Source organism: Mycobacterium sp. NGS15 (assembly GCF_059813245.1).
Genome location: NZ_JCALEF010000003.1, coordinates 623882 through 677990, shown reverse-complemented (window position 1 = coordinate 677990; position 54109 = coordinate 623882). Strand labels below are relative to the sequence as shown.

At 62.3% G+C, this 54109-nt stretch carries 60 protein-coding genes and 2 pseudogenes (2 of these 62 cut by a window edge); 28 read left to right on the top strand and 34 right to left on the bottom strand.

Annotated elements, in window-relative coordinates; all coding sequences use genetic code 11:
• The 6 genes from AC5Y5C_RS11065 to AC5Y5C_RS11040 all read right to left on the bottom strand — a co-directional run.
• On the bottom strand, positions 1-543 hold the 5' portion of the coding sequence (locus AC5Y5C_RS11065; RefSeq protein ID WP_499971756.1) for an HAD family hydrolase. It extends 282 nt beyond the left edge of the window; only the first 543 of its 825 coding nucleotides appear in the window; the start codon lies at positions 541-543; its stop codon lies off the left edge, out of view.
• On the bottom strand, positions 527-1852 hold the full coding sequence (locus tag AC5Y5C_RS11060) for a DegT/DnrJ/EryC1/StrS family aminotransferase (RefSeq protein ID WP_499971755.1): 1326 nt from the start codon (positions 1850-1852) through the stop codon (positions 527-529). Before AC5Y5C_RS11060 ends, AC5Y5C_RS11065 begins: the two co-directional genes overlap by 17 nt.
• A 494-nt stretch (positions 1853-2346) precedes the next feature.
• Positions 2347-3693: an HNH endonuclease signature motif containing protein gene (locus AC5Y5C_RS11055; RefSeq protein ID WP_499971751.1), complete on the bottom strand. Its 1347-nt coding sequence runs from the start codon at positions 3691-3693 to the stop codon at positions 2347-2349.
• 76 nt (positions 3694-3769) lie between these two features.
• Positions 3770-5350, bottom strand: a complete 1581-nt coding sequence (fadD1, locus tag AC5Y5C_RS11050) for a fatty-acid--CoA ligase FadD1 (protein WP_499971749.1) — start codon at positions 5348-5350, stop codon at positions 3770-3772.
• Positions 5343-6257 carry an alpha/beta hydrolase gene (locus tag AC5Y5C_RS11045; protein WP_499971747.1) on the bottom strand — a complete coding sequence of 305 codons (915 nt, stop codon included), beginning with the start codon at positions 6255-6257 and terminating at the stop codon, positions 5343-5345. The genes fadD1 and AC5Y5C_RS11045 overlap by 8 nt, the downstream gene beginning before the upstream one ends.
• Positions 6254-7576, bottom strand: a complete 1323-nt coding sequence (locus AC5Y5C_RS11040; protein ID WP_499971745.1) for a flavin-containing monooxygenase — start codon at positions 7574-7576, stop codon at positions 6254-6256. Before AC5Y5C_RS11040 ends, AC5Y5C_RS11045 begins: the two co-directional genes overlap by 4 nt.
• Before the next feature lie 118 nt (positions 7577-7694).
• On the opposite strand from AC5Y5C_RS11040, the gene AC5Y5C_RS11035 reads away from it, so the two are divergent.
• The 6 genes from AC5Y5C_RS11035 to AC5Y5C_RS11010 all read left to right on the top strand — a co-directional run bounded on the left by AC5Y5C_RS11035 (position 7695) and on the right by AC5Y5C_RS11010 (position 12630).
• Positions 7695-8324 (top strand): TetR/AcrR family transcriptional regulator, encoded by a 630-nt coding sequence (locus AC5Y5C_RS11035; protein WP_499971743.1) that lies wholly within the window; start codon positions 7695-7697, stop codon positions 8322-8324.
• Between the two features lie 23 nt (positions 8325-8347).
• A complete protein-coding gene (locus tag AC5Y5C_RS11030; RefSeq protein WP_499971741.1) occupies positions 8348-10150 on the top strand; it encodes an N-acyl-D-amino-acid deacylase family protein in 1803 nt (600 codons plus the stop codon).
• A gap of 43 nt (positions 10151-10193) precedes the next feature.
• Positions 10194-10517 carry an ArsR/SmtB family transcription factor gene (locus AC5Y5C_RS11025; protein WP_499971739.1) on the top strand — a complete coding sequence of 108 codons (324 nt, stop codon included), beginning with the start codon at positions 10194-10196 and terminating at the stop codon, positions 10515-10517.
• The gene (locus tag AC5Y5C_RS11020; RefSeq protein ID WP_499971737.1) at positions 10517-11182 is read left to right on the top strand and encodes a cation efflux transmembrane domain-containing protein; all 666 of its coding nucleotides are present in this window, start codon (positions 10517-10519) and stop codon (positions 11180-11182) included. The genes AC5Y5C_RS11025 and AC5Y5C_RS11020 overlap by 1 nt, the downstream gene beginning before the upstream one ends.
• A 60-nt stretch (positions 11183-11242) precedes the next feature.
• Positions 11243-11629 (top strand): ArsR/SmtB family transcription factor, encoded by a 387-nt coding sequence (locus tag AC5Y5C_RS11015; RefSeq protein ID WP_499971735.1) that lies wholly within the window; start codon positions 11243-11245, stop codon positions 11627-11629.
• 80 nt (positions 11630-11709) lie between these two features.
• Positions 11710-12630, top strand: coding sequence for a cation diffusion facilitator family transporter (locus tag AC5Y5C_RS11010; RefSeq protein ID WP_499971906.1), 921 nt, complete (start codon positions 11710-11712; stop codon positions 12628-12630).
• Here AC5Y5C_RS11010 and AC5Y5C_RS11005 read toward each other — a convergent pair.
• Together AC5Y5C_RS11005 and AC5Y5C_RS11000 are read right to left on the bottom strand one after the other, a co-directional pair.
• Positions 12605-13864 (bottom strand): APC family permease, encoded by a 1260-nt coding sequence (locus tag AC5Y5C_RS11005; protein ID WP_499971732.1) that lies wholly within the window; start codon positions 13862-13864, stop codon positions 12605-12607. The genes AC5Y5C_RS11010 and AC5Y5C_RS11005 overlap by 26 nt on opposite strands.
• Complete coding sequence (locus tag AC5Y5C_RS11000; RefSeq protein WP_499971730.1) at positions 13861-14124, bottom strand: YnfA family protein; 264 nt, start codon at positions 14122-14124, stop codon at positions 13861-13863. Before AC5Y5C_RS11000 ends, AC5Y5C_RS11005 begins: the two co-directional genes overlap by 4 nt.
• Before the next feature lie 480 nt (positions 14125-14604).
• Here AC5Y5C_RS11000 and AC5Y5C_RS10995 point away from each other — a divergent pair.
• Positions 14605-15182, top strand: a pseudogene (locus AC5Y5C_RS10995) (recombinase family protein).
• 50 nt (positions 15183-15232) lie between these two features.
• Here AC5Y5C_RS10995 and AC5Y5C_RS10990 read toward each other — a convergent pair.
• Positions 15233-15928 (bottom strand): Lrp/AsnC family transcriptional regulator, encoded by a 696-nt coding sequence (locus AC5Y5C_RS10990; protein WP_499971729.1) that lies wholly within the window; start codon positions 15926-15928, stop codon positions 15233-15235.
• 402 nt (positions 15929-16330) lie between these two features.
• Between AC5Y5C_RS10990 and AC5Y5C_RS10985 the strand changes: the two genes are divergently transcribed.
• Positions 16331-17689 (top strand): carboxylesterase/lipase family protein, encoded by a 1359-nt coding sequence (locus tag AC5Y5C_RS10985; RefSeq protein WP_499971727.1) that lies wholly within the window; start codon positions 16331-16333, stop codon positions 17687-17689.
• Here AC5Y5C_RS10985 and AC5Y5C_RS10980 read toward each other — a convergent pair.
• The 4 genes from AC5Y5C_RS10980 to AC5Y5C_RS10965 all read right to left on the bottom strand — a co-directional run bounded on the left by AC5Y5C_RS10980 (position 17664) and on the right by AC5Y5C_RS10965 (position 19510).
• A complete protein-coding gene (locus AC5Y5C_RS10980) occupies positions 17664-17870 on the bottom strand; it encodes a hypothetical protein (RefSeq protein WP_499971726.1) in 207 nt (68 codons plus the stop codon). The two genes, AC5Y5C_RS10985 and AC5Y5C_RS10980, sit on opposite strands and share 26 nt — an antisense overlap.
• 76 nt (positions 17871-17946) lie before the next feature.
• Positions 17947-18381 (bottom strand): PPOX class F420-dependent oxidoreductase, encoded by a 435-nt coding sequence (locus AC5Y5C_RS10975; RefSeq protein ID WP_499971724.1) that lies wholly within the window; start codon positions 18379-18381, stop codon positions 17947-17949.
• A 59-nt stretch (positions 18382-18440) separates the two neighbouring features.
• Positions 18441-18875: a hypothetical protein gene (locus tag AC5Y5C_RS10970; RefSeq protein WP_499971723.1), complete on the bottom strand. Its 435-nt coding sequence runs from the start codon at positions 18873-18875 to the stop codon at positions 18441-18443.
• Positions 18876-18931: 56 nt separating this feature from the next.
• Complete coding sequence (locus AC5Y5C_RS10965; RefSeq protein ID WP_499971721.1) at positions 18932-19510, bottom strand: TetR/AcrR family transcriptional regulator; 579 nt, start codon at positions 19508-19510, stop codon at positions 18932-18934.
• 45 nt (positions 19511-19555) lie between these two features.
• Here AC5Y5C_RS10965 and AC5Y5C_RS10960 point away from each other — a divergent pair, with 45 nt between their 5' ends.
• Both AC5Y5C_RS10960 and AC5Y5C_RS10955 read left to right on the top strand, forming a co-directional pair.
• Entirely contained in the window at positions 19556-20410 is an 855-nt protein-coding gene (locus AC5Y5C_RS10960) for a phytanoyl-CoA dioxygenase family protein (RefSeq protein WP_499971720.1), read from the top strand.
• Between the two features lie 47 nt (positions 20411-20457).
• The gene (locus AC5Y5C_RS10955; protein ID WP_499971718.1) at positions 20458-21231 is read left to right on the top strand and encodes a DUF2127 domain-containing protein; all 774 of its coding nucleotides are present in this window, start codon (positions 20458-20460) and stop codon (positions 21229-21231) included.
• Positions 21232-21249: 18 nt separating this feature from the next.
• Here the strand turns inward: AC5Y5C_RS10955 and AC5Y5C_RS10950 are convergent, their stop codons facing one another.
• From AC5Y5C_RS10950 to AC5Y5C_RS10920, 7 genes are all read right to left on the bottom strand, one after another.
• Positions 21250-21744 carry a hypothetical protein gene (locus AC5Y5C_RS10950; protein WP_499971716.1) on the bottom strand — a complete coding sequence of 165 codons (495 nt, stop codon included), beginning with the start codon at positions 21742-21744 and terminating at the stop codon, positions 21250-21252.
• Between the two features lie 117 nt (positions 21745-21861).
• Complete coding sequence (locus AC5Y5C_RS10945) at positions 21862-22821, bottom strand: cytochrome c oxidase assembly protein (RefSeq protein WP_499971714.1); 960 nt, start codon at positions 22819-22821, stop codon at positions 21862-21864.
• A gap of 1 nt (position 22822) precedes the next feature.
• Positions 22823-23506 carry a phosphatase PAP2 family protein gene (locus AC5Y5C_RS10940; RefSeq protein WP_499971712.1) on the bottom strand — a complete coding sequence of 228 codons (684 nt, stop codon included), beginning with the start codon at positions 23504-23506 and terminating at the stop codon, positions 22823-22825.
• A 72-nt stretch (positions 23507-23578) separates the two neighbouring features.
• Positions 23579-24748, bottom strand: a complete 1170-nt coding sequence (locus tag AC5Y5C_RS10935; protein WP_499971710.1) for an RNA polymerase sigma factor — start codon at positions 24746-24748, stop codon at positions 23579-23581.
• Positions 24748-25155 carry a YciI family protein gene (locus AC5Y5C_RS10930; protein WP_499971708.1) on the bottom strand — a complete coding sequence of 136 codons (408 nt, stop codon included), beginning with the start codon at positions 25153-25155 and terminating at the stop codon, positions 24748-24750. Before AC5Y5C_RS10930 ends, AC5Y5C_RS10935 begins: the two co-directional genes overlap by 1 nt.
• Positions 25156-25326: 171 nt before the next feature.
• Entirely contained in the window at positions 25327-25815 is a 489-nt protein-coding gene (locus AC5Y5C_RS10925; protein ID WP_499971706.1) for a hypothetical protein, read from the bottom strand.
• Positions 25816-26052: 237 nt separating this feature from the next.
• Positions 26053-26934, bottom strand: a complete 882-nt coding sequence (locus AC5Y5C_RS10920) for an SDR family NAD(P)-dependent oxidoreductase (protein ID WP_499971704.1) — start codon at positions 26932-26934, stop codon at positions 26053-26055.
• Between the two features lie 164 nt (positions 26935-27098).
• Here AC5Y5C_RS10920 and AC5Y5C_RS10915 point away from each other — a divergent pair, with 164 nt between their 5' ends.
• The 4 genes from AC5Y5C_RS10915 (at position 27099) to AC5Y5C_RS10900 (ending at position 31033) form a co-directional block, all read left to right on the top strand.
• Positions 27099-27722, top strand: a complete 624-nt coding sequence (locus AC5Y5C_RS10915; protein ID WP_499971702.1) for a TetR/AcrR family transcriptional regulator — start codon at positions 27099-27101, stop codon at positions 27720-27722.
• 49 nt (positions 27723-27771) lie between these two features.
• Positions 27772-28122 (top strand): nitroreductase/quinone reductase family protein, encoded by a 351-nt coding sequence (locus tag AC5Y5C_RS10910; RefSeq protein ID WP_499971700.1) that lies wholly within the window; start codon positions 27772-27774, stop codon positions 28120-28122.
• A gap of 267 nt (positions 28123-28389) precedes the next feature.
• Entirely contained in the window at positions 28390-28917 is a 528-nt protein-coding gene (locus AC5Y5C_RS10905; protein ID WP_499971698.1) for a GNAT family N-acetyltransferase, read from the top strand.
• Positions 28918-30280: 1363 nt separating this feature from the next.
• On the top strand, positions 30281-31033 hold the full coding sequence (locus tag AC5Y5C_RS10900; RefSeq protein ID WP_499971696.1) for a hypothetical protein: 753 nt from the start codon (positions 30281-30283) through the stop codon (positions 31031-31033).
• A 379-nt stretch (positions 31034-31412) separates the two neighbouring features.
• Here AC5Y5C_RS10900 and AC5Y5C_RS10895 read toward each other — a convergent pair whose 3' ends face one another.
• Complete coding sequence (locus AC5Y5C_RS10895; RefSeq protein WP_499971694.1) at positions 31413-31661, bottom strand: DUF3297 family protein; 249 nt, start codon at positions 31659-31661, stop codon at positions 31413-31415.
• A gap of 419 nt (positions 31662-32080) precedes the next feature.
• Here AC5Y5C_RS10895 and AC5Y5C_RS10890 point away from each other — a divergent pair, with 419 nt between their 5' ends.
• Positions 32081-32860 (top strand): DUF3658 domain-containing protein, encoded by a 780-nt coding sequence (locus tag AC5Y5C_RS10890; protein ID WP_499971692.1) that lies wholly within the window; start codon positions 32081-32083, stop codon positions 32858-32860.
• Between the two features lie 30 nt (positions 32861-32890).
• Here AC5Y5C_RS10890 and AC5Y5C_RS10885 read toward each other — a convergent pair whose 3' ends face one another.
• Positions 32891-33226: a DUF4873 domain-containing protein gene (locus tag AC5Y5C_RS10885; RefSeq protein WP_499971690.1), complete on the bottom strand. Its 336-nt coding sequence runs from the start codon at positions 33224-33226 to the stop codon at positions 32891-32893.
• 154 nt (positions 33227-33380) lie between these two features.
• Between AC5Y5C_RS10885 and AC5Y5C_RS10880 the strand changes: the two genes are divergently transcribed.
• Positions 33381-34427, top strand: a complete 1047-nt coding sequence (locus AC5Y5C_RS10880) for an AurF N-oxygenase family protein (RefSeq protein ID WP_499971688.1) — start codon at positions 33381-33383, stop codon at positions 34425-34427.
• A 299-nt stretch (positions 34428-34726) separates the two neighbouring features.
• Here the strand turns inward: AC5Y5C_RS10880 and AC5Y5C_RS10875 are convergent, their stop codons facing one another.
• A complete protein-coding gene (locus AC5Y5C_RS10875) occupies positions 34727-35167 on the bottom strand; it encodes a MarR family winged helix-turn-helix transcriptional regulator (protein ID WP_499971686.1) in 441 nt (146 codons plus the stop codon).
• 165 nt (positions 35168-35332) lie between these two features.
• On the opposite strand from AC5Y5C_RS10875, the gene AC5Y5C_RS10870 reads away from it, so the two are divergent.
• The 3 genes from AC5Y5C_RS10870 to AC5Y5C_RS10860 all read left to right on the top strand — a co-directional run bounded on the left by AC5Y5C_RS10870 (position 35333) and on the right by AC5Y5C_RS10860 (position 37497).
• The gene (locus tag AC5Y5C_RS10870; RefSeq protein ID WP_499971684.1) at positions 35333-36193 is read left to right on the top strand and encodes a haloalkane dehalogenase; all 861 of its coding nucleotides are present in this window, start codon (positions 35333-35335) and stop codon (positions 36191-36193) included.
• 74 nt (positions 36194-36267) lie between these two features.
• Positions 36268-36825, top strand: a complete 558-nt coding sequence (locus AC5Y5C_RS10865) for an NAD(P)H-dependent oxidoreductase (protein WP_499971682.1) — start codon at positions 36268-36270, stop codon at positions 36823-36825.
• 105 nt (positions 36826-36930) lie between these two features.
• Positions 36931-37497, top strand: coding sequence for a dihydrofolate reductase family protein (locus AC5Y5C_RS10860; RefSeq protein ID WP_499971904.1), 567 nt, complete (start codon positions 36931-36933; stop codon positions 37495-37497).
• Between the two features lie 20 nt (positions 37498-37517).
• Here the strand turns inward: AC5Y5C_RS10860 and AC5Y5C_RS10855 are convergent, their stop codons facing one another.
• Complete coding sequence (locus AC5Y5C_RS10855) at positions 37518-38618, bottom strand: glutamate--cysteine ligase 2 (RefSeq protein WP_499971680.1); 1101 nt, start codon at positions 38616-38618, stop codon at positions 37518-37520.
• Positions 38619-38758: 140 nt separating this feature from the next.
• On the opposite strand from AC5Y5C_RS10855, the gene AC5Y5C_RS10850 reads away from it, so the two are divergent.
• The gene (locus tag AC5Y5C_RS10850) at positions 38759-39334 is read left to right on the top strand and encodes a cysteine hydrolase family protein (RefSeq protein WP_499971679.1); all 576 of its coding nucleotides are present in this window, start codon (positions 38759-38761) and stop codon (positions 39332-39334) included.
• 83 nt (positions 39335-39417) lie between these two features.
• Complete coding sequence (locus tag AC5Y5C_RS10845) at positions 39418-39873, top strand: DUF1942 domain-containing protein (RefSeq protein WP_499971678.1); 456 nt, start codon at positions 39418-39420, stop codon at positions 39871-39873.
• Between the two features lie 23 nt (positions 39874-39896).
• Here the strand turns inward: AC5Y5C_RS10845 and AC5Y5C_RS10840 are convergent, their stop codons facing one another.
• A complete protein-coding gene (locus AC5Y5C_RS10840) occupies positions 39897-41540 on the bottom strand; it encodes an acetolactate synthase large subunit (RefSeq protein ID WP_499971676.1) in 1644 nt (547 codons plus the stop codon).
• A 29-nt stretch (positions 41541-41569) separates the two neighbouring features.
• Here AC5Y5C_RS10840 and AC5Y5C_RS10835 point away from each other — a divergent pair, with 29 nt between their 5' ends.
• Complete coding sequence (locus AC5Y5C_RS10835; RefSeq protein WP_499971674.1) at positions 41570-42943, top strand: NADP-dependent succinic semialdehyde dehydrogenase; 1374 nt, start codon at positions 41570-41572, stop codon at positions 42941-42943.
• Positions 42944-43049: 106 nt separating this feature from the next.
• On the opposite strand, the gene AC5Y5C_RS10830 is transcribed toward AC5Y5C_RS10835, so the two are convergent.
• From AC5Y5C_RS10830 to AC5Y5C_RS10805, 6 genes and pseudogenes are all read right to left on the bottom strand, one after another.
• Positions 43050-43658 (bottom strand): LGFP repeat-containing protein, encoded by a 609-nt coding sequence (locus AC5Y5C_RS10830; protein WP_499971672.1) that lies wholly within the window; start codon positions 43656-43658, stop codon positions 43050-43052.
• Positions 43659-43803: 145 nt separating this feature from the next.
• Positions 43804-43986: pseudogene (locus AC5Y5C_RS10825) on the bottom strand (hypothetical protein); the annotation flags it as partial.
• Between the two features lie 140 nt (positions 43987-44126).
• Positions 44127-44495, bottom strand: coding sequence for a heme-binding protein (locus tag AC5Y5C_RS10820; RefSeq protein WP_499971670.1), 369 nt, complete (start codon positions 44493-44495; stop codon positions 44127-44129).
• A 168-nt stretch (positions 44496-44663) separates the two neighbouring features.
• Positions 44664-45092 (bottom strand): cellulose-binding domain-containing protein, encoded by a 429-nt coding sequence (locus AC5Y5C_RS10815; RefSeq protein WP_499971668.1) that lies wholly within the window; start codon positions 45090-45092, stop codon positions 44664-44666.
• A 130-nt stretch (positions 45093-45222) separates the two neighbouring features.
• Complete coding sequence (locus AC5Y5C_RS10810; protein WP_499971667.1) at positions 45223-46224, bottom strand: NADP-dependent oxidoreductase; 1002 nt, start codon at positions 46222-46224, stop codon at positions 45223-45225.
• Positions 46225-46252: 28 nt separating this feature from the next.
• Positions 46253-46843, bottom strand: coding sequence for a TetR/AcrR family transcriptional regulator (locus AC5Y5C_RS10805; RefSeq protein ID WP_499971665.1), 591 nt, complete (start codon positions 46841-46843; stop codon positions 46253-46255).
• 116 nt (positions 46844-46959) lie between these two features.
• On the opposite strand from AC5Y5C_RS10805, the gene AC5Y5C_RS10800 reads away from it, so the two are divergent.
• Both AC5Y5C_RS10800 and AC5Y5C_RS10795 read left to right on the top strand, forming a co-directional pair.
• Positions 46960-47796, top strand: a complete 837-nt coding sequence (locus AC5Y5C_RS10800; RefSeq protein WP_499971663.1) for an alpha/beta fold hydrolase — start codon at positions 46960-46962, stop codon at positions 47794-47796.
• A gap of 25 nt (positions 47797-47821) precedes the next feature.
• Positions 47822-48688 (top strand): alpha/beta fold hydrolase, encoded by an 867-nt coding sequence (locus AC5Y5C_RS10795; protein ID WP_499971661.1) that lies wholly within the window; start codon positions 47822-47824, stop codon positions 48686-48688.
• An 18-nt stretch (positions 48689-48706) separates the two neighbouring features.
• On the opposite strand, the gene AC5Y5C_RS10790 is transcribed toward AC5Y5C_RS10795, so the two are convergent.
• Positions 48707-49339, bottom strand: coding sequence for a winged helix-turn-helix transcriptional regulator (locus AC5Y5C_RS10790; RefSeq protein ID WP_499971659.1), 633 nt, complete (start codon positions 49337-49339; stop codon positions 48707-48709).
• An 82-nt stretch (positions 49340-49421) separates the two neighbouring features.
• Between AC5Y5C_RS10790 and AC5Y5C_RS10785 the strand changes: the two genes are divergently transcribed.
• Positions 49422-50360 (top strand): alpha/beta fold hydrolase, encoded by a 939-nt coding sequence (locus tag AC5Y5C_RS10785; protein ID WP_499971657.1) that lies wholly within the window; start codon positions 49422-49424, stop codon positions 50358-50360.
• 195 nt (positions 50361-50555) lie between these two features.
• Here AC5Y5C_RS10785 and AC5Y5C_RS10780 read toward each other — a convergent pair whose 3' ends face one another.
• A complete protein-coding gene (locus tag AC5Y5C_RS10780) occupies positions 50556-51266 on the bottom strand; it encodes a PAS and ANTAR domain-containing protein (protein WP_499971655.1) in 711 nt (236 codons plus the stop codon).
• A 200-nt stretch (positions 51267-51466) separates the two neighbouring features.
• Between AC5Y5C_RS10780 and AC5Y5C_RS10775 the strand changes: the two genes are divergently transcribed.
• The 3 genes from AC5Y5C_RS10775 to AC5Y5C_RS10765 all read left to right on the top strand — a co-directional run bounded on the left by AC5Y5C_RS10775 (position 51467) and on the right by AC5Y5C_RS10765 (position 53415).
• Entirely contained in the window at positions 51467-52471 is a 1005-nt protein-coding gene (locus AC5Y5C_RS10775; protein ID WP_499971653.1) for an alpha/beta hydrolase, read from the top strand.
• A complete protein-coding gene (locus tag AC5Y5C_RS10770; protein ID WP_499971650.1) occupies positions 52401-52751 on the top strand; it encodes an ectoine synthase in 351 nt (116 codons plus the stop codon). Before AC5Y5C_RS10775 ends, AC5Y5C_RS10770 begins: the two co-directional genes overlap by 71 nt.
• Before the next feature lie 133 nt (positions 52752-52884).
• Complete coding sequence (locus AC5Y5C_RS10765) at positions 52885-53415, top strand: FKBP-type peptidyl-prolyl cis-trans isomerase (RefSeq protein ID WP_499971901.1); 531 nt, start codon at positions 52885-52887, stop codon at positions 53413-53415.
• A 2-nt stretch (positions 53416-53417) separates the two neighbouring features.
• Here the strand turns inward: AC5Y5C_RS10765 and AC5Y5C_RS10760 are convergent, their stop codons facing one another.
• Positions 53418-54109, bottom strand: the 3' portion of a protein-coding gene (locus AC5Y5C_RS10760; protein ID WP_499971648.1) for a hypothetical protein. 193 nt of this gene lie beyond the right edge of the window; only the last 692 of its 885 coding nucleotides appear in the window; its start codon lies beyond the right edge, outside the window; it ends in the stop codon at positions 53418-53420.

Below are 54109 nucleotides of genomic sequence, written 5' to 3'. Positions count from 1 at the left end.
GGCGGCGGGGTTGCAGTGGTTCACATTCACCGCGAGTGACGCGACGGCGGCAATGTGTTGCAGCGCGCTGACCCTACAGTCGTCGTCGAGATCGTCGACGGCTGCACGCAGGTAGAAGTTGCGTTTGTAGGCACCGCACCCATGGGTCGACTGAGGTCTGAGATCCAGATCAGGCGCAGCCGCGAGGACTTGGTCTACGCGAGTTGAAAAATCCTCGGGTGTAGGAAATCTCGCGTGCCATCGCGGGTCTGCGGCGAGGCATCCCCCCTCGCCCGCGACGAGCAGGTCGGTGCCCAGGTTTCCGCCGATGAATGCCGGCCGTATCGGGGCTGCCAGATCGTCAAGGACACCCAGCACCGTCGCCGGGGCACTTCCCGTGATGAACCCGAACCTCAGCCCTGCGGACGGCTCGCTGACGAGTTTGGCCAGTTCGACCAGGTCTTGCGCCGATCTCGCTGCGGGGTCGTGTGCGAAAAATGTCTCATCGAAGTCGCAGAGCACCAACCAACCTGGTGCCGTGTGCGTGTCAACCGAGGACGTCATGGAGCACGCCGATCACACGGTCTTGCTCGGCGAGCGTGAGACCGGGGTAGAGGGGAAGCTGGAACATGCGCGCATGTGCTGCCTCCGTGTGTGGCAGTCGCACATCGTCGAATAGAGCTGCCGCAGAGGGCGCCTGGTGCTTGTGAGTGAGTACGGGGTAGTAGAGGTCGGTTGCGATTCCCGCGCTCCGTAGTGCTGTGGTGACGGTGTCGCGGTTCTGGTGTGTCACCTCGACGGTAAACAGGTGCCAGACGTGGTCGACCTCCCACTGAGGCAGCCGAAGGCGGCCGTCGTCGGCGAGGTCGGCCAGGCCCTCGATGTACCGCCGCGCCAGGATGCTGCGTGCGAGATTGTTCTGGCCAAGCCAGTCGAGCCGTGCGCGCAGGACGGCGGCCTGCAGGTTGTCGAGGCGCGAGTTCAGACCGTATCCACGTGCCTTGACGTTCTTTTGGCCGACCGCGAAGCCGTGATACAGCAGCTCGGCGACGCGCCCGGCCAGGTCGCCATCGCGGGTGGCAACAGCACCTGCCTTGCCCACTGCACCGAGATTCTTGTAGGGGTTGAAGCTGAGTATTGCCGCGTCGCTGTGGTGCCCGAGCCCGTCAAGGCCGATGCCCTGGCATGCGTCTTCTACGACGGGGATTCCATGACGCGCCGCGACTTCGGTCAATGTGCGCATGTCGGCGCAGGCGCCATAGAGATGTACCGGAAGTACCACGACTGTACGGCTGGTGATGGCCGGCTCGACGTGGTCGGGGTCCAGCAGGTAGTTGTCGGGGCGCGTGTCAACCAGCACGGGCCGTGCGCCCGTAAGGAACACCGCATTCTCGGTGGCCGCAAAGCTGTTGGCGGGCATGATGACTTCGGTGCCCGGGCCAGCGCCGAGCGCGAGCAGCACGGCTGTCATCGCATCGGTGCCGCTGGAGGCTCCGATGACATGGTCGAGCCCGAGGTAGGTCGCGATCTCGGCCTCGAACGCGTCGACGTGCGGTCCGGAGGTGAACTTGCCGGTTGGCAGCACACTCTCAATTGCCGCGCGAATCGCAGGTAGCTCGCCTGCGCTGACCAGCCTGTCCAGCGGCAGGAAATCCACGGTCTCGGTGGTGGTTCCCGCTGTGAGTACATCGTTGATCCCGCGCAGGCCCGGATGCGTGGCCAGGTTTCGCAGGCTGGCGTAGGCGCGGCCGGCGGGGACCTGGTCAGGGGCTACTCCGCCGCCAGAGAACAATGCGTGCGCAATCTCGCGGGTTCTCGAGGACGGTGCTGGTCCCGTGTGTACCGAGAAATTTGTGGATTCGGCAATAGACATAGACACTCCCGGAAAGAAAGCAGGTTAATCAACCATGATGTCAACATTTGGGTACCCCGCCGAGATGCTGGGATGGCGGATCTAATAGGCAACGTGTCATTTAATTGCGCAATAGTCAATAGATATCGGGTCCGCTTTCACGTGCGCATCATGACTATGTAACGTGGCATTAATCTGCTCATCGTGTGCTTAATCTATTTACACAGTGACTTCCCAGTCATCCACTATTCCGATGACTGCTATCCGTGATGGTGATAAATCGCCACAGTAATTCGATCGCCGTCTCCTGATTCCACTTCGCCTCGTAAAAGCCCTATGTACATGGGCGTATGAGAGGAATCCCCCCCGTATGAAGCCTCAAGATTTAGTCAAGATCAGCGCGACTCTGTGGGATATAGAATGGTGGGTGCAATTGATGCTGCTCCCGGAAGGACAGCAGCAAGGATAGGTAATTGGCCGTAGCATTTCCGCGACAATGAGCGCTATCTCACCGGTTAGAAAGGTGGTGGGTTGGCCTCGGCGTGTGCGGCTAGTGCTTGCTTGCGTTGTAGTCGCTGTTGTCGGTTGAGGTTTCGTTCGGCGGTGTGGCGTCGTTGGCGGTCTTGGGTGCGGGTGCGGGCTCGAGTGAGGTTGTTGAACAGCAATCCGCCGGCGGGGGTGGTGGGGTAGGTGTGGCCGGTGGGTGCTTTCCAGATGACGGTGCCATCGAGCTCCTGGATCTCGCGCCATCCGCAGAAGGTCTTGAGTAGGTGGTGCTTGCGGCACAACGCTTTCAGGTTGTCTGCCTCGGTGCGGCCGCCGTCGGCGTACGCGATGCTGTGGTCGAGGTCCGCAGTCTCTGCCGGATGTGAGCAGCCGGGGAAGCGGCACAGCTGGTCGCGGCAGCGCACGTAGGTATCCAGGGCGTGGGTGGGGCGGTAGCGGTCGGTGCCCCTGGCGTGCAGGGTGCGGATCCGGGTGCCGGGCCGGGTGGCGATCTGGCGTACTTGTGTCGCGGTGATGACTCCGAACCCGGATACCTGGCCGGGCTCAAGGCATTCGGGGTTCTTGAGGGTGTTCTGATTCGCGACGAGGTGCACGATGACCTGGCTGTCGGCGATGGTGCGTCCGGTGCAGTCGGGATCGTCGCAGGTGCAACGCATCCGATCCAAGCCCTGTGTCAGGGCCCCGATGGCATCGGCACGCAACTGAGTTGTGGTGCGCGGATCGGCGGGGCAGACGGTGCGGACCAGCTGCTTGAGGCGCTTGTCCAGTGCGACCGCATGCGGGGTCTGCAGCACACCCCAGATCTCGGCCAGTGGATCGCCGGTGTCGAGCGGGCGAATTTCGAGATGCCGGTCATCGGTGGCGGCCTTGGTGCGGCGTACCGCATCGCGATCATGGCGGTAGATCAGCGCGTCCAGGGCTGCCGTGATCCTTTTGATCGACCAGCGCTCCCACCGGGGCAGGGCTGCCACGATCGCCGCATCCACGGCGGCGACCACTGTGTCGTCTTCGAGGAGTTCTGTGCGCCCGATGATCAACGCGACGGTGCGAAAGTCGATGTCTCCGGCGGCGAATCGCTCGGCCACGGCGCGCAAGCGATGTCGCAGCACATAGGCATAACGCATTTGACTGGATGCCAGCGCGTGCGTGATGCCCTGCGCGGCGGCCACTTGCGCGGCCACCTCGTCCCAACGGTCCACCGCGAACCGATCACGAGGATCCTCTCGGTCAGGATCGGCATGACGATCCACCATGACCCCGATTGCCGAGAGCCGACGCGAGGCGGCCCGCGCCTCCGCGCGCTGGGATGACGTGATCACGTCGATCAGCTCGCCATCGGCTATTGCTTCGAACATGCATTCGATAATAATGTGGAAAAGTCTCCGCTGCAACGAATTCCGCAAGCAACTTTAGCCACTCTGGAAACAGTGGCTATCGAGCGTTCTCCCAGGGCTCATATGCGGTGCCGCGATCGCTGCGATGCCATAGCTCGTCGTCGCCGACATCAAGGCCGTCCGAAATCAGCGCACGCTTGAGCACCTTGTTGGTTGCGGTGCAGGGGAGGCTCCGTGCCACGCGCACATATCGCGGCCAGCCAATCCGTGGCAGATCGTCCTGTGCGGTAAGAAACGAGGTGAGACTTGTTTCTGTCAAGGAGTCCCGCAGGACCAGCGCGGCCATCACCTCGTCGCTGTGGCGCCCATTGCGAATCGCGTACACCGCCACCTGGCTCACCGCGGGGTGTCGCTGCAGAATCCGCTCGATGGGCGCCGCCGCCAGATTTTCGCCGTTGATCCGCATCCAGTCGGCGGTCCGTCCGGCAAGGTAGATCCAGCCCTCGGCGTCTCGGTAGGCGAGGTCGCCCGACCAATACATGCCGTGACGCATCCGTTCGCTGGTAGCGTCATCGTCGTTGTAATACCCGGAGAAGAAGCCCGCCCCTTGGGTATTCACCAATTCTCCGACTGCCGAGCCGGGGTTGACCAGGATGCCGTGCGCGTCGAACCGGGCTGTGGCGCATTCGGTCAACGTGTCGGGGTCGTAGATCCCGACACCGGGGAACCCCTTGCCGATGGATCCTGTGGGCGTTCCCTCCTCCCGGGTGATGATGACGGCGTTCTCTGTGGAACCGAATCCGTCGTACACCGTCACGTCGAATCGCCGCGCGAACTCGGCAATGTCATGTTCGGAGGCCTCGTTGCCAAATGCGATGCGTAAGGGATTGGATGCGTCCCCGGGATGTTCCTCCGTGGCCAGCACATACGCCAACGGCTTGCCCACGTAGTTCATGTACGTGGCACCGACTTCCCGGATGCCGGCGAGGAAGCCCGACGCGGAGAACTTCGCCGGGGCAAGCGTGGCTCCCGCCGCGACCGCAACAGCCCATCCCGCCATCACGGAATTCGAATGGAACAGCGGCATCGAGACGTAGCAGACGTCGTTGGGGGACAGCGAGAATCGAGTCACCAGCGACTGGGCGGCGACAAGAACCATCATGTGCGTCACCAGAACTGCCTTCGGGTCCCCGCTGGTCCCGGAGGTGAAGATCATCATAAAGGGATCGAGAGCCCCGGCCGTTCGATAGGGCTCTAACTCACCGGCCGCCTCGACCTCGCGTTGCCAGTCCGCCCCGTCGACATCGATCACCACGACGCCGGGCAGATTCAAGGATTCGAGCAGGGGCCCATGATCGGCGTCCACGAGCAGGATCTGCACATCCGCCTTGCGGATATCGCGTGCCAACCCATCACCACGGCGAGTGTTGTTGATGGCACACAGGATGTAACCACCCTGGGCGGCCGCGGCCATCGCCGTGGCCATCGCGGGGGTATTGCCCAGCAGGGTGCCGACGTGCAGCGGGCGATCCGGATCGGCTCTCCGAATCAGCACTGCCGCGTGACGAGCCGCCATGGCCACGTGCTCGCGCCACGTCCACGTCATGCCCCGGTAGGCCAGCCCCACATTGTCATCGCTGGCGCGGGCGCCGACCAGCTGCTGGATGGTCTCAACCATGGGTTGCTTCGGTAAGTGACGCCGTCCTAACTCCCAGATGTCGCGTCAAAAAGCTGATTTGGTGTGACACAACGGAATCGAAATAATCCTGGCCCTGATAGACACCGAAGTGATCGCACGGGTAGTGCCGCACTTCGGCGCGTGCTTTGAAGGCGGCCTTGGCTGCGGCATGTGGAGGTGCGGCGCGGTCGAAGTCGGCGATCTGTACCAGGGTGGGGCATTCGATGCGCGCGGCATAATGCGTGGGCCGATAGGAGGCGAGCTGGGTGCCCACCGTCGCGTCGATCTCATTGCGCCAGGCGGGGCCCGCGATCGCCAGGTGCGCCTCGTAGTACCCGTCCGATGTCAATGCTGCCAGCTCACCCGGGCGTCCCACGATCGGGATCGTGCGCTGCTCGCGTCCCACCCGGCTACGGACTCCAGTCACGGCTGAGCGCAGTAGGGCACCGGTGCTGTGCTCACTCATCGCGGATCGCGCTGCCGCGATGCCGTCCACCAACGGTGTCACCGAGACGACGGCGGCGACGTCATTACGCGACCCGGCGACCGCCAGCACGTGCCCACCGGCCAGGGATACACCCCACAGCACGACTCGCGTGGGATCGACGCCGGGGAGGCGGGCCGCGGTGCTCACCGCGGCGTGATAGTCGCCGATCTGGCGACTGAATGAAACGTGTTGCCGGGGAAACCCGTCAGATGATCCGAAGCCGCGGTAGTCGAAGGCAAAGGCGTGCATGCCTGCGCCCGCGAGCCGCTCGGCGAACGGTTCCAGTCCCGAGTCCTTGGTGCCGCCCAGTCCGTGCGCCATCACCACGACAGGAGCCGAATCCTCGGGTGTTGACGCCCGGTAAAACCATGCATCACAGTCGATTCCGTGGCTGTCGAATCGGATGTTCTGTCGGTTCACGCCGCTCCTCCCGCCCGCGCAAACCCGCGGGGGATCTCCTTGGTTCTCATATCGTGTTCATAGAGGAAGTAATCCAGCTGCTGGGTATGGCGCGGGCGATCAAGCATGTGCCCGGTGTACTTGCGATGCTCTGCCTCGATCACCTCGTACATCTCGTCGATCGAGGGCAGCTGGTACTTGCCCGCCGCGTACGCGCCCACCAGGCGCGCCTGACACTCGACGAAGGGGAACAACGACGGAACCGCCTGTGCCAAACCGACGAAGATCAGGTCGTCCAAACCAGGCTTGAACATCCGTTTGTACAAATCGATGCGATTGCCCGGGGCGCTGAGGAACTCTGGGTCGAAGAACGGGAACGTGATGTTGTAGCCGGTCGCGAAGATGATCACCTCGAAGTCTGCGGAGGTGCCGTCTGCGAAATGCACAGTCTCGCCGTCCAGGCGGCTGATATTGGGCTTGGGCGCGATGTCTCCGGACCCGAGTCGCAACGGGAGTTCGACGGATTGGGTGAAGTGCGCCTCGCCGAATTTGTGATTCGGCATCGGGAGTCCCAATTGGTCCGGCCGGCCGGACATGAGCGGTTGCATCATCTGAAACAGTTTGCGCTGCCATGACATCGGGATGTGCGGGCTGGTGCGGAAGTACTTGTCGGCGGGTTGTCCGGCGACGTACTTGGGGACGATCCAGGCGCCGGATCGGGTGGAGAGGGTAACGGTGTTTCCTGTAGCGCGTGACGATAGCTCGACTGCGATGTCTGCCGCGCTGTTACCCAGGCCCACCACCAGGATTCGCTTGTCCATCAGATCCAGGGGCGTGCGCGGATCGATGTAGTGGTGCGAGTGCAATGTGGTGCCGGTGAACGTGCCGGGAAAGTCGGGGTACCGGGGGTCCCAGTGATGACCATTGGCGACGACGAGCAGGTCGAACAATCGGCGTTCACCGGTCTGTGTCTGCAATTCCCAACCGCCGGTGGGCAGCCGCTCGGCGTGGACGATGCCATTGCGGAATTCAATGTTGGGCTTGAGATCGAAGGCTGTCGCGTAGTCCTCGAGGTACTGCTTGATGAGGGTGTGGTGGGGAAAATGCGGATAGCTGTCGGGCATGGGGAAGTCGCGGAACGAAAGCTGATGCCGCGAGGTATCTATGTGTAGAGAGCGATAGGCGCTGCTGTGGCCGTTGGGATTGCCGAATGCCCAGTTTCCGCCGATCCGATCCGACGTCTCGAAGCAAGTGAAGGGAACTCCGTAGTCGGACAGCATCTTCGCGGATGTGAGCCCGCTGATGCCGGCACCGATGATCGCGGTATTGGGTCGGGTCATGGCACTCCTTGGGTACGGCCGCGGTGGGTGCGGTCGCCTGTGAACAGTTTCAGAAATCTGTGCACTCGAAGTGTACACAGATCTTGAAATGTGTCCACAGCTTGTTTACATTGAGGGCATGACTGCGGTATTCGACGAAGGCTCGGTGCCCGATCCCGATGGCGCCTCGGTGGCGGCCCGGCTACTGGATGCGGCCGAAAGAATGTTGGCCGACAAGGGTATTCGCGCGACGACGATGACAGACGTAGCCGAGGAAGCGGGTGTTTCGCGGTCATGGCTATATCGCCACTTTCCGGATAAGCAGACCTTGGTGGGTGCGGCGATCATCCGATTGATCGAGATCAGCTGGGCACAGTCTGCCGCCGAGCTTGCGGACATCGACGGGTTCGAGGCGCGTCTGGTGGCAGGCGTGAAGATCGGCCGACGCGCATACGACGATCCCGGGACCCTGCTCATGCGGATCCGGGTGCGCGAGCCCGAGGAGTTCATGGCGTGTGCCGGTGCGGGCGTGCAGGGTCTGGTGCCCGACCTCGCCGCCTTCTGGCGCCCGTATGTGGAGGCGGCCCGTGATGCCGGGGAGATCCACGCGCGGACCGATATCGAGGAAGCCAGCGAGTGGATTGCTCGCGTGATGATCAGCCTGGGAAGCGTCCCCGGACACTGCATGGACCCGGATGATCCGGCCTCACTGCGTCGGCACTTTCGGCGTTACGTCCTACCGGCGCTTCGTGTAGCGCCCGTGAAATAGCTTTACTACAAGGAGAATTCACAATGGCTTCCCATGGTGGCGTCCAGTTCGACACGGTGATCAAGAACGGGCGATGGTTCGATGGAACCGGCGCGCCGTCCGCTATCCGGGACATCGGCATCAAGGATGGCCATATCGCCGCGATTTCGGACGGCGACCTCGATGAGACGAACTGCCCGCACATCATCGACGCCACCGGAAAATGGGTACTTCCGGGACTGGTGGATGTCCACACGCATTATGACGTCGAGGTACTTGCCGCGCCAGCCTTGTCGGAATCTGTCCGTCACGGTGTGACGACAGTGCTACTGGGCTCGTGCTCGCTGTCGGTGGTGCACGTCAATGGCCTCGATGCCGGGGACATCTTCGGAAGAGTGGAGGCGATACCGCGTGACCACGTCATCGGTGCGGTGGACCAACACAAGACATGGACCAATGCGGGCGAGTACATCGAGGCTTTGGAGTCGCTGCCCCTGGGCCCGAATATCGCTGCTTTTCTGGGGCATTCGGACATGCGCGCTGCGGTGATGGGCCTGGATCGCGCCACGCGCAAGAACGAACGGCCCACGCCCAGTGAGCAGAGGCAGATGGACCGGTGGCTGACCGAGGCCCTCGATGCCGGTTTCGTAGGGATGTCGTCTCAGCAGCTCCTGTTCGACAAGCTTGACGGCGAGGTGTGTCGTTCCCGGACGCTGCCGTCGACCTACGCCAAGCCCCGAGAGCTTCGGAGGCTGAAATCCCAGCTTCGCCAAAGGGATCGGGCGCTGCAATCGGGGCCGGACATCGAGAATCCGTTGAACGTGTTGTCTCAAGCCCTCCAGTCTCTGGGCATCCTGCGCAAGCGGCTGTCGACATCGTTGCTCTCTGCGGCCGATATCAAGGCCAACCCGTATGCGATCAGGGCGATGGGGCCGGTGGCCCGCATCATCAACAAACTGGGCGGCAACTTCCGCTGGCAGCATCTGCCCGTGCCGTTCGAGGTCTACGCCGACGGTATCGACCTGGTGATCTTCGAGGAGTTCGGTGCGGGGGCCGCGGCGCTGCACTTGCGCGATGAAGTCGAGCGCAACGAGCTGCTGCGCGACGAGAAATACCGGCGCCGTTTCCGCAAGGAGTATGAGAGCAAGTTCGGTGTAAGGGTCTGGCACCGAGACTTTTTCGACGCCGAGATCGTAGCGTGCCCGGATGCGTCGGTCGTCGGTAAGTCCTTCGGGCAGGTCGGCGTGGATCGCGGAGGCCTACACCCTGTCGACGCGTTTCTTGACCTGGTGCTCGAACACGGCGCCGCCATCCGCTGGCGGACCACGATCTCCAACCATCGCCCCGAGGTGCTCCAGCAGCTCGCGCAAGACCCCGGCATCCAGATCGGTTTCTCCGATGCCGGTGCACATCTGCGGAATATGGCCTTTTACAACTTCGGGCTGCGACTGCTGCGGCACGTGCGCGAGGCGCAACTGGCCGGACAGCCGTTCATGACCATCGAGCAGGCCGTACACCGCCTGACCGGCGAGCTCGCCGATTGGTATCAGATCGATGCCGGACATCTCCGAATTGGCGACCGCGCAGATCTTTTCGTGGTCGACCCGGAGAAGCTCGATGGATCTCTGACCGAGTACGCCGAGCGGCCCGTGGCCGCCTACGGGGGACTGTCGCGGATGGTCAATCGCAACGATGCGACCGTCGGCACGGTACTGATTGGCGGCCAGACTGTCGTCGTTGACGGTCGGCCCGCCCACATTCTGGGCAAGCAGCGGACCGGCAGCTTCTTGCGGGTGGGGGAGAAGACGCGTTCGGCCGCTGCAGGGCAGGTGGCTGCCGCTGGTTAGTACATACAGATCTGAATACAGATCGGCATGTACTATTGGCGCCATGCAAACCTTGGTTCATCGCGACGCCCTGACGAGGTTTGGATCCGCGCTGTCGGATCCGACGCGCGCGGCGATCTTATTGAGCCTGAGATCACGAGCCGGGTATCCCTCGGAACTCGCCGATGAGACCGGGGTCTCGCGACAAATCATGTCGAATCACCTTGCGTGTCTTCGTGGTTGTGGTCTGGTCATCGCCATCCCAGAGGGTCGGCGCACCCGTTACGAGCTCGCCGACGGGCGAATCGCTCACGCTCTGGACGACCTCGTGGATCTGGTGCTGACGGTAGATCCGTCGTGCTGCCCGGTTGATGAGGGCTGCTGCTGATGGTGCTCGCGTCGCAGCGGCGAGATGTGCTCCATCGGCGGGTTCGCCTTTTCGTCGCCGCCACCATTGCGTACAACGTCGTCGAGGCCGTGGTGGCTCTCTTCGAAGGCGCGCGAGTGTCCTCGACCGCACTGATCGGCTTCGGATTGGATTCGGTGATCGAGGTGTCATCGGCCGCGGCGGTGGCATGGCAATTCAGTGCCAGGGACCCGGAGGCCCGGGAGAAGGCGGCTCTTCGGGTGATCGCGTTCTCATTCTTTGCGCTGGCCGCCTATGTGACGGTGGAGTCGATCCGGTCACTGGCCGGTTTTGGCGAGGCCCGGCATTCGACGATTGGGATCGCCCTGGCCGCAGTGAGCCTGGTGGTCATGCCGGTGCTGTCCTGGGCGCAACGCCGAGCGGGCCGCGAGCTCGGGTCCGCATCGGCGGTGGCCGATTCCAAGCAGACGCTGTTGTGCACATATCTGTCGGCTGTCCTGCTGGTCGGGCTGCTGGTCAACACCTTGTTCGGGTGGTCATGGGCTGACCCGATCGCGGCGCTGATCATCGCTGCCATCGCGGTGCGTGAAGGTTTGAATGCCTGGAAGGGTGAATCCTGCTGTGCACCACATGCCTCGGTTTCGGTGCGGGCTGGCCGCGACGAATCTGACTGCTGCGAGCACTAGCACCGCGCATGGTCTACTATCTGCGTATCAATGCAGGTATGCAGTAGAGGAGCATCTGCCATGGCGCAGGCAGGCCGGTCGCCCTTGGGCGAAGAACAGGTCGGGTTGGTCGTCGAAGTGTTTCGGATGCTTGCCGATGCCACCCGGGTTCGAGTGCTGTGGGCACTGACCGGTGGTGAACTGTCGGTCAATGAGCTGGCAGAACTCGTCGGGAAACCGGCGCCGTCGGTATCGCAGCATTTGGCCAAGCTGCGGATGGCCCGACTGGTGCGGACCCGTCGTGACGGCACCACCGTCTACTACAGCCTGGAGAACGAACATATCGAGCAGCTGGTGACCGACGCCGTCTACAACGCCGAGCACGCGGGCCCTGGAATCCCGCCGCATCACCGCTCTGAGGCAACGCTGCGGACCATGGAAACGGTGAAACAGGTTGGTAGGAAATGAGTCACACCCGCAATGAAGCCACTCATCACGACCATCACGATCACGATCACGAGCATCACCACGGTGCCGGTCTGAAGGGAATGCTCGCAGAGATCCTGTCCCCGCACAGCCATGATGCCTCCGACAGCATCGATGACGCGCTCAGTTCCAGTGCGGCGGGCACCCGGGCCGTCAAGATCAGCCTGGTCGCACTGCTGCTGACGGCTGCCTTCCAGGTGGTGATCGTGGTGGTATCCGGCTCGGTGGCGCTCGCGGCCGATACCATCCACAACTTCTCCGATGCGCTCACCGCGATCCCGCTGTGGATAGCGTTTGGGCTGGGAACACGCGCTGCGACAAGGCGATACACCTACGGATTCGGACGGGCCGAGGATCTGGCCGGCCTATTCGTCGTATCGATGATCGCGTTGTCGGCCGTGGTGGCGGGTTATGAGGCGGTGATGCGTCTGATGCATCCGGTGCAGATCGGACAACTGGGGTGGGTGGCGACGGCCGGTGTCGTCGGCTTCATTGGCAACGAACTCGTCGCTCTCTACCGGATCCGGGTGGGCCGCCGGATCGGCTCGGCAGCACTTGTCGCCGACGGACTGCATGCGCGTACGGACGGGTTCACGTCGCTGGCGGTCGTGCTGGGCGCGGCGGGTGTCGCGTGGGGGTATCCGTTGGCAGACCCGATCATTGGTTTGGTGATTACCATCGCGATTCTCGCAGTGCTGCGTACCGCGGTGCGTGACGTGTTCCGGCGGCTGATGGACGGGGTAGATCCCGCGTTGGTAGACGCCGCTGAAACAGCACTGGTGGCTCAGCCCGGCGTGCGGACGGTGCGCAGCGTGCGGCTGCGGTGGATCGGACATCGCCTCCATGCGGATGCCGAGCTCGACATCGACCCGGATATCAGTCTCGCCGAAGCGCATCGCATTGCTCATGTTGCCGAACACGAACTAACCCACGCTGTTTCAAAACTCGATAGCGCTCTTATTCACGCGTACCCCGGCCACTGATACGACGGGCGGCGTAGATGAGGATGCCGACTGCCAGTACCGCGGTGCCGGTGACGACCGACGACAGTGGCAGCGCTAAGGCAACTACTACGCACCCGATCAGGCCGAGTGCGGGAACGATCCTCGGCGGGCGGCCCTCGGCGGGGGAGAGCGTCCACGCCGACGCATTGGCCACCGCGTAGTACACCAGCACCGCGAAGGACGAGAATCCGATCGCACCGCGCAGGTCCGCGGTAGTCGCCAGGACGGAAACCACAAGACCAACAAGGAGTTCAGCGCGGTACGGTACGCCGTACCTGGGGTGCACCGCGGCCAGGAGGTGCGGGAGATGGCGATCACGCGCCATCGCGAAGGTAGTACGTGACACCCCGAGGATGAGTGCCAGTAATGATCCCGTCGCTGCCACGATGGCGCCGATCCGTACCACCGGCTCCATCCACCGCACGCCCGCGACGGTGACGGTATCGAGCAGTGGAGCCGCGGATGCCGCCAACCGCTGTGGCCCCAGCGTCGTCAATGTTGCAACGGCGACAACGCCGTACACGACCAGCGCGATCGCCAACGCGATCGGGATAGCGCGGGGAATGGTGCGCGTGGGATCGCGCACTTCCTCGCCCAAGGTTGCGATGCGGGCGTATCCGGCGAACGCGAAGAACAGCAGACCGGCGGCCTGCAGCACGCCAGTGATCGACACATCGGTGATGTCGAGGGATGCGGCGTCGATACCGTCGGACCCGACCGCCGTGACCACAATCGCGGCCAGTACCGACAGCACGATCGCGACGATGACACGTGTCAGCCACGCCGATTTTTGAACTCCCGCATAGTTGATCGCGGTCAAGGCAACCACCGCGGCAACCGCGACGGCGTGCGCGTGTGCGGGCCACGCATAGAAGCCCACCGTCAGCGCCATGGCTGCGCACGACGCGGTTTTCCCGACCACGAAGCCCCAACCGGCCAGGTATCCCCAAAATTCGCCGAGCCGCATCCGTCCGTAGACGTACGTTCCACCAGAGGCTGGATACATTGCGGCCAGTCGGGCCGAGGATGTCGCGTTGCAGAAGGCGATCACCGCGGCGACTGCCAAACCCAGCAGCAAGGCGGATCCGGCCGATTGCGCCGCGGGCGCCAGGGCCGCGAAGATTCCGGCGCCGAGCATCGAGCCCAACCCGATCATGACGGCATCGAATGTGCCCAGTTCCCGCCGAAGCGGGCCAGGCGGAGCGCTGCTCATATGTTCCGGGGCGCGTACATGATGACGCCGACGCCGGCCAGGCAGATGAGCGCGCCGGCCACGTCCCAGCGATCGGGGCGAAACCCGTCCATCGCCATCCCCCACAGCAGCGACCCGGCGACGAACACTCCGCCGTAGGCGGCCAGTATTCGACCGAAGTGGGCGTCTGGCTGCAGCGTCGCCACGAATCCGTAGGCGCCCAGTGCGATTTCCGGGACCGCGGCCGCCGCGAACAAGAGGATCGACCTTGCGACAAGCATGCGGTGAGCCTAATCGTCCCGATCGGACCCGGCGGAGGTGAGCGAATCGTAGAATCTCGACTCGTCGCACTTCGGGGGAGGGAAAGTTATGGGGATATCGTCAGCGTCGGTGGTTATCGGTCCATGGGTAGCGCTTTCGGAGAGGTATTGGGAGGCCGTCACCGCGTTTCATGAAAGCGAGAGACGGCTAACACCGTCCGGGGATTCAAACCCCTCCGCCACCGCCATAAAGCCCCTGTTTGAGGGAATTTCAGGGCATATTCCGGGCATCAAGCCAGACGTCGGAAGTCCCGAAATTTGCCACATCTTGCCACACAACGAGGCGACTGCAGTCGTCTGCCAGCAACGACCGGTTTAGTCACAGCCATCCATTCCCGACGCGGGTCCGGTCAGGCGTGCCAGAACCCTGCGCCAGAACGATGGACAAATGTAACGCGCCGAAAGCGTTGATGTCAGGGGATTTCGGCACGATCAGCACCTATGAACAACGTTCGCTTGACACCGAACGGCCGCAGGCTTGGCTACATGCGCGTCAGCGCCGACTCCCAGGACGAACTGTTGCAGCGTCAAGCTCTCGAGAAGGCTGGCGTTGATGCGCTCTATATGGACCACGCTGTCAGCGGCACCACTACGTCGCGGCCCAAGCTGGATAAGATGTTGGCCGACATGGAGTCTGGCGACACCGTGGTGTTTACTCACTGTCGCGACTGAGCCGCGGAACCAAGCACCTGCTGGAATTGTCGGAGCGGTTCGAGCGAGCGGGTGTTGCGATGGTCTCGTGCACTGAACCGATCGACACCACCAGTCCTGCAGGCCATTTCGCGTACACACTCCTAGCTGCGGTGGCGACTATGGAGTGTGAGGTTCTGCCCGAGCGCACAAAGGCTGGCCTTGCGGCTGCGCGTTCCCGCGGTGCGAAGATCGGTTGTCGCTGTTCACTTTCTACTGCGGACCGGCGGTACGCGAAGATGCTGTTTGACGGCAGCAGCTCCGCCGAAGAGATCGCCGCGTCGCTTCGTTGCTCCAAGCGAACTGTGTACCGCGCGGTGGCCGCCTAAAACCTGGCCGAGTGGCGGGTGGATGTGACCTGTGACCAAAAACGGATAACTCACAGATGCCCACCGTTGACCTCACGGGCCAAGCCTGTACGTTTCGCTGTCACGAGAATCGGGGACACGTCGACGGTTCCTCCGCCGATCAGCGCCCCGAGCGACCTAGTGAGGAAGTTATACAAGCTTCTCCGGTCTCGAAGCGCAACGGCGATGAGCAGATTCGTATGACCGGTTGTCGCAGCAGCGAATCGGACCTGGGCATGTTCCGCGAGCGCGGTGCCTATATTCTCAAGCCGGGATGGTTCGACCTGCAACCAGAGCAGGGCTTCGGTTCGTATCCCCAGTAGGCGCAGGTCTACCTCCGTAGCGAGGCGGATAACGCCAGACGACGTGAGGTCGTCGAGCCGTCGCCGGGCAGTCACTGTCGCGATCCCAGCGCGAGCGGCAAGTGCGTTTAACGTGACGCGGCCGTCGTCGATGAGGCTCGCGATAATCGCTTCGTCGTGGTCGCGGAACTGTATGGGCACCGGACCCAGGTCGGGCACGGACGGCAAGGCACTGACCTCGTCATCGGTTAGATGGCCTCCCGTCCAGCCGAAGGGCGATGCAAACGTCCGGATCAGCTCGTACGCCTGCCACGTGTCCACGCCATGTGTAGCTGGAAGTTGGTCGAGAAGGAGGCGGTCGCGTTCGTCAATATTTTTGACAAAATGCGTGCTGCAAACTTCGTGGCCTCCGCCGACGATCTCCACCCAATTGGTGTCACCTCGTCGGGTTAGCGCCATTGCAAGTGCTCGGGCCTGTGTGGGGTTGCACTGAACTCTCAGCACCAACGGCACCAGGTCGGGGTACGCGTACGGATTTCGAATCGCCGTGGGCCGGAGAGTCCCATCGGCGAACAGAGGTCCGGCACGGCGCACGGTTGTGCGTTCAGAGATGCCTAGGCATTGCCCGAGATCGCGCCATGACAGGCGAGGTGAGAGCATCAGCGCAGCCGTGATCCTCGCGTCCAAGCTGTCCAACATTTGGCGCACAAACGCATCATAGGCTGAGCAGAGTGCACCTTTTATGAAGTTCTTTCTCCTCCATGGCGGTCATCGAGCGGATGGCGCTTAACGTCGGATTGTCAGTATCGAACGCCTAAGGAGATGGACATGTCAGCAGACCGGCCGGAGATGGCGACTGCACAAGGCAAGCTGCGGGGGATCGCCCACGATGGTGCGGTCGCGTTTCGCGGAATACCCTATGCGGCGTCGCCGGTGGGCGAGCTTCGCTTTCGTCCACCTGCCGTGCACCCCCGGTGGACCCGTGTCCGAGACGCGTCTGAACCCGGCCCCTCGGTACCCCAATGTGAATCGCGGCTAAGCAATGTCAATGGGCCCTCACCTGTCGATTGGGTCGAGGACGGTTGCCTCAGTCTTAACGTTTGGGTTCCTGAGGAGGCGATAACGGACCGTCGCCCACGTCCGGTGTTGTTCTGGGTCCATGGTGGAGGATTTAGTAGCGGTTCCGGTGGCTGGTCGCTGTACGACGGCAGTCGACTGGCCGCCGATGGCGACATCGTCGTGGTAACAATCAACTACCGACTCGGCGCACTTGGGTATCTGTGGTTGCCTGAGGTAGGCGCGGGCAACATCGGCGCTCAGGATCAGATAGCTGCCTTGCGGTGGGTGTACGACAACATCGCATCCTTCGGCGGTGATCCCACCGCCATCACTGTGGGTGGACAGTCTGCCGGTGCATACGCCGCGCTGAGCTTGGCGCTGGATCCCGCGACGCGCCCTCTTGTCTCGAAAGTTCTCGCACAGAGCGGCCCATGGGGAGTTTCCGGTCAACAGCCGTCTGACGCGCACAGCGTTGCACACGAATATCTCGATGCACTGGGCATTGATCGCAGCGGTGAGGTACTGAACGTGCTACAGGACGTGCCCGTCGAAGATCTACTATCGGCCTACAACACAGTCGCGGCCGCGCACCCTTCTTCTGACGCCGCCCCGCCCATGTTCCCGGTCCTGGGTGGAATAGGACTTCCGCGCACTCTGATGGATAGTGTCGATGGTGGGGGTTTGCACGTACCAGTGTTGATTGGGCGCACCGAAAACGAGATGACGGCCTTCCTCCCTGACATTACCGATCCTAAAGACGCCGACGACGCCACCGCGCTCCTTTTCGGCGACGGCATCGATCGGATCGCCGAAGTGTCTGCATCGCAAGGAAACTCAGTGTTTGTCTACCGATTTGAGCGAGTCTCGACCGGGGCGCCAGCTCTCGGGGCGACGCACTGCGCGGAGCTCCCATTCATGTTCAACCATCTCGAGGGCTATGTCGATGCCCCCATGCTCGGACCGGTTGACGAGACCGACCGCGCACTCGCCTTGGAATTCAGCTCGGCAATCACGACCTTCGTCAAAACCGGTTTCGCTGACGGAAGCGGTTGGCCCGCCCATCGTTCGGTCAATTCCCGCGCCGCTGCAGCTGCCGGCCAGATCAAGGTATTCGGTGCCCGATCTTGACTCCCGGCACAGAGGTGGCGCTGAACTGATCGCCTTCTGCGTCACGCCGTGCCTCGATGCCCTGTCCGTCACTTTGGCATATGCGGGCTTCGCGGACGTGGCGGTACTGCAGCGGACCAGCGCCGCTGTCCATCTCTGCGACGTTGCGGCCGCTGTAGAGCACATGCGGCGGAACACCCATGCGCTGACCCTAGCCTCGTGTTCTATCAATAGTTTGCTGCCTCCGGCCAGCAAGCATTCGACTTGTAGTCTGAGGCTCAGCGCAGTTTCTCGCCGTATATGCGCCCGACCTGGAGGGCCATCAAGACGCGGTGGTCCGACACCATGGTCGCGCGGTACTCCTCCCAGTCGGGGTGTTCACCGGCCGCACCGCGGTAGTAGTCGACGAGCGCTTCGACCTCGGGTCCGTGCGGATCGGTACCCGGTCCGGTCAGGGATACGTCTCCCTCGGCCGTTGCCCAGGCCCATCCGTCCGAGCTGGTGACCTCCAGCGCCGCACGGGGATCGCGGCGAAGATTCACGGTCTTGGCACGGCCATCGGTCATCGAGACGTAGATGACGCCCGTGTCCCGGTCGTAGAACGGGGTGACGGGGGAGAGCTGCGGGAGTCCATTGGATTTGATGGTCGCCAGAATGCCGATGCGGCTGTCGGCGACGAGTGCGTGCGGATCGAACTGCTCGACAGCATTCATACCTGGACGAACCAGGCGCATCGGACGGGTATTCCGTGTTTGAGCGTCAGCCGAGAGTTTTAGACGACGGTGACCTTTCCGGTGCAGTGGGCAAGGTTTTCGTCGTTCCAGAAGAAGCCGGAACGGCCGCCGTAATCGGTGGTGATCTCTACCTGACCGGGGCCGGTGACGACATTGAAGATCGATGCTCCGGCTGTGCCCGAACCGTCGCCGTGCACCTCGCCGACTGCGCCGGTGGTCAGGTTGCGCCACTGGAAGTATGCCTGCTTAGGCCCGGCAAGACCGTCCGTGGCGTTCATGTTGAGCGTGCCGGGGATCAGGTCGCGACGTGCATCGGCTTGGCTCGCCTGCCAGGCGCTGACGCGCACATCGCCGTCGAAACAGAGGGCTGTCTCGCCCGACGGTGCCGCCATTGCCATCGGGCAGGAGGAAAGTCCCGCGCCAAGAACGGCGAGGGTGAAGGCGGCCGCACGGCCAAGAGGTATCGAACGCATGCAGGGAGTATCGCCCATGTGTCATCGATCTGGCCGAAGTTTCCCAAGGCGACGGTTCAGTTGGCTCCCAGGGCAGCGGAGATCAGGCGCCACAGCCGCTTGGTGATCTCCCCAGGTGCGGGGAGCGGAGTCAGGCAGAGCTGCTGCGCAATCCCATATCGAATTCCGCCGATGATGAAAGCACCCGCGCTGTCCGGGTCGATGTCTGCGGGCAACTGACCCAACTTCTGACCACGGCGGATGTTCTTGGCCGCGTTATGGCTAATGCGTCGCAGATAGGTCGCCTCCAGCTCGGCCAGTTGGGGATCCAAGGCGGCGCGGTTGAGCAGGATCGGGGCCAGCGGGTCGGCCACGTGATAGTCGACAAATCGGCGGGTGCGTTCCCGTTCGTGAACACGCCAGTCGGTGTCCAGGGCCAGATGTGTGTCGGCAATTGCGTGGACGAGGCCCTCGTAGAACTCGTCGTAAATGACCGCGAGCAAGCCGCTTTTGGATCCGAAGTGATGGTATAGAGCACCGGTGCTGAGTCCGGCCCGACGGGTTAATCCGCTCAGATCCATGACTCCGTTGCCGCGGACGAGTTCATCACGGGCGGCGTCGATGAGCTGTTGACGTCCGATTGAGGGGCGTGCCACTATGTGATTGTACAAAACATAATTATCTTATGTATAGGAGCGGCGATGAGTACTGAAGTGTCATCGTTGGTGGATTTGGGCGGCGACCTGGCCGGGACTCATCGACGGACCGCAAGTAGTGGCGAGAGTGTCGATCCTGCTGTCGCCGAGGCGGATTTGGCGGCAATGCGCCGCGACGGTTATGTGATCTTGCCGGATCTGCTCACCGTCGACGAGCTGCTAGAGATCCGGGAAGCCGTCGCGCCATTACTGAATCTGCACGGCCGGAACGGGTTTGAAGGCCATACCACTCAGCGCGTGTACAGCGTGCTGAACAAGACGCGTGCTTGTGATCGCATCGCGGACCACCCGCGGGTTCTGGCCCTGCTGGATCGGCTTTTCCTGCCGAACTATCTGTTGTCGATGTTGCAGGTAATCAACATCCTGCCGGGTGAGCAGACGCAGATGCTGCACACCGACGACGGCTTCTATCCGATTCCACGTCCCCGTGCCGCTCTCGGTGCGGCGACGATCTGGGCGATCGACGACTTTACTGCCGACAACGGCGCCACCGATGTCATTGCAAAAAGCCACCTTTGGGGCGATCGTCGGCCGCAGGAGGCCGAGCGTGAACCCGTGGTGATGGCGGCGGGTTCCTGTGTGTTCTTCCCCGGCACGCTATGGCACGGCGGAGGAGCCAACCGATCCGGTGCCGCACGTCTGGCCCTGACAGCCCAGTACTGCGAGCCGTGGCTGCGTCCGCAGGAGGCCTTCACCTTGTCGACGACTCGCGATACCGTTCGAGCGGTGTCTGAGGACATTCGGCGGATGCTTGGGTACAGCATTCACCCGCCGTTTATCGGCCAGGTCGACGGTATGCATCCCAAACGACTGCTCGAACCGGGCGCGCAATCGCTCTAGAAGCGCCCACTGCGGCAACACCTGCCAACAGGGATACCGTTTCTGGCGTGATCGATTTTGCGCTGAGATCGTGTGGCCTGCGGGGTCATGCGACATTCGCTCCCGATGAACAGCCTCTTCGGGAACGCCTAAGAGTTGAGACGGCCGCGGGGGAGGCCTGGCGATGCTTACGGTGTGAGACGTTTGTGGTCGGCGAGCCACGGCATCGAGGACCGGCCGACACCGCACCTGAGATTCCACGCGGCCGGCTCCTGCGGGATCGGACTCTGATGCGGCTACTGGCCGTCGAGCGCGTATTCCGCGGTCTCGTCTTCGTCCTGCTTGCGGTCGGGGTAGTGAAGGTTCGTGGCTCGCGCGAACATCTCCAACAGGTTTTCGAGCGGGATCTACCGCTGATACGCCCCTTGGCCAATCAGCTCGGATGGAATCCGGACAATTCGAAAATCATCCGTCATATCGGCGAGGCGTTTTCGTTATCGTCTTCGGCACTTATGTGGGTGGCGGTGGGCCTGGCGGCATATGCGGCGATCGAGTTCATCGAGGCCTTCGGTCTGTGGCTGATGAAGCGCTGGGGTGAGTATTTTGCCGTCATCGCGACGAGCATCTTTTTGCCGCTGGAGATCTACGAGCTCATTGAAAAGCAAACCGTTCTCAGGGTTTTGGCGCTCCTGGTAAACATCGTGGCCGTGGTATGGCTGCTGTGGAGCAAGAGGCTATTCGGGCTCAATGGCGGCGGTAAGGCCTACGAGGATGAGCATCGCGCCGAGAGTCTGCTGAGTGTCGAGCGGGCGGCGCTGGCGGACAATCAGCACAGCCACTAGCAATCGTCGAGCAGCCGATCAACCCGTCAGGCCGTGGCTCGCCAGCCAGTCGTCGATGGTGATTGTGGCCGTTACCTCGTCGAGGTCCAGGACCACGCGAGTCTGCTCGTTGATCATGTGCACCGCACGTTCGCAGACGGCGATGGATTCGCGGCGCACAGCGGCATCGATCGCGTCGCTGATATCCGAGGGGAGATCTGCCGAGTCCTCGGTGAGGCGTTCGGCCGTACGTGTGGCAGTGGTGGCGATTTCACGCAACGTGCGCTGGGCATGGCGACGAATCTTCTCCACGTTGGCGACTCCGTGGGCCAAGGCGAGGTATTTCTGACGCGAGTCCGATTCGGGCGCGTGCTGCCGACCGAGCCGGTCGGCGGCCTCACGAATTCTGTCGGAATCATCGACGGCCTCAAAGGCGAGATAGAAGCCCGCGACGGCGCGTCCGACGGGCGTCGAGGTGTCGACGGCAGGAGAGGCGGGTCGTGCTGGACGCTGGGAAGGGGCAGACTCGGGCATCGAAGAGTCAACGAGCGACGGTAAGGCGCACCGCGGGACATCCATTCGTCCATACTGCCCGAAAAGTAGACGGAGTGTACAGAAGTTCGCTGGGAGAGGTGCCGCGCGACGGGGCTGTCAGCGTCTTTCGAATCGCTCTCGCAGCTGCGGGTCGCTCTCCCACCATAGTGTCGGTGTGGCCGGATCCCCAGTTGTCACGTTGCCCGGGTCGAGCGAATTCTGGTCGGCGCGGTCGAGTTCGGCGTCGATCCGCGCAGCCTGTGCCTTGTCGTCGGCAGATAAGGCACGCATGAGTAGCAGCAGGAAAGGTAGTCCAAGGACATCGCCCAAGATCCAGAGAATGCCCGCGCCAAAGGTCTGATCAGTTCGCAGATCCGGGCCCCAGGAGCGGTGCAGCGCCAGGTAGTAGGTTGATGCCACCAGCGGCCCCTGCCACAGCACCAGACCTAACACGCCGTCGCCGATGGTCTCGGCCACGCTGATCACCAGTGATATCAGCTGCGGGTATCTGTGAGGTACGGGATCTATCTGCAGGCGTGTGTAAAAGTACGCAAAACCGATCAGTACCAACACCGTTCGTGTCATCGCACCGAGCAAGCCATGAGTGAGCGATGCCGTGTACCACGGTGTCAGATACAGCAACCACGGTGTGGTCAACATGGCCACGGATGTCGTGAACGGGTGTGTGAGGGCCCGCGCGGCTGCCGACGATAGCGCTCGATCACATCTGGCCTGCTCGGCTGGCCGCAGTGCGTTACGCATAACGGTGATCGGCCGGCCAAGGGCTAGAAAGAACGGTACGACCAGTAGTAGCAAGACAACCTGCAGCGCCCGCATCCAGAACAGCACGTGTGCGTATAGGCCGACCACGCTCATGCATGCGAGGACCCAGCATCCGATACCGGCGAAGAAACAACTCGCCCCTACGCCACTGATGTCCACGTGGTGACGCCGCGCACGGGTCAGCGCCCAGCGGTATCCGATACCGAGGGAGATAGTGCAGAAAGCTGCTGACGCATCGAAATGCCATGCACACCAGACCATCACCCAGGTGAGCGGCTCCGTTGGCGAGAACATTTCAGGCCACGGGCTGAGGGGATCGGGTGGCCATCGGTGTCTCATTAAGGGTCGCGGCCGCGATTGTCACCACCGAGGTCGACAGCACCACTGCCGCCAAGACATCGACCAACCAGTGGTCTCCGAGATAGAGGCGACTGCCGGCCACCAACATCACCGCCACTGTTGCCGCCAGCAGGGCCGTCAAGCGTCGCCACCCGCTATGGCGGTAGGCGGCCACGACGGCCAGCACTCCGGCAAGAGCGGTAGTGCCCGTGACGTGTCCGGAGGGAAAGGACCAGCCGGTTTCCGCGACCAGCTGAGTGCTGCGAGGTGGACGGTGTTCTTCCACGGCCCATTTCGCCACCGCGGCGAGGAGGAATGCAGAGACGACGGCCGTGGCCACGGTTGCCGCAGTTCTCCATGAGCGGGTAAATCGCCAGATCATAAGTGTTGCGATAACCGTCGCAACGGACACCATTGTCGGGCTGCCGATGTCGGTGACGTCAACCGCGGCCGAGGTGAGCCAACGGTGCCGATGAATCACCAACCAGTCCAGCGTGCGGTGGTCGACGTTGGTGCCTGAGCCGTAATGGTGCGCTATCGCTGCCAGCGTCGCGAAAACTACGAACAACCCTGCCGCGAGACCCGCAGCGGTTCGCGCGTTCGTAGTTTCGGGTCGAAGCTTCCGCAGGTTGAGAGTCATCGTGTCCTTCTCGTCGATTCCGGGACCGACGAACGAGGCTAGATCGCCTGCCTGCGAATCTGCTGTCAGCGCTCAGTGGTCTTCATCCGCGATGCGCTGGTTGAGAGCGGCCGCCCGAATCGTCAAGTGGTTGCGTTCGGCGAGGTTGTGCGCCTGGGCGGCAGCGTCCGCATAGAGCTGCGCGGCCGTGGCGAGGTCGCCGGCGCGCTCGTGCAGATACGCCGACGATGCGGTGTAGCGGGGGAGAGCAGTGTCGAGCTGACCGAGTGCGGCGAGCCCGGCGCGTGGACCGTCCGCCTCGCCGACAGCGACCGCGCGATTAAGCCGCACAACGGGACTATCGGTGAGCCGGACCAGTTCGTCGTACCACTCGACGATCTGCACCCAGTCTGTCTCGGCGGCGGTCCGCGCATCGGCGTGCAGCGCCGCGATCGCGGCTTGCGCCTGATACTCGCCAAGCCGATCGCGGGCCAGCGCGGCCTGCAGCACGGCCACGCCCTCGGCGATCAGATCGCCTTGCCAGAGGCCGCGGTCTTGATCGCTGAGTGTGACGAGGCTGCCGTCGGCGCGGATGCGGGCCGGGCGCCTGGCGTGATGGAGCAGGAACAGGGCGAGCAGGCCGGCGACCTCTTCGTCGTCGGTGGTCGTGGCCAGCTGGCGGGCAAGCCGGATGGCTTCGGCGGCGAGGTCGACGTCGCCGCTGTATCCCTCGTTGAACACCAGGTACAGCACGCGGAGAACCGTGCCCAGGTCGCCGGGGCAATCCAGCCGAACGTCACTCACCGTTCGTTTGGCTCGCGAAATCCGTTGAGCCATCGTTGCTTCAGGCACAAGGTATGCCTGTGCGATCTGACGGGTGGTGAGGCCGCCGACCGCCCGCAGGGTCAGTGCGACGGCCGACGTAGGGGAGAGGCGCGGATGGGCGCACAGAAAATAGAGCTGCAGCGTGTCGTCCACGGACGCCGCCGGTCCTGGCGGCGGCTCGTCAGCGGCTCCATACTCGCGATTTCGCCGAGCGGTATCGGATCGCGAGAGATCGACGAAACACCGCCAGGCGGTGGTGATCAACCAGCCCTTGGGGTCGTCGGGTCGCCGCGATGGCCACGTCTGCACGGCCCGGATCAACGCCTCCTGCACGGCGTCCTCTGCGGTGGCGAAGTCCGCCCCACGACGCACGAGCGCCGCCAGGACACCGGGGATCAGGTCCCGCAGCTGGGCTTCGTCCACCGCAGCGTCGGCCATTAATCGAGTTCGCAGTGCGCGGCTGCCATGAACGGCCGAACCTCAAGCCATTCGTGGATCGGCTCGCCGCCCGCCCCGGGAGCGGCCGACAATTCTCCTGCGACCTCAATAGCACGCTCGTACGAGTCCACGTCGATGATCATCCAGCCCGCAATCAGATCCTTGGTCTCCGCGAACGGGCCGTCGGTCACCGGCGGTCTACCTTCGCCGCCGGAGCGGACCCATGCGCCTTCCGGTGTCAGAGCCTGGGCGTCGACGAATTCGCCGGTGCCTTCCAAACGGGCCGCAAGGTCGTTCATGTATTGAATGTGCGCCTGAACCTCGGCAGGCGTCCACTGATCCATCGGCACGCAATTGACGGCCGCGGGCGCACCGCGATAGTGCTTGAGCAGCAAGTACTTGGCCATAATGATCTCCCTTCGTCCGCGACCCTAGTTGGTCGCTCACCCCTGGGACGGAGCCATGGCGCCGTTCTCGACATCCGTGGCTGAGCTTTCTCGGATATGGCCCCAGAAACCTGGCCGCCGCAGTGGTGTCGCGGGCCAGGATGGCGTCGGCCGCAAGACGGCTATCTGCGACTAGCCGAAAAGGTGATTGAGGCTGCGGTCGATCTGCGGGTCGACGTGGCGTTCACGGAATAGTGTGCAGAACTGTTCGTGATCGGCGTTGTCCCAGTGGGGGTATGCGGCATGGCGGAAGCCTTCCAGGGCGGTATCTGGCGGCCAGCCGATGCGGTGTTCGCCGCGGTGGCGGGCGCGGACGGTGTTCCAGATTCTCCCGTATACATCAACTGCTTCGGCGTGTAACCCGTTGTGCCACAACCATACGCAGAGAGCGGCAGCCTTTGGTGTTGGGCGCAAGTATGGTTCCTGGTTGACGCGCAACCATGCGCCGATGTCGGTATAGAGTCCGTCGCCGTCGGGGTCATCGTCGGTCACCATGCGGGTGACTGCTGATGTTAGGTCGCTCCAGTTCAGCGGTTGGCGCTGCTGGTATTCGTCAAGCTCGATTCGGCTTGCTTGGTCATCGGCGAATAGCTGCACGAATTGGTTCCACACGTAGTCCACGGAGATTCCGGCAAAGGGCGGCAACGTCGGATCCAGCGGTGAGATTGTCGGCGCGGAATCCGTAGGTGTTAGGACTGTCGACGGGACCGGCGCGGCTGGGTGGAGTCGATTTTTAGTGGCCCAACGCCGAACTCTGTCCAGCCAGCCGCCATCGGCAGGTCGTTCATGCGAATCGCTTGGGGACACAAGGCCGTCCTTCCTGGCGGGCGAACCGTATTGCTTTGGTTTCAGTGGTTCTCAAAGCTGCCCGCCAACAAGACGGATGCTGGTGTCGCGCAGACGTTGTTGCAGTATGGGGTCTTTCGAGCCGGCTGGGACAGTGATGGTCTTCTTCTTCGGGCCAAAGAACCCGCCATTCATGGTGGCGGCAGCCGGATCGGTGGCCAGCCACACCGGCGTGATCGCCGCGACGGCCGGACTGAGCATGACGAACTTGCGCAGCAGTGGTTTGAGCCAGCGGTTGTCGACGGCCCTCAGCAGGAATCCGTTGGCCTCGTTTTGCCGGATATTGGTCTCCACCATGCCCGGCATCACCCCAGTGACTACGACGCCGGAGCTGGCGAGACGGGACGCGAGGTCCTGCGTCCACACGTCGTTGGCGGCCTGTGATTGGGCGAAGGTCTTGAAGGGGGACAGTTTCGGGATGCCCGGCAGGCTGTCGAAATCGAAGTCGAGCTTGTTCATGCCGGCGCCGGCGATATTGACGATGCGCGCGCGTCCCTTGGTCAGCGCCGGTAACAGCCGTTCGGTCAGTAGAAACCGCGCCAGGTAATTGATCGCAAAATTCTTCTCGATGCCGTCGTCGTTGAGTCCGTGACTCATCTCGAGGATTCCCGCGGAATGGACCAAGATGTCGATCTCGTCGGTGTCGGCGAGGATGGTGTCCGACAGAGCCCGTACCTGTGTGAGCACGCTCAAATCCGCGGCCACAAACTGCACATCGCCGTGGGCGCGCAATTCGGCTTCCGCTGCGGTGCCCTTGGCCTGGTTGCGGCCCACGATCCAGACCCGCTTTCCGCTGCCGGCTAACCCGCGGGCAACTTCTTTGCCGATGCCGTCGGTGCCGCCGGTCACTATCGACAGCGGCCCGTACCCAGTGCTGCTCGCGGGTGTGTTCATGTCGATTCCTTGCCCTCTCGTGCTATCAGGCGGGTTAAACAGGCTTTTTGTACTCCGAAGCCGATATCTCTCAGTAAGCGGTGATATTTCCTCCGGATATTGGTAAGGTAGCACAAACGGTGAGAATCTCTCCGTTTCATATATTTTGGATGGAGGCCGGTGCTGTGAGTGAGGCCACAGCAAAGCGTCCGCAGCGGGCTGATGCGGTGCGTAATCGTGCGCGCCTTTTAGGGGCTGCGAATGAGGTGTTTGCCGAACGTGGTCTGCGCGTAACCCTCGATGATGTCGCGCACCACGCTGGAGTCGGCGTTGGGACTGTCTACCGCCACTTTGCGGGCAAGGACGAGTTGATCAACGCGGTGTTTGAACTGAACTTCGCCGCCATGGCCGAGGCCGCGGAAAAGGCCACCACGGGCGAGGAACCCTGGCAGGCGCTGGTCGAGTATTTCGAATTCGCATGCGAACGGATGGCTGGCAGCCGCGGCATGACCGAGGTCCTGAACCGCGGTGGATGCGCCCAGGTCGAGGCCCAGCACCTGCGCATCGAGGCCGCCCTCGCCATGCTTGTCCAGCGTGCCCACAGCAGTGGCGCGTTGCGGCCTGACGCACACCCTGACGACTTCTTCGGCGTTATCTTCAGCGTGGGCGCGCTCGCCGACGTCACCCGCCAGGTCAACCCCGACGCCTGGCGCCGTCACCTGGCGCTGCTGCTAGACGGCCTCAACAACGACCAGCGTCCCCGCCGGCCCTTACCGGGTGCTGCCAGCGCGATCCACGAATTCGATTAATGCAATGGCCGGGCCAAATATGAACAGGTACAACGTCTTACGACCACTAATGCGCATCATGAATCCACTGATCGGGAAGGTGGAGGGCCGCACGGCTCTGGAGACCGTGGGACGCACTTCCGGACTTCCACGCGTCACGCCGGTGGGGGGACGCAAAGACGGCAACACCTTCTGGATGGTGTCCGAGTTCGGCGATCAATCGGCATACGTTAAGAACATTCGAGCCAACCCGAGCGTGCGACTGCGCTTCAAGAAGCGATGGCACACCGGGACGGCACACCTTCTTCCGGACGATGACCCCGTCGCCAGGCTCAAAAGCCTTCCGAGAATCAACAGTGCAGCAGTCAAATTCAGTGGCACCAACCTGCTGACTATCCGCATCGACCTGTCCGAGGAGTAGCCGAGGGGCCCACGGGCGCGGTACGAAGACTGTTGACGGCAGATGTTAAAAGAGCTGCAGAGCAATAGCATTCATGACTATGTGGCTTCGGTTTACGGATCTGGGATGCGCATGATCGGTGCCCGGGCGTTCGACATGGGGCGGTACGGCGAGGCAGCTGAAAATGATTACTCCGGTTGTGCTGTCGATTGTTAATCTCGTCGGCATGACGCGGATATCGCTGCTGTTGATTGGGTTGGCCTGCCGAGGCTGGCAGGTGATCGGGTGGTGCTGAAGCCGCTAGTGCCCGAGGACAGTGCTGCTCTTGCCGCAGCAGTTGACCGTCCGGATGCTTTCGAGTGGACCGTAGTGCCCGCTGACGTCGATTCGGCGCATGAGTACATCGCTGCCGCGTTAAATACCCCTGACCGGCTGGCTTTTTCGGTTACTGATTGCCGATCGTCGCGAATTGTGGGGACCACCAGCTTCTATGACATCAATCCTCGGCATCGCTCGGTGGCGATCGGGGCCACCTACTACTCGGCGAGCAACCATGGAGATGGCACCAATCCGGAGGCCAAGTACTTGCTGCTGCGGTATGCCTTTGAGCAGCTCAACGCGATCCGCGTGGTGTTTCACACCCACGAACAGAACCTCCAATCGCGAGCAGCGATTCTCAAACTCGGCGCCACATTCGAGGGCCTGCTCCGTAAGCAGTATCCGCGTCCAGATGGGACATGGCGGACGACGGCGCAGTACTCCCTGGTCGATGACGACTGGCCCGATGTCAAAGCATCTCTGCTGGAACGAATTTAGCGGTACTAGCCAAGAGTTGGTTGCCTCGTCACGTCAGGCGGGAGCCGGTCCAAGTTCTGATTGGATGCCACCGCGGAACTGCGTTGGACAGGCCGCCATCCTTCGCCCGGCACAGCCGTCAACGATCAATACGTGGCCGACGGCTATTCCCCGCAGCAGCACAGGTATCGGCACCCATCGGCGTGGTCTCATCCGCCCACAGAGAAGCGGGGGGTTGGCACGATCCGGGTCGAGATCGATATCGTCATGCGCGCGCTCATCGCCGCCGGATATCAAAAGGGTTGTGCGGTAGGCAACTTCATTAATATTACGTCACAGTGACGTAATGCCTGTGAACGGGCGGGGAGGGCAGAGTGATGGGGTAGTGCCGTTCTTGTGGCGGTTATGCGATTGCGCAGCTTTGGTTTACGGATCGGGATGCGTATGGAGGGATGAGTCGCGCGAATTGTCGAAGGCGATTGGGACCGTGGGAAAGTTGCGTTGACATCCTTCGCAATGAGCCGTCATGTCACGCCTGTTCCGAATTAGATGAGCACCAAGGGATCTCGATTGAGCGGCGGGGGCGCAGGCGGTAATGCTGCTCGCCGACCGGGCGAGGCGGGGCCAGCCTCCACACCCTCATATCGTCACTGTGACGATATGAGGGTGTGGAGCTGGATGGTCCGAAGGGGTATCCGAATCGCGAAACATGCCGCGCCCGAGGAGTTTTGGATGTTGGCGTCGGGCGGTTGGCCCAGTGAGTCTTTATGTACGGGTGTTCGCTCGGTGGGTCGGCGTCCGCGCCTAGTTGATGAGTGGCCGCGTGGGGTCGCGACCAAGCGCGGAGGTGCGGCCCAGAAAGGCGCAGATGGTGGCTCTTCGTCGTTGATCCTGCGCATAACTAACGCCGATAAGACACATTATGTCAGTTAAACTACTGCATATCGCATCCAGATGAATCCTCACCCGCCTACCTGCCGGCCACCGCTCGTCCCATCGTCTTCGGCTGCGGTGCAGGGCTTTCTGCCCGCCGTGCCTACGGTGTGGACTCGCGTCGCTTGCGGCGACGCCAACTGTGCACCGTCAGTTCCGCGACGCGTCGCAAGCCAGATATTTCTGTCGGTGGGCTCGTCACCAAGGATATCCGGCCAGCAGACTCTCCAAAGTCGTCACCGCTCCATTGCGGCACAGCGCGGCGATAGCAAGGGCGACATCCACGCTAGTTACAAAACGGGCCGGTTGCACCAAATAATTACTTAACGCCCTGCAACGCAATGTTTTTGGTCGTGCTCCGGATCGGTAAGCATCGTGTCGACACAGGTTGCCCCTTCAAATGAATCCCGGTGGCCGCATGGACGGTGAAGGAGTGGTTAGGGTAGCGAGCATGACTGTGAACGACCGGCTCGCTGAGCTTTCCCAGCGGATCACCGCGCTGACGGGGCAAACCATCAGCCGCGAGCAGGTGATGGCAGTGGCTGAGCAGGCCTTCAAGCAGCAGATCGATCTCGACGACGATGGCCAGCTGCGCACGCTCGTAGCAGAGCTCGCTGCACCGCTGGCTGCCGGTGGGCCCGCAGTGCCGGGCATACAGTCGGGTCGGCCTGCTGAATCGGAGAACGCTGCCTCGACCTTGCCGGCACCCACACCTTCGGCCGCGGCGTCCGGGAACCGCCGGATGCGAAGGGCGGTAGTCGCAGCTGTCGCAGTACTAGTGATCGCGGGGGGCGCCACCGCCTACTACGTGATCCGACGCGCCTCGAACCACTGCGACACTACGGTTGCCGCCGCCGACGGGGTTGCCCACCTGAGCCTTGAGTTCACCGGTCTCGCAGATCAGAACCTGCCCGCGCTCAAGGAGCGTCTATCCCCTGAGGTTTACACACAGTCCGAACAGGCATTCCGCTCCGTCAGCACCATTCCGGGCGCAGATCGATACGTCTCGCATATCGCCGAGCTGACCAGCAAGCAGGTCGAGTGCTCCGGTACCAACGCTCGCGTTGAGTCACAGATCGCCTGGTCGGTAACGACACCTAGAAACCCTGCACCGCAGACCACGCACGGGACCTGGGCCACCACTCTCGAGTACCAGAAGAACCGGTGGATCGTCACCAAGGTTGAGTACGCGTCTAAGCACTGATGTGGCCGGTCCTGGCCGATTTCGCCGCCGGCAGGCCATTCTGCCCGTGTCCAGGCCGTTGTCCTGGTTTCGGCTTATCCGGTTCCGGAAGTCGCCGACCACCGGAGTTGGTTCGGCGGTGGTCCGCTCTCCGGTCCGCGTCGAATAGTGCCAAATCGAATATGCAAGGATTACTAGCATATCTGGGTGTTAGTTCACCCGATCAATCGCTCCGGCCGCCCCGATAACAACCCACCGCGAGACGCCCACCCCCGCGCGCCGGACGGTTGACGGCGTTTCTCCCCCGTCGCAACTCAACTGAATCGCAGGTACTCGTTGTAGCTTGCTCGCTGCCGCTCGAGTCACGGGACGGCCGCCGGGGCCGGTTGACAGCCACGCCTCAGCGGAAAAAAGGTTCAACCGTGCCACTGAGCTTGACGACCATAGGATTTCCGCGGCGATCCTTCGCGGTTGGGACTTCAACACGCACCCAACCCTCGGCCACGTTGTATTCGTGAACATTGGTTTTCTCGACGCCATTAAAGCGAATACCCACGTCGCGGCGAAGCGCCTCTTCGCTATAGAAGGCGCTGCGCGGATCGATGGAGAGGTGATTCGGTGGAACGTCTGTGTTCTGATCCTCGGACATGATGGCCTTCGTTGAATGCTGCGTTAGGTGCTCGGATTGTTCTCAAAGAATCTACGCGACCCTGCAGTGGCGGGCTGCGCCTAGGTCTTGGAGGGCCGTTCTAGCTCTTCCCAAGATGTTCGCGTCGACCCGGTCGCGCGAGGCTGCCAACCCGGGCCGCTCCCCTGCCGCCTTCTGATGAATTCCGCACGTTCGTATCGGCAGGAATGCGACGGAGCCGAATATGGCGGCCCAGTGTCAACGGCAATTGAAATTGATCAGGAATCGACGGCTGAAAATTGGCCACCCCCCGTTGCTGTGAGCGCTGGTTTAGGCCGTCAGGTAGTGGTGTCGCCGATGGCGTGCGGTTCGTGTGTAGCAGCGCCCTGATGGCCTCTCATTGTCAGGAGATCATCAGCTTTCTTGGGAAGACTGGCTGTATGTACACGTTGCATGTGGTGAGCGGGCCATCGGTCGCCTCTGAGCTGCGCATTGCCCTTGACGCCAGCGCCGAGCATTGTCGGGATCGCCTTGCGTGGTTCCCGGAGAGCCTTAGTGTGGGCCCATTGGAAGCGGGCGATCCTGCATCTCGGATTCAGTGGTGGCAGTGGTGGGCCGACATGGCTATTGCGCAAACCGGCGGACCAGTCTCTCGTCCTGGTGAAGAACTGGCGAAGTTTTGGGACGAGGTCAGCAGTGCTGACCAGCTTGTACTCTGGTACGGGCAGGGCAACGCGCACGACTCAGCGTTCTTCCATGCGATGTGTGACAAGTTGTCCGACAGCGCTTTCAGTGTCGTGACGCTCAACGGCGCCAGCGGGGCCCATACTGCAGGCGAGCTCGCCCGGCATCTTAACCGCGCATGCTCCATCCCTGTGAATGAACGGGTCACAGCCCGCGCTACTTGGAAACGGCTCGAACAAGAGAACCAGACCTTCCGTATTCTCAGCAACGGCAAGTTGGTTTCGGCCCCCGAGGACTACTACGACAGCGCCCTAGTCAATGCGGCAAGCTCGCGGTGGACGCCAATCCGCCGAATTGTGGCCCCGGTCATGGCCCGCATGGATATCGGCGATTCACCCTTGTTCTGGCGGATCAAATTGTTGACCGAATTTGGGGTGCTAGCGGCTGACGGCGACCCTTGGCTCGTGGAGCACTCAAAGGTCAAACACGCTCGACGGGCAAGTTGGCAAGCGACACTTGAACCAGGGCGGCGGTAATGGCGTGACTATGAGGTGTTGCGGTGCAGTTCATTCCGATAGAGGGGGCGTTGCATCGGTCGGGAAGGGCGGGCGTCCAGTGCCCCGCACTCGGTACCGGCCCCACAGGTCGACCTCATCAAGGGTCATGGCTACTCGCCCGTGCGGTGTGTGAATCACGCCAGCGCATCGGTCGCCTGCGAGTTGGGCTACCGCAGGAGTATCCGTAGTCACTCGACCATGCCAGCGATACGTTCCGTCGATCGGTTGAAAGAACCCACGCAGCTCTACCTCTACATTGATCTCCTCGCCTTGAATCGTGAAAGTCGCTGGCCCGCAGTAGTCCAGCTCGACATCACTGTTTGAGGAGTTGCTTTCTATACGCATTTACCGACCCTTTCCGATGACATGAAATTGGGTATTGCTTCTCGCGTTGGAAGGCGTACCGTTCAGACTAGTACACCGAACGGTGTGTATCTAGTACTACAAGTTACCGATAACTTTACGAAGGGTTTCGGTTAGGAGTGAGGGGACGTGGACTATGAGCATTGAGATCGTCAACGACCGCAGCCAGGTCGGTAGACGTGCTGAGATTGACCATGAACTGTCGACTGCGCGCAGGCTGAAAGCTTCGGCGGAGAAGTACTACGACCCCGAGGTTGAGATCGATTGGGACGCGCCACCCGTGCCGGGTATGCCGTGGCTCAGCGAGCGCCGTGCCAGCTTGGTGGGTACCGAACTCTGGAGCGCTCTGACGGCCGAACAGCGGCTTGAGTTCGGCCGTCAGCAGCTCGGGAGCATCCTGATCGTCGGAATCTGGTTCGAAGCAGCGCTAGGCATCTTTCTCTATCACGACCTCATGGTGAGCCCTGTGACCGACAGCCGCACCAGGTACCTGCTCACCGAAATTAGTGAGGAGGCAAGACATTCCACGATGTTTACGCGGGTAGTGGACAAGATGGGTGAAGGGGCGTCGCCTGTCACCTACCCCTTGCCGCGTGTTATGCAGGAACTTATTCCAGTTCTGAGCAGCCTGTTGCCGGTCGGCACGGTGATGTACACCGCGACTTTGATGGCAGAGGATGTGTTCGATCGTCTGCAGCGGGAAGGAATGAACGACCCAACCCTGCAGCCGCATGCGCGCGCGGCGATGCGCATCCACGTCATTGAGGAAGCACGGCATGTCGCGTTCGCCAAGGAGGAAATTGTCCGCGGTTACCACGAGGCAGGGCCGTTAGGGCGGTTCGCGACGCGCATGACCGCCGCGTTGGCGGCGTTGACCTTTCCATTGACGGGCCTGCTCAATCCGCAGATGTATCGGGCGGTGGGCATCAACCCGGTGAAGGGCTTCCTCGCCGCGTTCTTCGGCAAGCAGTACCGGATAAATGCCCAGTTTGTACTGGCGCCCATGGCGCGCTTCTTCTATGACGCCGGAATCCTCAAAGGATGGCCCGCCGTTCTGATCTGGCGGCTCTCGCGGGGACTTCCTGAGGATGTGTCTGCAGCCGTTAGCCGCGGCAGATGGAAGGAACGAAGGAGCTGGCTGCGTCCGGTAGAAGGCTCGACTGCAGGGGCCACGGATGAATAGGCCGCCCACGCCCGAGTGGGTACTGGGGTTGGGGGCTTAGGCCATGGAGGAAGCGCATCGGGGCCTTCTCGATGGGCGCGACCGAGGTCAGAGCTTCCCGTAGAACCGTGACCGTGGATCAGTGCAACCCGCACTGACACGGCCGCGCGACCAGCATGCGTCAGAATGAGGTGGTAGCCCATCCGGTGCGTCTATCTAAAAGCCCCACAAAGCATTCCAGCGCCTATTTTAACCGGCGTCCGCTGTTAACTGGAACTTGCCACCAATGCACGAACCCGGAGGCTCAGGGGCACAATGGGTCAGGCGGGCTTCTGGTCGCGGACTTTCGTCATCGCGCGAGTGAGGGTGCTTAGTTCCTCCGGGGTGCAGTGCGCCCCAAAATAGGTATGGATGTCTTGTTCGTGGCTCTCGTTCATGCTTTCGAACTTTTTGCGTCCGGCGGGGGTCAACTCGATGGTGTTACCTCGCCGGTCGGTGCTGTGGCAGCTGCGCATGACAAATCCGGCGCTTTCCAGCCGGTCGATCATCCGGGTGATTCCACCTGTGCTGAGGGTGAGACGTTCTGCCAGATCCTTTTGCAGTAACGGCATATCGCCATGGACGGCGATATGCAGCATCGCTTCGAACTCCTTGAGCGCCAGGCCGTGCTGTGCACGCATGTTCTCCGACATCGCCCGAATCACCCGCGCGTGGCCTGTAATGACTGCCCGCCAGGCAAGCACGGCCTCAAGATCGTCCATGTGAAGGAGCTTACATTAAGCTGATTAGTCAATTACTGACTTATCAACTAATCTAAGTGGGCCGGCCCGCCCCCGAAGACGGATGGCGCGGCGGATAGCTCTGGAGCCGGGCCCGCGACTTTCATTCTGGGTGCCACGGTGGCGACGACATAGAGAGGCCAATTCATGCCAGTCTTGAAGGTTCTTGATTCGACTATGTTCCATCGTGAGACCGGTACCGGTGCGCCGATGGTCTTTGTACACGGCAACCCTGCTTCCTCCTATGTGTGGCGGAATGTGCTCCCGGCTATCGCCCCCTCCTGGCGGTGCCTCGCACCCGACCTCATCGGGATGGGCGACTCCGGCAAGCCGGACATCGATTACACATTCGACGACCATGCGCGTTATCTGGATGCTTGGTTCGACGCAGCGGGGCTCGATGAAGTCGTCCTAGTGGGCCACGACTGGGGCTGCGCCCTGGCCTTCGATTGGGCGACAAGACATCCCGGCCGGGTACGCGGTGTGGCATTCAGCGAACCGATCATCAAACCGATGAGCTGGGACGACTTCCCTGCCAGCGCGCGTGAACTGTTCCGGACCATCCGCGCCGAGGGAGTCGGTGAATCCATGGTTCTCGACCAGAACATCTTCATAGAACAACTCCTCTCCGCCGCGACGGCGAGTGGACTCAGTGCTTCCGACTTGGCTGTCTACCGCAGTTACTATCCGACCCGTGCCAGCCGCAGACCGCTTCTGCAATGGGCGCGATCGCAACCGGTGGACGGCGCACCCGCCGACGTCGTGGCACGGGTGTTGGCATTCGACGAGTGGTTGGCGGCCACGCCCGGCGTTCCCAAACTCTTCCTGACCTTCGAACCCACACTCTCCACATCAACCACCTCTGAGTTGATTGATTGGTGTGCTAACACGATTCCCGGTCTGGAAATCGACAAACTCGGGCCCGCGGGTCATGAGACCCCCGAGGATCAGCCGCTCGGAATTGCCGCAGCGGTCAACGCCTGGGCCGACCTGCACAACCTGCATTAGGGGCGCCGGGCAGGTACCCGGGACATACACGTTTGCACGCAGCAGAAGTTCGAAACATTGGAAAGGTGTTCGCTATGGCCGAGGTAGTGGCGGAGAAGAATGTGCTGGCAATTGTTGGGAGTCTGCGTAAGGCTTCGCTTAATCGGCAGCTTGCTGAGGCGGCGGCTGAGAACGCGCCGGTGGGTGTGAGTGTGAGTATTTATGAGGGGTTGGGCGATCTTCCGCATTACAACGAGGACTTAGATGGTGTGGGTGGTGCACCTGCGGCCGCCGAGGCTTTGCGGGTGGCTGTTGCCGCCGCTGATGCGGTGTTGTTGGTCAGCCCCGAGAACAACGGCACTATCTCGAGCTCGCTGAAGAATGCGATCGACTGGTTGTCGCGCCCCTTCGGTTCTAGCGTCTTCAAGGGCAAGCCGACCGTCGTGATCGGGACTTCGGCGGGCCGCTACGGCGGTATCTGGGCGATCGATGAGACGCGCAAGGCGGCCGGGATTGCGACGGCGAACGTGCTCGAGGACGTCAAGCTCGCGGTGGCCTCCTCGGCTTTCGATGGTAAGCACCCGCGTGAGCATGCCGAGACGGTTGCCGAGCTGACCAAGGCACTGGACGCATTGACAGCTGCCAGTAGTTAGCGCTGGCGGCCTGTCCACAGGCCACAGTGTGGTGATCGTGTCACTCAGCACGCGAATGTCGGTGGCGTCGCGATGAGTTTTGCCTTCCGGTGCGGTCTGATCTGCATGGGCAAACTCATCTATGGCTTCAACGTGTCGGTGGACGGGTACATCGCCGATGCGCAAGGCAACATCGACTGGTCTGATCCGAGCGAAGAACTGCACCAGTACTGGAACGACTTTGAGCGGGAGACTGCCCTGTCGTTCTACGGGTGTCGGCTTTACGAACTGATGTCTGCGTACTGGCCGACTGCCGACAAGGCCCCGGACGCCACCGCTTTGATCGTTGATTTCGCCCAGGTCTGGCGTGACATGCCGAAGATTGTGTTCTCGCGCACCCTGGAGTCCGTCGAATGGAACTCCCGCCTGGAACGCGCAGACCCGGTCGAGGTGGTGACGACGCTGAAAGCCGAGGTCGACGGCCAGCTGGAGGTGGCCGGCGCGACGCTGGCCGCACCGATCGTGCAGGCCGGTCTGGTGGATGAGTACCGGATAGTGGTCGCGCCCACCGCCGTGGGCGGAGGCACCCCCTTCTTCCCTATCCTGCCGTCATGGATCTCGTTGCGGCTGCTGGAGAATCGCACCTTCCCTGGTGGCAGCGTCCTGCTGCGCTACGAGACGAAACACCACTAACCGGACGCGCAGCTCGCGTTTCATTCGAAGGTCGTTGTTGCTCTTGCTAATTCAGAGATGACTTCTGTGGCGTTCTCGGCGCGGCGCCATGCCCGACGTTGGCGCATGGCGCCGTTGCCTTGCTCCGCGATGCGCGCCAACTCCTCGTGCGCCATCTCGTAGTCGCCTAGTGATTCCAGGGCCGGACGAAGGCGCTCGACGAGTCTGGCCAGCAGAACGCGCGTCGGTACCGTCGAGCAACTGTCCGCCAGGTCCACCGCCATGCCATCCAGCCCGTCGCGTGCCGCTCTCCAGTGGGCAGCACGCAATATGCAGTCCGCGTGTCGTGGCGCCGGGTCGCCGCGCTGCTGCGCTTCCAGGGCGCTCATCACGGCGGCCCGGATGATCGTGGCCAACAGCACCGTCTCCGCCACGGTGGCGGGAACGTCGGAAACACGGACTTCCACCGTCGGGAAGTGGGCCGACGGGCGCACGTCCCAATAGATCATGCCGTCATCGAGCACTGCCCCACTGTGGCGCAGCGTCTCGACAGTGGTGTCGTAGTGCTCGGCAGATTCAAAGTATGGCGGTGGTCCAGAGCTGGGCCAGCGGGTCCACAGCATCGTGCGGTAACTCGCATAACCACTGTCGGCGCTGCGGTAGACCGCCGAATTTGCAGTCAGCGCAAGGAAAAGGTGCAACATGGGCCGCAGCCGGTTACTCACGTCAATGGCCGACTCGCGGCTGGGCACGGCCACATGCACGTGGCACCCGCAGATACCTTGTTCGTGGGCAAGCATGCCGAACAGGTCAGCCATCCGGCGGTAGCGCGCGGTGGTGGTGACCGGGAAGGCCTGCGGCACTGTCGGCGGCAGGGCCACGGCCAGCAGGTGCGCCCGTTGGGTCGCCGCTGCTGTCGCTGCCATGCGGCGCAGCCGACTCAGCTCGGCACGTAACTCGCTGCTGGTGCTCATCACCGCCGTGGTGCTCTCGACCTGGCAGCTGGTCAGCTCGAGCTGCAATTCGACGCCCTGCGCCGACGCATCGTGCGCGACGTCCCTGTTGCGCGCGACGGGCTGGCCGCTTTGCCGATCAACCAGGAGAAACTCCTCCTCCACCCCTACGGTCGGATGACCACTCATGGCTGGAGATTTCCCCGACAGACGACATGCCAAACCCCAGTGCCAGACCTGCTATTTGGGATTCCCATCTGCCGTCATCGAGGCCATCGTTCGCCACCTCGACGCGGATTGGGGCCGCTACGGAACGGGTATCCCCCAGTATGAGTGAATCCGCACTGCTCGTCATCGACATGTTCAATACGTACCAACATTCGGATGCCAACCAGTTGGCAGACAACGTGGCGAAGATCGTTGAGCCCCTGGCTAGTCTGATTTCCCGAGCGCAGGCACGCAGCGATGTGGATCTGATTTACGTGAACGACAACCATGGTGATTTCGCCGCAGGCCCGGCCGCCATTGTGCAGGCAGCACTTGAAGGCGCCCGCCCCGACTTGGTGAGTCCGTTCATACCCGAGCGTGAGTGCCGGTTTATCACCAAAGTCAGACACAGCGTCTTCTACGCATCTCCCGTGGAATACCTCCTGGGGCGACTCGGAACCCGCCAGCTCATCTTGTGCGGGCAGGTTACTGAGCAGTGCATTCTCTACAGCGCTCTGGACGCGTACGTGCGCCATTTCGATGTGGTTATCCCCACCGACGCCGTGGCTTCTATCGACCCGAACTTGGGTGAATCTGCTCTGGAAATGATGCGGCGCAATATGAGCGCTGCATTGCGCAGCGGCACACAATGCGTTCCCGGAGGGGCTGCGGGAGGAAAATCCACCAGCCTGGTTTGAACTGCCCGAGTTTGGATACAACCTTCGGCGCAACCACACGCAATCACTCCTGGATGGCAGGAGTACAGCGGAAGGAGTTTGACGTGGCATTCACCCAGATCGCGCGGAAGTCGGTCATGGCTGTCGCTGGCATCGCGGCGGCCGGAATCGTGACGGCGGCACCGGCGCTGGCAGACCCGGAAACACTGGATTTCGGCCAAAAGGCAGAGATTCCCAGTCCTGGCGGCGCCATCGACTACACCATAAGCAACTTGCAGCCCAGCGGTCACAACGACGGCGTGTGGTACTCGGACGTAACAGCTCGGGCCGTGAACGGATCGCCGACGCCGAACATTGCAGACTTCAACGCGCGAGCTGTCAACAGCTCCACCTACGCGGTGATGAAGGGAAACGAGCCGGATGGTCTTCCTAATCAACCACTTACGCCGGGCGCCCAAACCGCCGGAAGGATCTATTTCGACGTAAAGGGCGGGACCGCTCCTGACAGCGTTGTCTACCGGGACGCCGGAGGCACCGAGAGGGCGGTCTGGAAGAGCTAACGAGGTTGTCGCAGAGTGCGCGGCTACAGAGCCTCGTCCAACTGACCGAGCCGGTCGGTAAGCCTCAAATTCTCCGAGTAGTCGACGGGACAGCTGATCAGCGTGACCCCTTCGTCGTCAAGGGCAGCTTGCAGGGTCGGTAGCAGTTGGTCGGCAGCGGTGATGCGATAGCCCTTTGCACCGAAGCTCTCAGCATAGGAGACGATGTCGGGATTGGTGAATGAAACATAGTGGTGTTCACCAAGTTCGAGATCCATCTTCCACTCGATGAGCCCGTAACCGCCATCCTCCCAGATCAGCACCACCAACGGAATCCGCTCGCGCACGGCAGTCTCGATCTCCTGCGAGTTCATCAGGAACGCCCCATCGCCCACGACCGCCAGTACCTTCGCGCCGGGGCGTGCCAGCTTGACACCCAGTGCGCCGGGTAGCGCAAAACCCATGGTGGACAGACCGTTTGAAACCAGACAGGTATTGCGCTCATAGGTCGGATAGAGCCGCGCCATCCACATCTTGGTGGCGCCGGTGTCTACGAGCACGATGTCGCTGCGACCGAGAGCGGCCCGGGTATCGGCGACGATCCGTTGCGGAGCCAAGGGAAAGCGTGAGTCCTGCTGTCCGCGTGCGAATTCCTCGGCGAGCAGGCTGCACCCCGGAGCGGATGTGCTGTCGAAGCGATGCCCGGCCAATGCATCGGTGAGTGCATTCACGGACGCGCTGATATCCCCGATGATTCCCACGGAAACCGAGTAATGCACGTCGACCTCGGCCGGGAACCTATGGATGTGGATGATCTTCTTGTCGCCGTGCGGATTGATCCGGACCGGATCGAACTCTTGCAGCTCATAGCCGACCGCGACGATGACGTCGGCGTTCTCGAAGCCGAAGTTCGCATAGTCGCGGCGCATGAAGCCCACCGTCCCGATGCTATTCGGATGGTCATCGGGCATCGCTCCCTTACCGTGGAAGGTATTGGCAACGGGCACCGCGAGTGCATCGGAAAACCGGACGAGCGCTGCCGTCGCGTCGCTGCGGGCCGCGCCGTGGCCGGCCAGTACCACCGGGCGGCGCGCTTGCCGCAGGATGTCGACCGCGCGCTGCACCTGGCCGGCCATCGGCGCTTCGGGATGTACCACATTGCGTGGCAACGGTTTCAAGTCGTAGTCGGCATCATCGGCGTCGATGTGTTCGGGCACGGCCAGGAACACGGCCGCCGGGCGTTCGGTCTCCGCGAGTTTAAATGCCTTACGGAACATCTCCGGGATCGCCCGCGCGGTGGGAACGCCGTCTGCCCAGCGGGTAATCGGCCGAAACATCGCCACCAGATCTACATATTGATGGGATTCCTTATATACGCGGTCCTGCCCCACCTGGGCGGAGATGGCGACCATCGGGGTGCTGTTTGTGGATGCGTCGGCGACCCCGAGCTGCATGTTGATTGCTCCCGGCCCCAGGGTTGCCGATACCACCGCGGCACGCCCCGTGACCCTGCCGTACATCTCGGCCATGAACGCTGCGCCCTGCTCGTGGCGAGTGAGAATGTAGCGGATATCTGACGCCGCGAGCGCCTGGATGAGCCGGATGTTCTCTTCCCCCGGTATCCCGAAGACGACGGAAACTCCCTCGTTCTCTAGACACTTCACCATGATTTCGGCAGCTGTGCTCATCTTGCCCACGGTAGTGGCAGGCTGGACGCATGCCTATTGCAACGATCAACCCAACTACCGGAGAGACCGTCAAGACCTACACGCCGGCCTCCGATACGGAAATCGACATCGCTATTGGCCGTGCACATGACCGGTTCCGGCAGTACCGAAAGACAAGTTTCGCCGACCGCGCGACCTGGGCAATAAACACCGCTGACCTTCTCGAGGCCGAAGCCGGCGAGGTCGCCGCCCTGATGACCCTGGAGATGGGCAAGACACTTGCTTCGGCGAAGGCCGAAGTGCTCAAGTGCGCCAAGGGGTTCCGATTCTATGCGGAGAACGCAGAGGATATGCTCGCCGCGGAACCGGCGCCAGCATCCCCCGTGGGAGCATCACAAGCCCATGTGCGCTACCAGCCCCTCGGCGTGGTACTTGCCGTGATGCCATGGAACTTTCCTCTGTGGCAGGCGGTGCGATTCGCTGCGCCCGCGCTGATGGCAGGCAACGTCGGCCTGCTGAAGCACGCGTCGAATGTGCCCCAGTGCGCGCTGTATCTCGCTGACGTGATCGCCCGTGGCGGATTTCCCGACGGTTGCTTCCAGACGTTGCTGGTGCCATCGGGAGCAGTCGAACGTATCCTGCGCGACCCGCGTGTGGCCGCGGCCACGCTCACCGGGAGCGAGCCCGCCGGACGTTCGGTGGCGGCGATCGCTGGCGACGAAGTGAAACGCACCGTGTTGGAACTCGGCGGCAGCGATCCGTTCATCGTGATGCCGTCGGCCGATCTCGATCAGGCCGTCTCGACCGCGGTCACCGCGAGGGTCCAGAACAACGGCCAATCCTGTATCGCAGCAAAACGATTCATTGCTCACGCCAACATCTATGACGAGTTCTTGGCCAAGTTTGCAGAGAAGATGGCCGCGCTGCGTGTTGGTGACCCGACGGATCCGAACACCGACGTCGGGCCGCTGGCCACGGAACAGGGTCGCGACGATGTCCAGCAGCAAGTCGAACAAGCAGTAGCGGCAGGGGCTGTTGTCCGTTGTGGCGGCGTGCGCCCTGATCGCCCGGGCTGGTTCTACCCGCCCACCGTCATCACCGATATAACCAGGGACATGCCGATCTTCGCCGAGGAAGTGTTCGGGCCGGTCGCTTCGGTTTACCGCGCAACCGACATCGACGAGGCGATCGAGATCGCCAACGCCACCCCCTTCGGTCTGGGATCCAATGCCTGGACACGTGATGAGGCCGAGCAACAACGGTTCATCGACGACCTCGATGCCGGCCAGGTCTTCATCAACGGTATGACGGTGTCGTATCCAGAACTTCCGTTCGGCGGCATCAAACGCTCAGGGTACGGCCGCGAACTTTCGGCCCACGGCATTCGGGAGTTCTGCAACGCCAAGACGGCCTGGATCGCATGAACCTTGTCTCGGCGCGGGACGGTGTCTTCTCCGCGGCGAAGCTTGGCGCGAATCGATGAACGTGGCTGGCTCAGAATGAAATTGGTGCACGAATCGCCACCGCCGTCTACAGCCCGGAAGGTACGGCCTTGCCGTTGAGCGTCACCTCGACCTGACCGGTCTTCGTGTTGTATTCGATCTTGCCGTGCTCGAAGGTCGACACAACCAGATCGCCGACGGTGTTCTCGTCGCTGGTGGGAAGGCCCAACGGACCTGCCGAGCCGTTGTCGCCGGTGATAGAAGGCGCACCGTCGGGGCCACGTTGGATATTCCAGGCCTCCCGGATCTTGCCCACCACAATGTATGCAGGCGTGCCTGTCTGGTTGTTCTTAGCGATGATTGCGCCGCCCTGGAACTGCTGGAACACCGCGCCGCTCTCCCGTGTGCCCGCATTGCGATCACCTGTCAGTGCCTTGCCGAGAGCCTGCTTCTGATCCTCGGTTGCCGACGAATACTTGGCGGCGATCGGGCCGGTTAGCGTGACCTCGACGTCCCTGTCCCCGATCAGCTTTACCTCGGTGGGCCGCGTCGGCGCCGCAGAAGAGGTCGTGGCGATCAATCCGACCTGAGGAGGCATCGACGAATCGGCGCCCTCGCCATTGCTGCAGCCCACAGCGATCAGCGCGACGGCGGCTACGCCGACGACTGCAGTGCAACGGTATGCGATCGTCCTCATGAGCTTCCTCTCGCGTCTTCCTGTGATGTAGGTCAGTTGCGGCTGAACCTCTCGCCCGCCCGAGACTACGGCAGAATCGAATACGGCGGGGTTATCAACGGATATCGCGCAAGCCCGCAGAGTCCTCATACCGAGCCGGGGAACGCTACCTGCATTGAACTCCGGGATTGTTGCAAGACTTTCCAATACCGCCGCTATTTCTTCCACCGGTGTCGAGCTGAGGATCACCCACGACCTGCCACGAATCGGGCGTGTAAGTATTCATCGCTTCGTGTCCGATGAGAAACTCGGCCTCATCGTCCCAGGAATCTGCACGATACGTGACAGAAGCCGCATTTCCCCCCGCGATAGGTGTCGCGCCGAGAAAGCCGGCACCTATAGGGGCTACGGAACCGATGAGGGTGAGTACCAGTAGCAGACCAAATCTAGATTCTGTACTCATGAGGAATGCGCCACCTCTCTTCAGGCTCAATTGACGACAGGGCTGGCTGAGACGCCGCAACGTTCCTTGAAGTCGGTGACCGGCTGGCGGATTCCTTCGAGATCGCTACGAACATCTGGATTCGCGGCCATGTACCCGTCAATCTCCGAACGTATCTCGCTTCTCGATTTTCCCTTGAAGCCGTTAAAAAACTCGTTCACGTCGGGATGTGTGTGCAGATAGACCGATTCAGCGGCCGCCACTCCGGACATCACTCCCAGCAGGTCCGCCGCAGAACAGTTGGGTGCATCTATGCCGGGATCATCGGCCGAGGCCAGCGGCATTCCAACGCCCGACAACCCCAAAGCAGAGGCGGCGATTCCGGCGTAAACCACAAATCTTGAAGCAGACGACATGCGAACTCCTTCCGTGAGAGGCGGATCTTGCTTGATAAAGGAAACAGTAACGCAATGGCTAGGTTTCGCCAGTCGCGCTGTTGCTGGTTGGGCGGTAGCCCGCTGTTCACAGATCCCAGATCGTCGGGCCCGGTGGCCGTCCCGCACCCGGATACGGTTGTCGACGTTCTAGCTGCAGGGATATTGCCCGTTGAGCACACAATTCAACGGTGGCGTGTAAGAGCCGCTCAGGACGCCTCGTAGCCCACCGGTGGCTGAACCTCCCGGCGCGATGGTGCGGTTCCAATTCGCGGGGCCGAGAACATAGTGCGTGCCGGTTTGTGCAAGGGTGCTACTCCACGTGTGCCGGATGGACTCTCCCATCGGCAAGTCGAATTCGAGCCTCCAATCGGTGAGCGGCACCGTACTCACGTTAGTGATGGTGAAACTCGCGATGAAACCGGTCTGCCACGTCGATGTCACCGACAATGTGGCGGTGGCCGCGGCCGCGTGGGCTACGGGCGCCCCGGGGAGTCCGACGATGGCAAGTATCAACGCTGACACTGTTACGTGAAGTGCTGTGCGCCAGCGTTTCACGTAATTGTCACGTCCGGCCATAACTGCTCACAGTAAAGCCAGACAGCAATATCGGCCCTCGCAGCGCCCGTAAGCCGCAGTATCTTTGCTCAACTGAGACCGTCGCGAGATTTGTTCATTGATGAGGCCACAATCGCCGCTCACGGCCACTTCATGCGAGCGTGACGACTACTTTTCCGGCTTTTGCTTTGCCGCTTTCGACGTAGGCGAGCGCTTCGATTGTTTGGTCGAAGGCGAAGGTTGAGTCGATGACCGGCCGCAAGTGGCCCGCGTCATAAAGCGTGGCGAGCTCGCGAAGCTGTGTGCCACTCGCCCGCATGAAGAAGAACGAATAGCGCACGTCGAGCTTCCGGGCGGCTCTGCGGACCTTTCGGCTGAGGAATGACAACACGAACTCGAAAGGTTTGGGCGCGCCGAGTTGCTTGGCGAATCCCGCGTCGGGTGGCCCAGTGACACTGATCGCCAGGCCACCGGGCTTGAGCACCGTGAGCGACTTGATCAGGTTCTCGCCTCCGATCGAGTCCAGCACTACGTCATAACCGGAGAGGATCTGGGAGAAGTCCTGGGTGGTGTAGTCGATGACGAGGTCCGCGCCGAGGTCACGGACCAGTTCCTCTCTGGCGCCGTTTGCGGTGGCGGCTACGTACGCACCGAGATGCTTGGCCAGCTGGATGACGGTGGACCCCAGTCCCCCGGCCCCGGCATGGACGAGAACCTTCTGACCGGGCTTAACTTGTGCCTTCTCAACCAGGATTTGCCAGGCGGCCAGCGCGACCAAGGGCACCGCGGCGGCCTCGTACACAGATAGGCTGGCCGGCTTAAGCGCGACATCCTCGCTGTCGATCGCGATGTACTCGGCGAATGTGCCGATACGTAGGTCGCGTGGACGTGCATAGACCTCATCGCCGACGGTGAAGCCGCGGACGCCCGCGCCGACCTGGGTGACCACGCCGGCAACGTCGTGGCCGAGCACGAAGGGTGGTCTGTACTTGAGAAGCTGCTTGAATTCACCATTGCGGACCATGATGTCCAGCGGGTTGATGCCGGCCGCGCGCACTTGAACGAGAACATCATTCACGCCGACACTCGGCTCAGATGTCTCTGCCGCGCAGACCTCGTTCTTGCCGTATCGGGCGACGACGAATGCTTTCATGTGGTCTTTCCTTGCCTCAGAAGGTGGCTTAGTGAACAGGTTGGTCGTCGTTCAGGATGATCTGCGCATTGTGGATGCCTGCGTCAAGAACTTCGTCGGAGAGTTTCCGGTCGGAGACGGCGCGCGCGAGTTGCAGTGTGGCGACAAGGATCGTGACCAGTCCGAGTGCCTTGGTTCGGGCGGCGGGCGGATCGTAGGGAGACAGGTGTGTCGCAATTACGTCCACGACGGATTGAATTCCGTCGGTGTAGGAGTTACGGATAGCGTCATCGCAACGGCCAATTTCGTCGAGCAGTGCGGCAGACGGACAACCCGTGCCTGGATTGTCACGGTGATGTGGCGCGAGGTACTCGCGGACGAATTCCTCGACTGCTGCCCGGCCCCCGGGTAGCGACGCCAGGACCGCGCGCTGGGCGCCTAATTGGTCAGCCACCACCTTGGCGACGAGATCGTCTTTGGACTCGAAGTGCGCGTAGAACGCGCCGTTGGTCAGGCCCGCATCGGACATCAGTGCCGCGATACCGGAACCATCGATGCCGTCCCGCTTGAAGCGCTCGCTCGCCGTCTCGATGATCCGACGGCGAGTGTCGGCTTTGTGCTCCGCGTCGTATCTTGCCACCCGCCTGTCTCCTCCCTCGCCGCTTGAGGCTTGTCCTTGCGAATCATATCCGATTAACTTACAGTCGTAATATTACGATCATACGACAATAGCGCCGGTGGCGGGAAGGACATGGGATGGCGACGTGGAAAGACGCTCCGACTCACACGATCGACGTCGGTGGTGTCGAGTTCGCATACCGCGAATGTGGCTCGGGCTCAGACGTTCCGGTGATCTTCTTGCACCACCTGACGGCGGTTCTCGACGACTGGGACCCGCGCATCATCGACGGCATCGCCGCACACCACCGCGTGATTGCCTTCGACAATCGTGGCGTCGGCGCCACGGGAGGGTCGGTGCCCGTCACGGTCGAACAGATGGGCACTGATGCGATTGCCTTCATCCGCGCGCTAGGTCGTGAACGCGTTGATCTTTTCGGGTTCTCGCTCGGCGGCGGTGTGGCTCAGATGATCGCCCTCCAGGCACCAGAACTCGTGCGGCGCATGATCCTTGCGGGCACCGGTCCCCGCGGCGGCGGCGGCATCGACAAAATGGCCACCATCGTCGGAATCGCCTATCTGAAAGCGGCGTTCACGTTCAGCGACCCCCGGAACTTTTTGTTCTTTCCCCGTACTGCGGAGGGCAAGCGCGCCGCATCGGACTATCTCTCCCGGCTCAAAGAACGTGCCCTGCATCGGGACAAACGCATCTCGGCCAGGGCGCGCATCGCTCAGCTCAAGGCCATCCGGCACGCCGGGCTAAGCCAGCCGGACGACCTGTCGGTCATCACCCAGCCTGTCCTCGTCGCCAATGGTGACCGTGACCTCATGGTCGACAGCAGCCTCTCCACCGATATGGCACAGCGCCTGCCGAATGCATTGCTGAAGATCTATCCCGACTCGGGACACGGCGGCGTGTTTCAGCATCACCGAACCTTCGTGCCGGATGCACTGGCGTTCCTCGCCGGGCACTGAACATCGACACCACTAGGGAGCACACATGAACACCTACGAAAGCCAACATGACGCCGTCATCACCTCGTACGCTCACGCGCCGTCACGCACGGTTACTGCTTCGGGCGTGACCTACGCCTACCGCGAGTTAGGGCCGAGGGGAGGAATTCCGGTCATCTTCTTCGTCCATCTCGCGGCCACGCTGGACAACTGGGACCCCCGGATTATCGATCCGATCGCACAACAGCATCACGTCATCGCCTTCGACAACCGCGGCGTCGGTGCCACCACCGGCGCCGTGCCCGGCACTATCGAATCGATGGCCGACGACGCCTACACGTTCATCAGGGCGCTCGGCTTCGACACCGTCGATGTCTTCTCCTTCTCGCTCGGCGGAATGATCGCCCAAGCGCTCGTGCTGAAACACCCCGAACTCGTCCGCAAGCTCATCCTCACCGGTACCGGACCCGCGGGTGGAGAGGGTATAGACAAGGTCGCTGGGACTACCTACTACGACATGGTGCGTGCCACCCTCAATCGTGTGGACCCCAAGGAGTTTCTGTTCTTCAACCGCGACGAAATCGGCAAACGCGCTGCGCGCGCATTCGTCGAGCGCCTCAAGGAACGCACTGAGGATCGAGACGCCCCGATCACGGTGAAGGCCTTTCGGACCCAACTCAAAGCGATCAAACGTTGGGGGCGTTCGCGTCCTGCCGACCTCTCGGCAATTACCCAGCCGACGTTCATCGCCAATGGCGACCATGACCGCATGGTCCCCACAGCACTGTCTGAAGACATGCACCGGCGGATCGCCGACTCGAGACTCACCATCTATCCCAATTCCGGCCACGGCGGGATCTTCCAGTACAACCGCGAATTTTCCACTGCCGCAATCCAGTTCCTGGACGGCTGACCGGTCACGTCTGGATTCCTAGCAAGCGCCGAACACGGCGCGGATGACGGACTCGTCGCCGTCGATCTCAACCAGTCCCAGTGCGCGGGCGTCGCTAACGGTAAGGGCGCCGGCCGCAAGGCCGAGGATGTAGGCGGGGTCGGCGCGGACGGTGGCCTCAAGTGTGCGGCCGTCTTGCGGGCCTACCTCGAAGCCGGAGCGTGTTGCGCGGAGTTGCAGTGGGGAGGCGCCGGTTTCGAGGCCGATCGTCATCGAGGAGCGGACTTTGACCCGGGCGTCGAGTAGGGCGGGGATGGCGAGTGTGAGCCACTGGGGACGGAAAGCATCATCAGCGGCGGGGCCGCGGGTCATCAGCGGCGTGGACCAGCGGAGCAGGCTCTCGATCGGTTCGCGGAGTTCGGCGCCCCACGGCGTGAGGGCGTACTCGACCGCGCTCCCCTCCCCTGCCAGCCGCCGCTGAAGTACGCCCGAAGCCTCAAGGTCGCGAAGCCGGTCGGCGAGCAGGTTGGTCGCGATACCTGGGAGGCCGTCGATTAAGTCTCGATAGCGGGCGGGGGCTACGAGGAGCTCCCGAACGATGAGCAGGTTCCACCGGTCGCCGACGACCTCGAGGGAGCGGGCGAGCCCGCAGTACTGACCATAGCTGCGCATCGAATCCTTCGATCTACTTGAATTTCTCAAGTGTATGTGAGAGTTTCAACTTTATCTTAAGCCGACCTAGAAGGAGCCCGCCATGGCCGACACCACCGGGGGCGTGCGACCCGCCTGGGTAGACGACGACCTGTTCCCGTTCGAGAGCCGCTTCGTCGATATCGACGGACACACCGTGCACTACGTTGACGAGGGGTCAGGACCCACACTGCTTCTACTGCACGGCAATCCGACATGGTCGTTTCTCTGGCGCGACGTGATCTCCGCGCTTCGAGATGACTTCCGGTGTATTGCCCTGGACTACCCGGGTTTCGGGCTGTCCACGCCGAGGCCGGGCTATCGCTACTGGCCCGAGGAACACGCAGGTGTGGTCACCGGGTTTGTCGACGCCCTCGATCTCACGGGGATCACTCTGGTGGGGCAGGATTGGGGCGGCCTGATCGGCCTGGCCACCGCGCAGCGTCGGCCAGGCGTGTTCAATCGTTTAGTACTCGCCAACACCTGGGCATGGCCGGTCAACGGTGTCTTGCACTTCGAGGCATTCGCTCGCATCATGGGTGGCCCGCCAGCCCGTTTCCTCGTCCGGAGGCTCAACCTTCTTGTCAACGCGTTCATCCCCACAGGTCACCGACGGCGTAAGCCGACGGTCGGCGAGATGACGCACTACCGGCTGGCGCTCGGCACCCCCGAGCGACGACAAGCCTCCGCCGTGCTTCCTGGCAGGGTGCTCGCCAGCAAGACTTTCTTCGCCGAGGTGGAGGCCGGCCTTCCGGGCCTGTCTCACCTGCCGACACTGATCGTGTGGGGTGACGCCGACATCGCCTTTCGTCCCCAGGAACGCGCGCGCCTGGAGGCGACCTTTCCTGACCACGAGACCGTAATCGTCAAGGGTGCGGGTACTTATGTGGAGTCCGACGCACCAGAGGAGTTCGTGGCCGCGCTCCGCGACTGGGTGGCGATGCCGTGCGGAGACGTGAGCCGTATCGACGAGACCTCGCGTGTGGACTCGAATAGTTCGTAACCAGCTGCGCGCAGTCGAGCACTGAATGTCCGGCTGCTGTGATTGAGATTACGCAAAGCGGGTAGTGCGCCTGTAGCTGGGACCGGCGCACGGTTGCAGCGAGGTCCCCGTTAGGCGATTCGCGTAGGGCAACCCGGCGTTGAGAACACAGCGTGGCTGCGGGTTTCGCCGCCCTAAAGCGATACTCCCGAGCAGTCAGTGGGTAGCGGTTTGCAGACGCTCGTGGGCGGTGAGTAAGACGTGGTCGAAAGCGTTCTGGTCGAATGTTGTGACTCCGCGCAGTTCTTCGCTGAGCAGCTCGGCTAGCGCGCGCAGTTTGACGTTGTGTTGCTGCGAGAGCCATGTCAGCACCCCGAACGCCACGTCGGCATCAACGTTGTACACGAGCATCAGCATGCCTTTGACCTGCTCGATAGCCGCCCGGCTTCCGGTGATCTCTGCGACCCGCGCACTGACCAGTTCTTCCTGGCGGCGTTCACCATTGGTGCGTTCTGCAGGTGTCACATCGAGGTAGAACCCGTGCGTGCCGGCCACCGCGCCGGTCTCGTCGAAAAACTGGTCTCCGATGACTATCACCCAGTGCACGGCACCCGCCGTGTCGACAATGCGGTGCCGGCTGCTCAGCGCCCCGCGTGTGTGAATGATCGCATCGATGGTCCCGGCGACCTTCTCGCGGTCCTGCGGATGCTTATGGTTCAAGACCAACTCGGTAGTCGGAGTCACCTCGCCCGGCTCGTAGCCGTGCAGACGCGCGACTTGCGGGGACCACTCCCACCGCTGTTCATCGAAGTAGAAGCGGAACCACCCCATCGCGGTGGGCTCCGGGACAAGCAGGCTCGGCGCCACCACATCGCTCTCGTCACCGGATAAATCAGCAGCACCAGAATCGGGGACGCCACTCGACATGGCGCTGACGCTACGCGCAAGGCCCCTGCGGAGTGCTGAAACCCCGAACGCCCACGGCAGCCGGATCGGTCGTTAGCTCTTGTCCCCCTGCGCACAGTTTGCCCAGACACGTTTGGGCTGTGCGACATTCGGGTAGTTGACCCGTTCACACAACAAGTGGGAAGTAATGGGATGTGGACTCGCGCAAGGGAGGAGGTCATATGGTATCGGCGCAAGCGCAGGCCTTCATCGCTATGGCTCAGTTGCAGCGTAAGAAGTCGTTCTATGCCACTGCCGCCGGGATGCGCCGTCGTTTGAGTAGTCACCAGCGCTCCGCCCGCTGCGAGCCACCGCACGCGGTGAGGCGCCATCGCCGAATCACCTGCCAGGACATCCAGGGGCATTCCTGTTACACCCTGCACCCCGACGGCCAGTGGAACGGCCTGCACATCTTTCATTTGCACGGGGGCGGTTTCGTCGAGCAGCCGGAGAGGCACCATTGGCGGTTCGCCGACAAACTCGTCGGAACGTTGCGCTGCCGGTACAGCCTCTACATGTATCCGCTCGCTCCCGATCACGACCATCGCGAGATCACCGCGGCCAGCCGGCGCGCCTACCGCCAGGTGATGGCCGATACCCCACAAGCAGGCCGGGTGTTGTTCGGGGATTCCGCGGGCGGCAGTCTCTCGCTTGGTATCGCCCAAGAACTTCGAGACCGTGACGAGCCGCAGCCCGCCTGTATCGCGCTGTTCTCGCCATGGCTCAATATGGCTGTCGACCATGAACTATCGCAGGTTATTGAGCCCCACGACCCCGAGCTGGGCATCGAAGGCCTCCAACAGGCGGGCCGTTGGTACGCCGCCGATCGCGCCCTGGATGATCCAGAGCTGAGCCCCGAACACGCCGACCTCACCGGTATCGCGGCGCTGAGCATCTTTGTCGGTACCCGCGACATCCTGCTTCCGGACGCACTCTTTCTGCATGACAACGCGCGCAGGGTGGGCACCGCATCCCGGCTGCAGATCTATGACGGGATGTTTCACAACTGGGCGATGAAGTCCATTCCCGAGGCTCGCCGGGCCCGCAATCAACTGACGGAATTCCTCGCCGAGAACACCTGCACTGGAACACCTCTCAGGAAGGAGCAACGCCACCATGATCGTTCGGACCACCGAGGAGATCACCGGGACATCGAGGCAACGCGACACAGCGAACTGGACGTCTAAACGCATCATCCTGGCCGACGACGGCGTGGGGTTCTCATTCCACGAGACGACGATCCATGCCGGAACCGAGACTCCACTGCACTACCCCGACTACATCGAAGCGGTGTGGATCGTAGAAGGCCACGGCCGATTAATTGATCGCGATCACGGCGGGACATACGCGCTCGCCCCGGGAACCATGTACCTGCTCGATAAGCATGACCGGCATACCATCGTCGCCGAGTCGCATATTCGAGCGATCTGCGTTTTCGTGCCCGCGGTTCCGCCGGGAAGCCCGTGACTGTAACCCCAACTCTGCTCGAGTCAGCGTGAGGGACCCTGCCACGTGGAATGCAGCTGTTAGCGTGACCACTGTGAATTCTTCGCGCGTGTACCCCTCCGTCGCACTTGCGGCCTGCGCCGCCTCATTCGTTCTGACGCTTGCCGCGTGCGGATCCGATACAGAGGCCAAGTCAGCACCTGCTGATCCGCCCACCGCGGCCGCCGGGTGCCCAACAGCAGCACCGCAGACTGGTGGCACACCCGAGTGGACGCAGGCCGGCAGCACCGGGAATGTCGCCGTCAGCGGATCCACGGATACGGCAGCGCCGTACGTCAACGTGACGGCTCCGTTCAGCGTGACCGAGACCCAGGTGCACACACTGCAGGCCGGAACCGGACCAATTGTCGGGGACCTAGCCACAGTTTCTGTCTGCTACATGGGTGTCAACGGGCGTGACGGGTCCGTGTTCGACAGCAGCTACACCCGGGGCGCCCCGGCGCAGTTTCCGCTGAACGGAGTCGTGCCGGGCTTCAAGAAGGCCATCGCGGGACAGAAGGTCGGGTCCACCGTCGCCGTCGCGATGGTCCCTGCCGACGGTTACCCGGCCGGTCAGCCCAGCGCCGGCATTCGCCCGGGTGACACACTCGTCTTCGCGATCAAGATCCTCAACGCGTCAAACTGATTTCAGTGGGCCGGCTCGGGTGCCGTCGACTGAGCGTTCTCGACGGCACCGAACGCGGCCACTGCCACCGCCGCGACGACCGCGACCAGGAATGCCACGGCGACAAGCCAGCCCCATCCCGGGCGCGCACTGTCACCTAAGAGCACGACACCGGTGACGCCGGGCACGACGGTCTCCCCCACGACCAATGCCGCTGCCGCGCCATTGACCGAACCCACTTGCAGCGCAACGGTAAACAAGTAGAAGCCGCCCACCCCGGCAAGGATCACCGCGTAGGCTGCGGGATCGGAGAACAGCACCTTCATGTGTAGCGGATCAAGTCCATCGAGCACCCTTACTGCGACAGCCATTGCCCCATAAAGAATCCCGGCGCACAACCCCGCCGGTATCGCGGCATGGGCGCCGAGCAGGCGGATGAATCCGAGGCCGGCGAGCAGCACCACCGCCGATACAATCAGCACGCCCCAGTGAACGGATGCCGGTGTGGCATCCTCACCGCGCTTGCCCGCTGTAGCCGCGAGGACGCATAACGACAGCAGTACGGCCGAGATCGCCAGCCAGTCCCGTCGTTGCAGACGCACACCCAGCACTGCGATGCCGAGCACCGCGGTGACCACCAGATTGGCGCTCATGATCGTCTGGGAGAGAAAGAGCGGAATCAATCGTGCTGACACCAGGCTGCCGGCAAAGCCGA

Excerpts from the sequence above, each read along its gene's own strand:
- AC5Y5C_RS10815 (WP_499971668.1), bottom strand. The coding sequence starts at position 45,092 with ATGGCCGGACGTGACAATTACGTGAAACGCTGGCGCACAGCACTTCAC.
- AC5Y5C_RS10895 (WP_499971694.1), bottom strand. The coding sequence starts at position 31,661 with ATGTCCGAGGATCAGAACACAGACGTTCCACCGAATCACCTCTCCATC.
- AC5Y5C_RS10945 (WP_499971714.1), bottom strand. The coding sequence starts at position 22,821 with ATGTTCTCGCCAACGGAGCCGCTCACCTGGGTGATGGTCTGGTGTGCA.
- AC5Y5C_RS10830 (WP_499971672.1), bottom strand. The coding sequence starts at position 43,658 with ATGAGGACGATCGCATACCGTTGCACTGCAGTCGTCGGCGTAGCCGCC.
- AC5Y5C_RS10975 (WP_499971724.1), bottom strand. The coding sequence starts at position 18,381 with ATGAATGCTGTCGAGCAGTTCGATCCGCACGCACTCGTCGCCGACAGC.
- AC5Y5C_RS11055 (WP_499971751.1), bottom strand. The coding sequence starts at position 3,693 with ATGTTCGAAGCAATAGCCGATGGCGAGCTGATCGACGTGATCACGTCA.
- AC5Y5C_RS10820 (WP_499971670.1), bottom strand. The coding sequence starts at position 44,495 with ATGTCGTCTGCTTCAAGATTTGTGGTTTACGCCGGAATCGCCGCCTCT.
- AC5Y5C_RS10980 (WP_499971726.1), bottom strand. The coding sequence starts at position 17,870 with ATGGGTGTTCCGCCGCATGTGCTCTACAGCGGCCGCAACGTCGCAGAG.
- AC5Y5C_RS10920 (WP_499971704.1), bottom strand. The coding sequence starts at position 26,934 with ATGAACACACCCGCGAGCAGCACTGGGTACGGGCCGCTGTCGATAGTG.
- AC5Y5C_RS10860 (WP_499971904.1), top strand. The coding sequence starts at position 36,931 with ATGGGCAAACTCATCTATGGCTTCAACGTGTCGGTGGACGGGTACATC.
- AC5Y5C_RS10775 (WP_499971653.1), top strand. The coding sequence starts at position 51,467 with ATGGTATCGGCGCAAGCGCAGGCCTTCATCGCTATGGCTCAGTTGCAG.
- AC5Y5C_RS10840 (WP_499971676.1), bottom strand. The coding sequence starts at position 41,540 with ATGAGCACAGCTGCCGAAATCATGGTGAAGTGTCTAGAGAACGAGGGA.
- AC5Y5C_RS10810 (WP_499971667.1), bottom strand. The coding sequence starts at position 46,224 with ATGAAAGCATTCGTCGTCGCCCGATACGGCAAGAACGAGGTCTGCGCG.
- AC5Y5C_RS10785 (WP_499971657.1), top strand. The coding sequence starts at position 49,422 with ATGGCCGACACCACCGGGGGCGTGCGACCCGCCTGGGTAGACGACGAC.
- AC5Y5C_RS10940 (WP_499971712.1), bottom strand. The coding sequence starts at position 23,506 with ATGACTCTCAACCTGCGGAAGCTTCGACCCGAAACTACGAACGCGCGA.
- AC5Y5C_RS11000 (WP_499971730.1), bottom strand. The coding sequence starts at position 14,124 with ATGCTTGTCGCAAGGTCGATCCTCTTGTTCGCGGCGGCCGCGGTCCCG.
- AC5Y5C_RS10960 (WP_499971720.1), top strand. The coding sequence starts at position 19,556 with ATGAGTACTGAAGTGTCATCGTTGGTGGATTTGGGCGGCGACCTGGCC.
- AC5Y5C_RS10910 (WP_499971700.1), top strand. The coding sequence starts at position 27,772 with ATGCGCATCATGAATCCACTGATCGGGAAGGTGGAGGGCCGCACGGCT.
- AC5Y5C_RS10865 (WP_499971682.1), top strand. The coding sequence starts at position 36,268 with ATGGCCGAGGTAGTGGCGGAGAAGAATGTGCTGGCAATTGTTGGGAGT.
- fadD1 (WP_499971749.1), bottom strand. The coding sequence starts at position 5,350 with ATGGTTGAGACCATCCAGCAGCTGGTCGGCGCCCGCGCCAGCGATGAC.
- AC5Y5C_RS11060 (WP_499971755.1), bottom strand. The coding sequence starts at position 1,852 with ATGTCTATTGCCGAATCCACAAATTTCTCGGTACACACGGGACCAGCA.
- AC5Y5C_RS11020 (WP_499971737.1), top strand. The coding sequence starts at position 10,517 with ATGGTGCTCGCGTCGCAGCGGCGAGATGTGCTCCATCGGCGGGTTCGC.
- AC5Y5C_RS10890 (WP_499971692.1), top strand. The coding sequence starts at position 32,081 with ATGTACACGTTGCATGTGGTGAGCGGGCCATCGGTCGCCTCTGAGCTG.
- AC5Y5C_RS10770 (WP_499971650.1), top strand. The coding sequence starts at position 52,401 with ATGATCGTTCGGACCACCGAGGAGATCACCGGGACATCGAGGCAACGC.
- AC5Y5C_RS10875 (WP_499971686.1), bottom strand. The coding sequence starts at position 35,167 with ATGGACGATCTTGAGGCCGTGCTTGCCTGGCGGGCAGTCATTACAGGC.
- AC5Y5C_RS11035 (WP_499971743.1), top strand. The coding sequence starts at position 7,695 with ATGACTGCGGTATTCGACGAAGGCTCGGTGCCCGATCCCGATGGCGCC.
- AC5Y5C_RS10950 (WP_499971716.1), bottom strand. The coding sequence starts at position 21,744 with ATGCCCGAGTCTGCCCCTTCCCAGCGTCCAGCACGACCCGCCTCTCCT.
- AC5Y5C_RS10900 (WP_499971696.1), top strand. The coding sequence starts at position 30,281 with ATGACTGTGAACGACCGGCTCGCTGAGCTTTCCCAGCGGATCACCGCG.
- AC5Y5C_RS11010 (WP_499971906.1), top strand. The coding sequence starts at position 11,710 with ATGCTCGCAGAGATCCTGTCCCCGCACAGCCATGATGCCTCCGACAGC.
- AC5Y5C_RS11025 (WP_499971739.1), top strand. The coding sequence starts at position 10,194 with ATGCAAACCTTGGTTCATCGCGACGCCCTGACGAGGTTTGGATCCGCG.
- AC5Y5C_RS11005 (WP_499971732.1), bottom strand. The coding sequence starts at position 13,864 with ATGAGCAGCGCTCCGCCTGGCCCGCTTCGGCGGGAACTGGGCACATTC.
- AC5Y5C_RS10800 (WP_499971663.1), top strand. The coding sequence starts at position 46,960 with ATGGCGACGTGGAAAGACGCTCCGACTCACACGATCGACGTCGGTGGT.
- AC5Y5C_RS10880 (WP_499971688.1), top strand. The coding sequence starts at position 33,381 with ATGAGCATTGAGATCGTCAACGACCGCAGCCAGGTCGGTAGACGTGCT.
- AC5Y5C_RS11030 (WP_499971741.1), top strand. The coding sequence starts at position 8,348 with ATGGCTTCCCATGGTGGCGTCCAGTTCGACACGGTGATCAAGAACGGG.
- AC5Y5C_RS10930 (WP_499971708.1), bottom strand. The coding sequence starts at position 25,155 with ATGGCCAAGTACTTGCTGCTCAAGCACTATCGCGGTGCGCCCGCGGCC.
- AC5Y5C_RS10795 (WP_499971661.1), top strand. The coding sequence starts at position 47,822 with ATGAACACCTACGAAAGCCAACATGACGCCGTCATCACCTCGTACGCT.
- AC5Y5C_RS10985 (WP_499971727.1), top strand. The coding sequence starts at position 16,331 with ATGTCAGCAGACCGGCCGGAGATGGCGACTGCACAAGGCAAGCTGCGG.
- AC5Y5C_RS11040 (WP_499971745.1), bottom strand. The coding sequence starts at position 7,576 with ATGACCCGACCCAATACCGCGATCATCGGTGCCGGCATCAGCGGGCTC.
- AC5Y5C_RS10780 (WP_499971655.1), bottom strand. The coding sequence starts at position 51,266 with ATGTCGAGTGGCGTCCCCGATTCTGGTGCTGCTGATTTATCCGGTGAC.
- AC5Y5C_RS10885 (WP_499971690.1), bottom strand. The coding sequence starts at position 33,226 with ATGCGTATAGAAAGCAACTCCTCAAACAGTGATGTCGAGCTGGACTAC.
- AC5Y5C_RS10970 (WP_499971723.1), bottom strand. The coding sequence starts at position 18,875 with ATGCGTTCGATACCTCTTGGCCGTGCGGCCGCCTTCACCCTCGCCGTT.
- AC5Y5C_RS11015 (WP_499971735.1), top strand. The coding sequence starts at position 11,243 with ATGGCGCAGGCAGGCCGGTCGCCCTTGGGCGAAGAACAGGTCGGGTTG.
- AC5Y5C_RS10870 (WP_499971684.1), top strand. The coding sequence starts at position 35,333 with ATGCCAGTCTTGAAGGTTCTTGATTCGACTATGTTCCATCGTGAGACC.
- AC5Y5C_RS10850 (WP_499971679.1), top strand. The coding sequence starts at position 38,759 with ATGAGTGAATCCGCACTGCTCGTCATCGACATGTTCAATACGTACCAA.
- AC5Y5C_RS10835 (WP_499971674.1), top strand. The coding sequence starts at position 41,570 with ATGCCTATTGCAACGATCAACCCAACTACCGGAGAGACCGTCAAGACC.
- AC5Y5C_RS10790 (WP_499971659.1), bottom strand. The coding sequence starts at position 49,339 with ATGCGCAGCTATGGTCAGTACTGCGGGCTCGCCCGCTCCCTCGAGGTC.
- AC5Y5C_RS10935 (WP_499971710.1), bottom strand. The coding sequence starts at position 24,748 with ATGGCCGACGCTGCGGTGGACGAAGCCCAGCTGCGGGACCTGATCCCC.
- AC5Y5C_RS10855 (WP_499971680.1), bottom strand. The coding sequence starts at position 38,618 with ATGAGTGGTCATCCGACCGTAGGGGTGGAGGAGGAGTTTCTCCTGGTT.